Genomic DNA, 55,056 nt, shown 5'->3' with positions numbered 1-55,056 from the left:
CATCAACCAGCTGGAGCGGCTGCGCGACGACCTGACCGACTGCATCGGCTGCGGCTGCCTGTCGCTGGAGCGCTGCGTGCTGTCCAACCCCCACGACCGGCTCGCCGCGCAGGGGCCGGGCCCGCGCCGGCTGCTGACCCCGGGCGCGCTGGAGGGCACCCAGCCCTCGGCCGCCGAGCAGGAGTGCCCCTGAGCGCCGGGCCGGCGGCGCTCCCGCCGCGGCGGCTCCGCTCTCAGCCGCGCCCGAGCAGCGGCTCCAGTTCCCCGGCCCCGCGGATGCGGCGCAGCGCCGCCGGGCCGGGGCCCGGAGGCGGGGTGAACACCCGCACCATCACGCCCTCGCCGTCGAGCCCGGCGCCCACCCAAGCGTGGGCGCTGGTCAGCACGGTGAAGGCGTGGTCGCGCCCGTCCAGGGCGACAACGGCGGCCGACCAGGCGGCGTCCTCGCCCAGCGCGAAGGAGGCGGCGCCGGCGGGGTCGCGGGAGCGCCGCTCCATCAGCTCGCGCTCGGCGCAGAAGGCCCGCAGGCGCTGATCGGCGTCGCCGCCGCCGAACCGGCGGCTGGCGATCTCCAGGTCGGGTCCGGTGTCGGGGCCCTCGGGGGTGGAACCGAAGTCGATCACCGCCTTGAGCAGACCGGGGCCGTCGGGGTCGAGCGTGGTGGAGCTGACGCGGCCGCGCCGGCTCTCGCCGACGGGGGCGTAGAGCGCCAACCCCGCCAGGATCGTCTCGAGGGTGAGGTCCTGGTGCACGTGGCGGCCTTCCGGGTTGCGTGCGCTGGCTGGGCCCGATTGTAGACGCCCCGCCCGGGGGCGGCGCGCGCTCGGCGGCACGCGGGACGGGCCGGTGGAAGGGGCGGGTGGGAGCCGCGTGCGCCGCGTGGGCGGGCTGCGCCCGTTCCGGACCGCGGGGACGGGCGGCCCGGCGCGACACAACCCTTCCAATGACCATTGTCATGGTCTAGGCTCGGGCTCCATCCGACGGACCCGCCCGCACGGCCCGCACGGCCCGCAAGGAGCAGCCGACCATGCCCACGCCCGCCCCCGCCCCCCGGCAGCACCTGTCCGTGCACTCGGCCGACGGCACCCGCCTGCACGCCGAGATCCACGGCCCGCCGCAAGCGCCTCCCGTCGTGCTGGCCCACGGCTGGGCCTGCTCGATTCGCCTGTGGCACCCCCTCATCGCCGAACTGGGCGACCGGCTGCGCCTGGTCTGCTACGACCAGCGCGGCCACGGCCGCAGCCAGGTGCCGCGCCCCGGCGGCTACAGCACATCGGCCCTGGCCGACGACCTGCTGGCCGTCACCGAGGCCGCCCTGGAGCCCGGTGAGCGCGCAGTGGTCGCCGGCCACAGCATGGGCGCCATGACCGTGATGGCCGCGGCCGAGCGGCCCCGCTTCGCCGCCCGCGCCGCCGCCGCGCTGCTGGCCAGCACCGGCCCCAGCGACCTGCCCCGCTCCTCGCGGGTCTTCCCCGGAGCGGCCCGCTTCCCCCGGGCCGGGAGGCTGGCCCACCGCGCCATGCTCACCGCGCCGCTGCCCCTGGGCCCGCGCACCCGCCTGAGCCGGGCCGCCCTGCGCTACGCCACGATGGCCGCCGACGCACCGCCCGACATGGTCGAGGTGTGCGCCGAGATGGTCCACGCCGTCGCGCCGGCGCCCCGCGCCCGCTGGGGCCGGGTCCTGGCCGGCATCGACCTCGACCGCGGGCTGGCCCGGCTGGAGGCGCCCACGCAGATCGTGGCCGGCACCGCCGACCGGCTCACCCCCCTCGGGCACGCGCGCCGCATGGCCCGCCTGCTGCCCGACTGCCGCGGCCTGCTCGAACTCGACGGCATCGGCCACATGACCCCGCTGGAGGCGCCCGCGCCCCTGGCGCGGGGCCTGGTCGCACTCGCCGACACCCACCTCGCCCCCCGGCCCCGCCAGGAGAGCGCATGAGCACGCGCCGCCACCCCCGCCTGCGGGGCAGGGTCGCCGTGGTCACCGGCGCGGCCCGCGGCCTGGGCCGCCTGCTGGCGCTGCGCCTGGCCCGCGAGGGAGCCACCCCGGTGCTGGTCGGGCTCGAACCCGGGGAGCTCGAGGCGGTCGCCGCCGAGTGCGGGCCCGCGGCCGCCGCGTACGAGGCCGACGTCACCGACGCCCCGGCGCTGGCCGCGGCCGCTGAGCAGGCCGAGCAGCGCTTCGGGCGCATCGACGTGGTCGTAGCCAACGCCGGCATCGCCGCCGGCGGCCCCTTCACCGACACCCCCGCCGCCGCCTTCGACCGCGTCGTGGAGGTCAACCTGCTGGGCAGCATCGCCACCGCCCGCGCGTTCCTGCCCGCCCTCCAGCGCAGCCGCGGCTACCTGCTGCAGGTCGCCTCGCTGGCGGCGCTCACACCGGCCCCGCTGATGGGCGCCTACTGCGCCGCCAAGTCCGGCGTGGAGGCCTTCGCCCACTGCCTGGCACCCGAGCAGGCCTGCCACGGCGTGGGCGTGGGCGTGGCCTACCTCAGCTGGACCGACACCGACATGGTGCGCGGTGCCGACAGCGACGCCGCCCTGCGCGCGATGCGCGCGCGCCTGCCCTGGCCGATGAACCGCACCTACGCGCCCGAGCCGGCCGTCGAGCGGCTGGTGGAGGGCATCGCCCGCCGCCGCGCCCACGTCTACGGCCAGCCCTGGCTGCGCGCCGCGCAGGGGGTGCGCGGCGTCCTGCCGGGGGTGATCGGCGCCTTCGCCCCGCACGAGCTCGCGCGGCTGGGCGAGGAGTTGGCGGCCACCCGCCGCACGCGGGCCGCGGCGGTGGGCGCCGGGGGCGCCGCCGACGTGCGCGCCCGCGCCGCACGCCGCACCGGCTGAGCCGGCTGCGGCGCCCGCGGGCCGGGCGTGCCGCAGCCGGGGCCGGGGTGTCAGTGCGTCCAGGGCGGGCTGATCCAGGCGCCCTCGGCGGTCACCGCGCGCAGCCCGGTGCTCGTACTCACCCAGGCAGCGCCGGTCCCGGGCCCCGGGTTGGCCACGTTCAGGAGGCTGCCCGCGCCCACCACGGCCGCGTCGCCGGGCTCCAGGCGCCAGGTGTCGCCGTCCACACGCAGCTCCAGGACGCCCTCCAACCCGAGGAAGACCTCCTCGCGGGTGATGGCGTGCTCAGCGCCGGCGGCGCCCGCGGGCACCTCCAGGCGCCAGGCGCACAGCTCGCCCGAGCCCTGGGAAGGGGCGGCGTAGGAGACGAAGGCGACGCCGTGCATGCGGTGGGTGCGCGCCTGGGAACGGGTGATCAGGGGCATGAGCGCTCTCCAATAAGACAAGTGGCTTGACTAGATACGAACTATAGTCAGGCAGCCTGTCCACTGTGTCAAGATGGGGCCATGGCCGACACCGACCACCTCGCCCTGACCGCCCTGCTGCTCTCAGCCTCCACCGCACTGACCGAGGCCATCGACGCCGGCGTGCACGAGGCCGGATTCACCGACCTGCGCCCCGCCCACGGGTTCGCCTTCACCCGCCTGGCCCCCCACGGCGCCACCACCGCCCAGCTCGCCGCCCACCTGGGCATGACCAAACAGGCCGCCGCCCAGCTCGTCGACGAACTCCACCGCAACGGCTACGTCACCCGCCGCCCCCACCCCGACGACGCCCGCGCCCGCCTCGTCGAGCTCACCGACCGCGGCCGCGCCGCCACCCGCGCCGCCGAGGCCGCCGCCGCCCGCGCCGCGGCCGCCTGGCAGGAGCGCATCGGCCCCGACCGCATGGCCCGCCTCCGCGCCGACCTGGCGGCCCTCGCCGCACCCGGGCGCATCCGCCCCGCCTGGTAGAGGCCGCACCCCGCTTCAGTCGCGGCGGCGCACCGGATGGTCCTCGGGCACCTCCACCACGCACACACCCAGCCTGTCGGGGTCCTCCAACCACATCTCCACCAGCCCCCACGGCTCGCGCCGGGGCTCGCGCACGATCGCCGCGCCCCGCGCCGCCAACTCCTCGCGCGCCCGCGCCACGTCGGGCACCTGCAGCCACAGCTGCACCGCCCCCGGCTCAGGCGCCCGCTCACTGCGCCCCGACAGCTCCAAGAACCCCCCGCCCAGGAAGAACACGGTCCCGTACTCGCCGCCGCCCGTGGCGAACTCCCGGTAGATCGCCAACCCCACCACGTCGCGGTAGAAGGCGCGGCTGCGCTCCAAGTCGGTGGGGTGGATCAGGACGCGGCTGCTGACGACGTCGACCATGGGCCGAACCTACCCGCCGGCCCCCGCGCCATCACCGAACGACGATGTCGGCGCCCGCCACCCGCCCGCGGACGACCTCCACACCCTCCACCCGCCCCCGGTCGGCGCCGCAGCGCGCCGCGATCGTGTACGTGGCCTCCGGCAGCGCCCAGAAGTAACGGCCCTCGGCGTCGCTGATCACCGCCCGGTCGGGCACCGGCGGCGCCCACGCCGACGCGGCCCGCGCCTCCAGCAGGCAGTGCCCTCCCGGCTCCCCCCGCACCCCCACCACCCGGCCGCGCACACCCGTCCCCCGGTCGGACCGCGCCTGCTCCGGCGGCCCGGGCCGCGCGTCGCCTCCGGCCGGGCCCGAGGGCAGCGCCCTGAGCCCGCACCCGCACAGCGCCACCGCCACCGCCACCACGACCGGCCCCGCCACCGCACCTGCGCGCATCGACGGCCCCCTCACCCGGTATCGCGCACCGCCCCGCCCCGCATCCGACACAGGCCCCCCGGCCGCCGGACACGGCGCTACGGGCATACCTGCCCAGGCCAGCGCCGAATACCACATCCCGCCGGCGGCCGCGCCGACCCCCGCCGCACCCCGCACGCCCGCCGAAAAGGGCCAATCCCGGCGGATTGGCCCCCTCGCGACCCGCCGCAGACCCCCGTTCACCGGCCACCGGCCCCCGCCCCGCCGCCCCGCACCCCCGGCCGCGCCCGCCGCGCTAGCCTGGCCCCCGTGAGAGAGCTCGACAGCACCACCCACGCCCTGGCCGAGCTCCTATGGGACTTCCACACCCACCCCGCCGCCGACGCCGGCACCGGCAACGACCTGGTACTCGTCCTGGGCAGCCACGACCTGCGCGTCGCCGACCACGCCGCCCGCCTCTGGCACGCCGGCGCCGCGCCCCTGCTGGTCTTCAGCGGCGACCGCGGCCGGCGCACCGGCGGCGACGACCACGGCCCGCGCTGGCCCGAGTCCGAAGCCGCCACCTTCGCCCGCGCCGCACGCGCGAGCGCACCCATCCCCCGCGACGCCGTCCTGCTGGAAACGCGCGCCACCAACACCGCCGAGAACTTCCACCTGGCCCGCGACCTCGCCGCCACCGCAGGAACCCGCCCCCGCCGCGCCGTCGCCACCGCCAAGCCCTACATGGCCCGCCGCGCCCTGGCCACCGCCGCCGTGCACTGGCCCGGCCCCCACTGGACCTTCAGCTGCTTCGGCGGCGGCTACCGCGCCTACACCACACCCGAGCACAGCCCCGCCGAACTCATCGACTTCCTCGTCGGCGACCTGCAGCGGCTCGCGGTCTACGCCCAGCGCGGCTGGAGCGCACCCGTGGACATCCCCGACCGGGTGTGGCAGGCGGGCGAGCGCCTGTGCGCGCGGGGCTTCACCGGCCACCTCGTCCCCGGCGAGAGCCTGCGCCCCGCACAGCACGGGCCCGGCAGCGGCACCTGACGCGCGGCCGCCGCCGACCCGGCGCCCGACCGCCTAGGACTCCGCGCCGCCCGCCGCCAAGCGCTCGGCGTTGTCCCGGCGCCGCTCCAGCACCTCGGCGCGCATGTCCTCCATCCGCCGCAGCACCTTGCGCCGCGTGCGCTTGGCCAACCGGTCGATGTACAACCGCCCCAGCGTGTGGTCGGTCTCGTGCTGCAAACACCGCGCGAAGTACCCGCTGCCGGCGATCTCCACCGGCCGCCCGTCGCGGTCGAACCCGCGCACCAGCGCGTACTCGGGCCGGGCCAGCTCCGCATGGGGACCCGGCACCGACAGGCACCCCTCGTCCTCCAGCGCCAGCACCTCGCCGTCGCCCTCGCGCTCGGCCGCCACCGGGTTGCACACGTGCCCCACATGGCGCACCCCGTCGTCGTCCGGGCAGTCGTAGACGAACACCCGCAGGTCCACCCCGACCTGGTTCGCCGCCAACCCCACACCCTCGGCCGCATACATCGACGCGAACATGTCGTCGATCAGCGCCGCCAGCCCGGGCGTGGCGAACTCCTCGCCGCCGACCCACCGGCACGGCCGGTGCAGCACCTCGGCCCCCACCTCGGTGATCTCGCGCACCCGGCCCCGCAGCACCTCCGGCGCCGGCTCCGGATAGGACTCCACGGGCGCGCCCTGCAGGCGCACCCGCGCCCGGGCGCCGTCGCGCTGCGTAGCCGAGGACTCAGACATCGCTGGACTCGCTCTTTCCTGCTCGGGCGGACACACACCCCGCCCACCGGCGGGGCAACGCACGCAAAATAGCACAAAGTCGCAGGTCAGGCCGACCGCGTGACCGCAGCGCCACCCCCCACCCCCAACGCCGCAGCTCAGCGGGCCCGCCTCACCGCCACCACCCGCCGCCCCCGCCCAGACACCGCACCAGATAGTCGCGCAGCGACACCGCCACCAGCCGCCGCCGATCCGTCTCGTGGTCCCACACCACGACCGCCGGCCCGTAGTCGGTGTGCACCCAGGCGAACTGCGGCCCCACGTCGCTGTCACCGAAGAACACCAGATCGTGGAACGGCGCATACAACTCCACGTAGTCCGGCTCGGCCCGCATCGCCAGGTTGTCCTCCACCACCCGCTGCACCGGCCACACCACCGCGTCGCCGTACTCGTTGCACACCCCGTCGCACTCGGCGAAGAACGACGCCAGCTCGAACGGCACCGGCAGCCCCAACTCCTTCTCGATCAGGGCGACGGTCGCCGCGTCCGCCGGCGCGGCCGGCTCGGCCATGGGGTACAGCTCCACGATCAGTTCACGCCACACACCCAGAATCATCACAGGTTGCGGCATTGCACGGGAAACCGGAGCCCGCGAGTCCCCCGATTCGTCCCCCGATCCCGCCCGCCGGAATACCACCGCACCCCACCGCCGTTACACACACTGCGGGAGCCGGTGCGGTAGAAAGTGTCCCCCGGGCTCCATACAACGCCTTCGCGGAATACCGCGTCCGCTCGGCGCCCTGCGCGCCGCACGCGGGCGGACACCGGAGCCGCGTTGTGCCCCGCGCCGTGAGGCGACCGCCGCACCGGCTCCCGCGCACCAACACACCGGCGCCTCCGCGCCCGCCCACCGGCGGGCGCGGGGGCGCTTCGCATGCCCGGCCCCGCCCCCTGCCCCCGCGCATCGCCCACCCACCCCATCCGACCGCATCGCCCCGCATCGTCCCAGGTCGTCCCGAAAACGCCCGCCTTCGCAGGGTGCGTGCCCCACCACCCCACCACGCGGCTCAATAGACCTGACAAGGTCCGCGACCAGCCAGGAGAGCCCGTGACCACCACACCCGCCCTGCGCGCCCTCACCACCGCCGCCGCCGCACTCACCCTCGCCGCCACCCCCACCGCCGCCCACGCCCGACCCGACTACCCCGGCCACACCACCAGCCACTACATCACCGCCACCGGCACCCCCGACGACACCGACCACGCCCACGACATCGGCTGCGCCGCCGCATCCACCGGCCAGAACGGCCTACGCATCCTCTTCCTCGGCACCCAGGAACACCCCGACCGGCTCCGCCACCCCGGCACCACCGCCCAGACCACCACACCCCGCATCCCCATCGGCGACACCATCGACATCGCCGCCGCCTACTCCGCCGGATTCACCCGCTGCAACGACTCCGACACCACAACCCAGCTCGCCCTGGGCGTCAACAACAAGAACGACGGCCGCATCCCCGGCCGCCGCGCTGGCCGCCAATGGGCCCGCATCGTCGACACCGCCGCCGACCGCGCCGACACCGACCACCTCACCGTCACCGGCGCCATCGACGCCGAACCCTCCTGGTCCGGCCCCGCCTGGGCCCGCGCCTGGGCCGCCGCCTACACCGCCGCCACCGACCGGCGCCTCTACGCCGCCAACTCCGCCGGCGGCTGCCCCACCCCCGGACACACCTCCACCACCTGCAACAACGGCTGGACCCTCGCCGACATCCACTACCTCGCCACCGGCGCCGCCCCTACCGTCCACGCCCTGCCCCAGATCTACCGCACCGACGGCATCCAAGCCCGCCAATGGGCCAACGTCTCCGCCTGGGGCCTCCGCCACCACGACCAGCCCCTGCGCGCCGCCGGCGCTCTGTCCCAACACACCGCCTGCACCCAACGCGGCGGCTGCACCCGCACCCACAACACCCCCCGCCAATCCTGGACCCAGCTGCGCGACGCCCTCGACAACCACGCACCCGCCCCCACCCCGCGGCTGCCCTACGCCTCCGACATGCGCTGGCGCTGACACACACCCGCGCACCACCGACACCCGCACCCGCCGCACGCCACAATGGAAGGAGGCCCCACCCGCCACCGCACCGCCCCGAAGGACCCGCCATGGCCCGACCCCACTACCGGCCCCACACCCGACTCACCCTGCTGGTGTGGTCACCGCTGCTCACAGCACACGCCCTAGCCGGGGTCCTACTCCTCGCCCTCAGCCTGGTCGCCGCCGCACTCTCGGCCATCTGGGTCGGCGTGCCCCTCCTCGCCGCCCTCACCCGGCTGCTGCGCGGCCACGCCAACACCCACCGCCGCATCCTCGCCCACCTGCTCACCCAAGGCGCCGTGCCCGCCCCCGCCTACCGGCCCCTGCCCGACACCCGCCTGACCACCCAGATCACCACCCTGCTCCGCGACCCCGCCACCCGCCGCGACTACACCTGGCTCGCCGCCAACAGCACCGCCGGCCTCGCCCTCGCCGCCCTGCCCTCCGTCCTGCTCACCCACGCCGCCCTCGCCCTCGCCCACACCTACACCTGGCGCTACGACCCCAGCATCTACGCACTCCAACCCGTCACCACCCAAGCCGAAGCCTGGCCCTCCCTCATCACCGGCGCACTCCTGCTCACCCTCGCCTACCTCCTCACCCCCGCCGCCATCCACACCTACGCCCGCCTCAACCGCCGCCTCCTCGCCCCCACCGAACACGACCGCCTCACCGCCCGCGTCGCCCACCTCGCCACCAGCCGCGCCCACACCATCGACGCCCAGGCCTCCGAAGTCCGCCGCATCGAACGCGACCTCCACGACGGAGCCCAAGCCCGCCTCGTCGCCCTCGGCATGAGCCTGGGCCTGGCCGAAGAGATGCTCACCCACGACCCCCGCACCGCCCAGACCCTGCTCGCCGAAGCCCGCGAAACCACCCGCCAAGCCCTCACCGAACTCCGCGACCTCGTCCGCGGCATCCACCCGCCCGTCCTCGTCGAACGCGGACTCGACGGCGCCGTCCGCGCCCTCGCCCTCACCCACCACATCCCCATCACCGTCGACATCGACCTTCCCGGCCGACCCCCCGGCCCCGTCGAGTCCGCCGCCTACTTCGCCGTCGCCGAACTCCTCACCAACACCGCCAAACACGCCGCCGCCACCCGCGCCTGGATCCGCATCAACCACGGCCACGACCGCCTCGTCATCACCGTCGGCGACGACGGCAGCGGCGGCCTCCAACCCCAAGCCGGCACCGGCCTCACCGGCATCCGCCGCCGCCTCTCCGCATTCGATGGCACCATGAACACCACCAGCCCCGCCGGCGGACCCACCATCGTCACCATGGAACTGCCGTGCTCACTCGACCACGGCACCCCCGCACCCGCCCCGACCGCCGAACCCGACCTCCCCCACCCGCACCCGTAAGGACCCCGCCGTGCGCGTCGTCATCGCCGAAGACCTCGCCCTGCTCCGCGACGGACTCATCCGCCTGCTCGAAGCACACGACTGCACCGTCGTCGCCGCCGTCGACAACGGACCCGACCTGCACAAAGCCCTCACCCAACACCGCCCCGACGTCGCCGTCGTCGACGTGCGCCTGCCCCCCACCTTCACCGACGAAGGACTCCAAGCCGCCATCAGCGCCCGCCAGAGCCTGCCCGGCCTGCCCATCCTCGTGCTCTCCCAGCACGTCGAACAGCTCTACGCCCGCGAACTGCTCTCCGACGACCGCGGCGCCGTCGGCTACCTCCTCAAAGACCGCGTCTTCGACATCAGCCAGTTCCTCGACGCCATCAACCGCGTCGCCGCCGGCGGCACCGCCATGGACCCCGCCGTCATCTCCCAACTACTGGCCAAACACACCGACGCCAGCCCCCTCGCCCAACTCACCGCCCGCGAACGCGAAGTCCTCGCCGAAATGGCCGAAGGACGCTCCAACTCCGCCATCGCCGGCCGCCTCTTCATCACCGAAAAAGCCGTCAGCAAGCACATCAACAGCATCTTCACCAAACTCGACCTGCCGCCCTCCACCGACGACAGCCGCCGCGTCCGCGCCGTGCTCGCCTACCTCAACCAGTAGCCCCGCTCACTCGCCCCGCTGCGCCTCACGGCTGCGGTACAACCCCTCGATCTCCTCAGCGAACGCCCGCAGCACCGCGTCGCGCCGCAGACTCCCGTCACCCAGCACCAGCCCGCCCGACACCGTGAACTCCTCCGCCAGCACGTGAAAAGCCCGCACCGCCCACTCCACCGGCACCGCCTGGTTGGCCGCCACCACCGCCGACCGCACCTCCGCCCCCAGGTCCGCATCGGCCGCCAACTCCGCCCGCGTCATCGACAACGGCCGGTTGTTCACCAACCGCCAGTACTCCGCCTGGTCGGCCGCCAACGTCACCAGCGCACTCGCATACGGGCGCCCCCGCCAGACCACCATCGCCTGCGACACCAGCGGATGCGCACACGCCCGCTGCTCCCACAGCCCCACATGGTCCACCTCCCGGGCACCCCCGGCCGAGGCGGCCGGAGCAGCCGCGACCAACGCAGCCGCCTCACGCGCCCGCACCCGCTCATACGTCGCCTGCGCACGCAACCGCCGACCCACCACGACGAACCCCGCATCGTCCAGGTCACCGGCCACCCCCGAGGCCAACCACCCCTCCCACACCGCACTCCGCCCCGCCGGCTCATCACCCCAATAGCCCGCGAACAACTGCGGCCCCCGCACACACAACTCACCCTCACCCGAGGGCTGCACCGACACCCCCGACAGCGCACGCCCCGCCGTCCCCGCACGACGATGCTCCACCGACCCCGCCGCCGCGACCCCACCGACCTCGGGAACCCCCCACACCTGCACCAGCGGGACCCCCGCACCGTTGAAGAACCCGTCCAGCTCCTCCGACAGACCGCCCCCGCACACCACCAGCCGCACGCGACCGCCCAACGCCTCACGCACCCGGCCGTACACCCACTCGTACATCGCTCGCGACACCCGCCGCAGCGCACCCTTGCGCTGCGCCCGATCGAACTCCACCGCCAGATCCACCGCCACCTTGAACCGGTCCACCTGGTCCCAGCCGTTCGGCGGAGCCGACGACCGCACCGCCGCCATCACCCGCTCCACCAACCACGGCCGGCACACCAGCACCCGCGGCGCGAACTCCCGCATCTGCCGACGCATCCGCGGCCCCCGACCCACGAACCCCACCGGCGCACGCACCAGCGCACACGCCACCAGACCCGCAAGCGCCCCCGGCTCCCACAAGCCCAGCTCCATCAGCACCCGGCCCGGACCGCCATCACTCCGCCCCCGCACCTCACCCGCCGAAGCGAATCGCTCCACCAGCGACTCCGCCGCCGCCAGCACACCCCCGTGCGTCAACACCACACCCCGCACGCGCACCGCCGTGCTCATCGGATACACCAGAGCCGCCACATCCGACTCCGCCTGCTCCTCACGCCGGAACCGCACCGCCGTGGAATCCATGTACGCGCCCGGACGCGCGATCCCCTCCAGACCGCCCTCGTCCAACCGCCACACCCGCACCAGATCCGTCAGTTCGCGCCCCAGCGCCGCCACCACACCCGCATGCACGCCGTCCTCCAGCACCACCGCCGCCGGATCGCAGTCACGCAGCACATACGACAACCGCTCCCGCGACGCCTGCGGCGCCACACACACCACAACCGCCCGCACCACCCAGGCCGCCAACACCACCAGCGCGCACTCCACCCCCGGACGCGCCACCACCACGACCCGGTCGCCCGCACCCACACCGACCCCGATCAGGCCCTTGGACACCGCCGCCACCTGCGACGAGAACTCCCGGCTCGACAGCGCACTCCACGCCGCACCCTCACCGTCCACCCCCAGCAGGACCTCGTCGCGCCCGGGACCATCAGCCCAGTGATACGGCACATCGCCCAGACGGCGGAGCCGCACCCGCCCGACAGCACCATCCGACGACCCCGCCATCAACGACCACTCCTCACAGCCGGTGGGGGAACCGGCGAGACCACCCCGAGCGTGCGCGCCTCGTGCGAGCGTGCCCTACTGTGCACGCAACCCTCACCACACGGCAACCCGCCAATTCACCCGCCCTCCGCTACCCTGCCCGCCCACACGAAGAGGCCCCGGCCGACTACCGACCGAGGCCCCCCATCACCGCGTCATCCCACCTCAGGACGCAGGTCGCACCGCCCACCGCGCCGACACCGCGAACACCCCACCGGCCAGCAACCCCACCGACCCCATCACCACGGCCATACTCGCCAGACTCGCCTCACCCGAAGCCGTCCACCCCGCCAACGACGACAGCCCGCCGCCCAACGCGAACTGCAGCGACCCCATCAGCGCCGACGCCGTACCCGCCACCGCCGGCGACTGCGACGAGATCGCCAGCGTCGTCGCATTCGGCAGCACGAACCCCACACTGAACATCATCACGCAGAACACCGACGTCAACGCCACCAGCGCCCACGGGCCCGACACACCGCCCAGCGCCAGCGCACCCAGCACCCCCACCGCCAGCAGCGCACCGCACAACCCCGCTGCCAACCGCCGCGACGTATCCACCCGGCCGATCAGGAACCCGTTCACCTGCGTCCCGGCCATCAACCCCGCCGTGTTGATCCCGAACATCAGCGCGAACGCCTGCTGCGACGCCCCGAACTGGCTCTGCGACACGAACGAGAACGACGACACATAGGTGAACATCATCGCGAAAGCCAGCCCCAGCGTCAGCGCCGGACCCACGAACCGCACGTCGCGCACCAGCGACCACACCGTCCGCGCCAGCGACACCACCCGGAACGGGCGCCGCACCGACCCCGGCAGCGTCTCCGGCAGCGCGAAGAACACCACCACCAGACTCACCAGCGACACCGCACCGAGCAGCACGAAACTCACCTGCCACGGCCCGAACCGCAGCAACTGCGCACCCAGCACCGGCCCCAGCAGCGGAGCCAACCCCGTCACCAGCATCAGCCGCGAGAAGAACCGCGCCGCCTCGTCGCCCTCGAACACGTCGCGCACCACCGCACGCGCAATCACCGCACCCGAAGCCCCCGCCACACCCTGCACGAACCGCAGCGCCACCAGCGCCGGCGCCGACGGCACCAGCGCACACGCGAACGACGCCACCGTGAACAGCGCGAACCCGACCAGCAGCGGCCGGCGCCGCCCCACCGCATCGCTCAGCGGCCCGATCACCAACTGACCCAGCGACAGGCCCAGCATGATCGCCGTCAGCGTCAACTGGATCTGCGCCTGCGGAGCATCCAACTCCCGCGCGATGTCGGGAAACGCCGGCAGGTACAGATCCGTCGCCAGCGGCCCCGTGGCCGTCAGCGTGCCCAGCACCAGCACCAGCAGCGCGAAGGACCGGCGCGGTATGCGTCCCGACTCCCGGCGCAGCCATCCCGCCGAACTCGGCTCCGCGGATAACCGGCTCTGCGACACCAAACGACCCTCCAACCCATCCGACGACCCGACCATTCATCGAGTCATACCGCGGCGCCGCGCCGACACGCCACCACATAAAACCAACGCCGACCCCCGCCCGGCTCATCCCCCCACCGCAGACCGCACGGGCCGATCCGGCGTGAACTCCCTCACCCGGATTGCTTAGTTAGCCTAACTAAAAGCGCGTAGCGCGTCCCACCCGCCGGCAACCACCCGCCCCACGGACCCCTCGACGACCGCCCCCACCCATTGACCACAACCGAAGTCGAGGTTCTATAGTGCCGACCACCGGCGACAAGCCGCCCACCGCCACAGAGGAGCAGGCAATGATCGTCACCGTCGCCCGGGTCACCGACCCCGAACGCTTCCTGGAAGTCTTCGAGACCACCGGCGCCGAGAAACGACGGGAACACGGCTGCCGGGGCGCCCGCGCCTACTTCGACCCCGACGACGCGCACCGGGTGTGGTCCCTCTTCGACTGGGACCCGCAGGACTACGAGGAGTTCCTCGCAGACCCCGAGGTCCCGGCCATCGCACAAGAGCTCGGCATCCAGGAGCCGCCCGTGCACGCCGTCGCCGCCACCGAACTCGACGCCTGACCACCACGCCGACAGGAAGGCCGACCGGCCGCCACGTCGCAGAACCGCAGGCCACCCCGCCCCAGGTCCACCGGCTCAGCCCGGCGACGGGCAGCGACGCCCACTCGCAGCGGCGACCGACCCCGCACCGCGCCCGCCCTCCACGAACAGGCACGCCCGGCCACCCCGCCCGGGGCCTCACAGCACCAACCGCTCCACCAGACGCTCCAGCTCACCCGCCGGGTCACGCGTCAAGCCCGTATGGATCGCACCCGGCTGCACGATCGTGCTCCGCGGGGCCGTCAACCACCGGAACCGCCGCCCCGAGTCCTCGTCCCGCGCCGGCCCGGCACCGGCGCCGCCCCGGCACACCAGCTCAACCGCCTCCAGCGCCCGCGCCACACCCGTCACATCCACACCCGGATCCAGCGCCCGCAACCGCCCCTCGTCCAGCACGCACCGCGCACCCAGGAACCGCTGCGCGCGGCAGTACACGATCACCCCCGCGTTGACCTGCTCACCCCGCTCCAACCGCGGAACCACGCGCACCAGCGCATACTCGAACACGTCCCGATCCACCAGCACGCCCGGCGCCCCGCCGCTCACCGCGGCACCTCCGGAAGCCACGAACGCTCGCCGCCCACCCGCGCCAGCAGGTGGGCCACATACGCGTCCCGCACCTCCGCAGCCGAACCGAAACCCGGCTCGTCAACCAACCAGTCGTCCGGAATCAAACCCACAACACCACGCAACAACTCTTCGGTAACCGCCGGCGCCAACTCTGCATCCGCCGCCGCAATATCCGGCCCCACCGGCAGCATCACGTGATCACCCGCGTCATAAGGCCGCGATACCGCCCGCCCCGAATCGCGCCAGTTGTGATGGAAGATCAACGTCGCACCGTGATCGATCAGATACGGCCTCCCATGCCACACGAGCATGTTCGGATTCCGCCACGTCCGGTCCACATTCCCGACCAACGCGTCGAACCAGAGCACCCGGCCCGCGAACACCGGATCCACCTCGAACACCAGAGGATCGAAGCCGACCGAACCCGGCAGGAAATCCATACCCAGGTTCAATCCGCCGCTGGCCTTCAACAACTCCTGCACCTCGGGATCGGGCTCACTGCGCCCGATCACCGCATCCACCCGAACCACGGCCAGCACCGGAACCGGCAGCCCCAGCGCCCGCGCCAACTCCCCCGCGATCACCTCCGCGACCAGCGACTTCCGGCCCTGCCCCGCCCCCACGAACTTCACCACGTACATACCGCAGTCGTCCGCCTCCACCAGTCCGGGAAGCGAACCGCCCTCCCGAAGAGGAAGCACATACCGCGTCGCCGAAATCTCCTCTAGCACCCCGTCAGCATATGAGGACGCGTCCGCGATACCGTTTCACGCATGCCGCTCAGCGACGACACCGAATTCAGCGAGCACGTCTCCCAAACCCTGGCCGAGATCAACGGCGTCCAGGCTGTGGCACTCGGCGGCTCCCGGGCCACCGGGACCCACACCACCGACAGCGACTGGGATTTCGCCGTCTACTACCGCCACCGCTTCGACCCCGAGGACCTGCGCGCCGTCGGCTGGCCGGGCGAGGTCTCCGAGATCGGCGGTTGGGGAGGCGGCGTGTTCAACGGCGGCGCCTGGCTGGAGATCGACGGGCGAAACGTCGACATCCACTTCCGCGACCTCGACGACGTCGAATACCGCATCGCCGAGGCCCGCAAAGGGCGCTTCGACATCGAGCTCCTGCCATTCCACCGCGCCGGGATCCCGACCTACCTCGTCGTCGCCGAACTCGCCCTCGACGAAGTCCTGCACGGCGAACTCCCGCGTCCGGAGTTCCCCGAGCAACTGCGCCGCCTGGCCCCCGAGCGCTGGTGGACCCAGGCCAAGTTCGAGCTCGCCTACGCGCGCAGCGCCTACGCCGAGCGCGGCAACCTGACCGGGACCGCGGGTGCCGTCGCGACCGCGGCCATCCAGGCGGCGCACGCGGTGATGGCCGCCCGCTCCACGTGGGTCACCAACGAGAAGCGCCTGCTCGAACGCGCCGGCCTGCGCCACGTCGACAACGTCCTCGGCGGGCTCGACACCGAGCCCGCCACCCTCATGGCGGCCGTCGACGCCGCCAACCAGCTCCTGGAGAAGACTGTCACCGAAGCGATCGGCTGAACAAACCAAGCGAGCCGGAGCACCCAGGTCGCCCGGCGAAGAGCGTTTGCACCCGCCCGCTGAAGGGGTGCGGCGCAGCCGCTCCATATTTCGTGTCGAGTGGCGGGCTGGTGTAGAACAGACGACCACCTTTACAACGTAGATTCTTACAGGCGCACGCCGGTCCGGCGAGACTGCGCAGCTCGCCCGGCCGACCTCGTCCTGTTCGGCTCCCTACCCAGTCCGCTCAGCGGCGTCCGCCTCCGGCCCCGCACTCCCCGGCACCCTGCGCCCCGCCCTCGGGCGAGCCGCTCCCCTCGGCCGAGGACCGGGATTCAGCCGAGTCGGTGAAGATACTCCTCCAGCTCGGCCGCCCCAGCCAGCATCGCCCGCCCGCGGGCAGACAACCGGCCGTGCCAGTCGCGCAGCGTGGCCTCCAGCGGCGCGAGCCCGCCCGCCGACCGCACCCGCCCGATCAGTGGGACGATCTGCTCCAGCCGGTAGCCGCCCCTTCTGAGCTGGCGGACCAGCCGGGCGTCGCGAACATCGGCCTCGTCGTAGACGCGGTACCCGGTCAGCGGGTCGCGGCGCGGGCGCACCAGTCCGGCGCGCTCCCACTGGCGCAGCGTCGCGGGCCGGATTCCGAGCCTGTTGGCAAGCGGCCCGATGAACGTGCCGCCCCGCCCGGGGGCCGCATCCGTTCCGGGCGCCGCGATGCGCTCCAGGTCGCGCAGGGCGCCCTCCACGGCCTGGAGGGTCGAGCGGTCGTCGAGCAGCTGAGCGTGGCTCTCATCGACGAGGCGGAACGCCTCATCGGCCGCATCCTCGTTGACCGCCCGCATGACCGACGCCGCCGTCTGGCGGCCGTGCCCCCGCGCCAGTGCGAGGAACGCGCGCAGCGCCTGCGCGTGCAACGGGGTGTAGACGCGGTAGCCGCTGTGCGTGCGAGCGGCGGCCGGGAGGATGCCGTCGTCCTCGTAGTTGCGGACCGCCTGCGTGGACAGGCCGTGCCCGCGCGCCAGATCGACCGGCCTGAGCCGACTCCCGGTTGGAGAGTTGTGTGCCATATTCCTGCCGAAACTGCGGCCGAGTTTCAATGGGAGTCGAAGGATACCGCTGAGGCAAGGGCAACGGCTCCGCCGGCGGACGAAGGGGAGGTGGTACGCACCGGAACGACCACCTTTACAACGTAGATTTCTTCAGTGAAAACCCGTTGCGCCGCTGCCGAGCCCGCGCATAGCCTCACACCCACTATGGGAGCCTTCCACGCGATCTTCGACCGCCGGAGCATGGTCCGGCGGTCCGCGGCGCTGCTCGTACGCCGTCCCCGCCGGTCCCCCTCCCCGGACCGGTCGGCACACACGCTCGGCTGAGCGACCGCCGAGCCCTTCGCCGCCGCGCTTGCAAAGCGCCGCGCCGGCGCGCACGCGCGCGCCTTCTCCGCCTCCGCATCCCGGTCCGGGGCCCGCCACCTGTCCTGATCTCCATCGGACGGGCGGCCCGGCCCCCGCGCTCACCGCCGCCCTGCGGCCGTTCGGTGCTGTGCCCGCCGCCCGTCCCGTCCGCCGGCCCGGGGCCGGCAGGAGCGGAACGCCCCATGACACGAAACCGGCATGCACGAACGGGCGGCGCCGACAACCAGCGCCGCGAATCCGGCACCGCCTCCGCGCGGCAGCGCCGCCGCACCTACTCGCAGAACTTCCTCACCGACACCGCCGTCGCCCGCCGCGTCGTGCGCGCCTCCGGTGTCGGCCCCGGCGACGACGTCGTCGAGCCCGGCGCCGGAGCAGGGATGCTGACCCGGTACCTCGCGCCGGCCTGCGGCCGGCTCACCGCCTACGAGATCGACCCGCACCTGGCCGAGACGCTGCGCGCGCGGTTCGCACCGGCGGTGCGCGTCGTCAGGGCCGACTTCCGCCGCGCCCAGCCGCCCCGGGAACCGTTCCACGTGGTGGGCAACATCCCCTACTCCGCAACGGCCGGCATCGTCCGCTGGTGCCTGGAGGCGGCGGGGGTGCCGGCCGGCTCCGGCACGGGCGGCAGACCGCCCGCCCTGCTGTCGGCCACGCTGATCACGCAGCTGGAGTACGCGCGCAAGCGCACCGGCGGCTTCGGGCGCTGGAGCAGGCTTACCGTCCACACCTGGCCCCTGATCGCCTGGTCCAGCGCCGGACGTGTTCCGCGCGACCGCTTCCGGCCGGTGCCCGGCGTCGACTCGGCGATCCTGCGGCTGGTGCGCCGTCCCTGGCCGCTGGTGGGGCGGGGCGAGCTGGACTCCTACCGGGAGCTGGTGGACCTGGGCTTCTCCGGTGTCGGGGGCAGCCTGCGGGCCTCGCTGCTGCGCGCCCATCCCGCGCGGCGGGTGGACTCCGCGCTCTCGGCCGCCGGGGTCGCGCGCTCGGCGCTCGTCGCCGACGTCTCCCCCGACCGGTGGGTCCTCCTGCACGCCCGCCTCACCTGACCCCGCGGCCGACCCGGCGCGCCGCCGCGCGTGCCGGGTCCGTCACACCCGCGGGGTAGCGTCTGCCGTGGCTGAACGCGTAGGGAGGGGGCGGGCGTGCTGATCCTGCATGGCCGGTGGCAGGCCGCGGAGCCCGGCCGCCGGGCCGGTGCCCTGCTGTGGGCCGAGGACGACGCCGGCCCCTCCCCCGCCGCCGCGGGGCGCCCCGCATCCGCGGCACCCGACCACCCCTTCGCCGCATCGGCGCAGCGTCTGCGCGCGGCCGTGGCCGCACTCGCCGACGGCGCCGGGGCGGCCGACTGCGGCACCGGTGAGGGGAAGCTGCGCCTGCCCGCGTCGGGCGGCGCTCCGCTGCGCTCCAGGGCCTCCGACATGCAGCGGCGGCGTGCCCTCCCACCCGGCGCAGCCGGCGAGGACGAGGCGGCGGAATGGGGCACCTGGCGGGTGCCCCGATTGCATGTGCCCGCCACGCACGCCCCCCCGTTGCTGGCGGCCCTGCGCTCGGCCGCGGCGGGCGGCGTGCCCGCCGCCGACGAGACGGTCGCCGCCGGCCCGGGCTTCGCCCACCTCGCCGCCGTCGACGCCTTCGCCGAACGCCTGCTGGAGGGCGGCCACCTGCTGCCGCGCCTGGTGGGCGAACCCCCGCGGGCGCTCTGGCGGCCGGTGCTCACCAGGGCCGGCACCGAGCACTTCGGCGCGCTGGTTGCGGCACTGCCACCGTCGGCCGCCGACGAGTCCCGGCCTGGGCGCAGCACGGTCTACCGGGCCTTGGCCGACCTGCTGGACGCCCGTGCCCGGATCCGGCTGGCGGGACCGGCCGAGCCCGGCGGTCAGCGGCTGAGTGCAGCGCTCACCGGCGGCGACTACCGGTTGCAACCCGACAGCGCCGCCGACCGCGACCTGGCCGCCCGGCTGAGCGCCTGGCACACCGCGGCCCAGCGCGAGGCCGCCGCGGCCCGGCTGGTGTTCCGCCTGGTCGAACCCGACCCCGCGGACGGAGCGGGTGCGCCGGGCCGCGAGGAGTGGCGGGTCGAGTTCTGGGTGCAGTCCGGCGCCGATCCCAGCCTCCAGGTCTCCCTGTCGGCGCTGTGGCTGGGCGAGGGCGCCGACCGCCTGCCGCTCGGCGTCGAGTCGGACATGCTCGCCGACCTCGACCGGGCCGCGCGCTTCTACCCCGCCCTGCGCGAGGTCCTGGCCGAGCCTGCGCCGGCCGCGCTGACGCTCGACACCGCCCGGGCGCACTCCTTCATCCGCGACACCGCCCCGCGGCTGAGCTCCGGCGGGTTCGCCGTGGTGCTGCCCGAGTGGTCGGGCCGCACGTCCCTCGCGCTGCACCTGACCGCCCGCGAACGCCCGGGCGGGGGCGGCATCGGCGCCTCCGACCTGCTGGACTTCTCCCTGGAGGCCGTCTGCGACGGCGAGCGCGTCGACACCGCCGAGCTCGCCGAGCTGGCCCGCCTCAAACAGCCGCTGGTGCGGTTGCGCGGACGCTGGGTCGAGGTCGACCCCGGCCACCTGCGCACCGCGCTGGCCTACCTGCGCCGGCGCGGCAGCGGCACCATGCGCCGCGAGGACGCGCTGCGCCTGCTCGTGTCACCGACCGCCGCTCCCCTGCCGCTGGCCGGGGTCGACGCCGACGGCGCCCTGGGAGAGCTGCTCAGCGCCGAGACCGACGCCTGCATGGCGCCGCTGGAGCCGCCCGAGGGATTCACCGGCAAGCTGCGCCCGTACCAGAGCCGCGGCGCCGCGTGGCTTCGCTTCCTCGGCGAGCTGGGCCTGGGCGCGGTACTGGCCGACGACATGGGGCTGGGAAAGACAGTGCAGCTGCTGGCTGTGCTGGCCGACGAGCGGCGTGCCGGCAATGCCGAGCGCCCGGGTCCGACGCTGCTGGTCTGCCCGGTCTCGCTGGTGGGCAACTGGCAGCGCGAGAGCGCCGGGTTCGCCCCCGCGCTGGCGGTGCACCTCCACCACGGTCCCGCTCGCCTGCGCGGAAACGCGCTGGCCCGCGCCGCGGGCACGGCCGACCTGGTGGTGACGACCTACGGCACGGTGCTGCGCGACGCCGACGAACTCGCCGCCATGCCCTGGCACCGCGTGGTCTGCGACGAGGCCCAGGCGCTGAAGAACTCCGGCACCCGCCAGGCCGCGGCGGTGCGGCGGCTTCCGGCGCGCACGCGCATCGCCCTGACGGGTACCCCGGTCGAGAACAACCTGGACGAACTGTGGTCGGTGATGGAGTTCGCCAACCCGGGCCTGCTCGGATCCCAGCAGGCGTTCCGCGACGGCATCGCCGCGCGGGTGGAGCGGGCCGCAGCGGCCGCCGGCGGTGCAGCCGAGCCGGATGCCGGCGACGACAGCGCGGCGCACCTGCGGCGCATCACCGGCCCCTTCATCCTGCGCCGGCTCAAGACCGACAAGGCGATCATCTCCGACCTGCCGGAGAAGCTGGAGAGCCGCGCGTGGTGCACCCTGACGCCCGAGCAGGCCAGCCTTTACCAGGCCGCCGTGGACGACATGACCGAGCGCCTGGCCGACGCCGAGGGCATCCGGCGCAAGGGCGTGGTGCTGGCCGCGATGGCGCGCCTGAAGCAGATCTGCAACCACCCGGCCCAGTTCCTCGGCGACGGGTCGCCGCTGGCGGGGCGCTCGGGCAAGCTGGAGCGCCTGCGGGAGCTGCTGGAGCACGCGCTGGCCGCGGGCGACAAGGCGCTCTGCTTCACCCAGTACACCGCGCTGGGCGCGCGGCTGGCCCCCTACCTGGCCGAGCGCCTGGGCTGTGAGGTGCTGTGGCTGCACGGCGGCACCGCGCGCGCCGAACGCGAGGAGATCACCCGGCGGTTCCAGACCAGCCCGCGGGCCCTGGTGCTGCTGCTGTCGCTGAAGGCCGCCGGCACTGGGCTGAACCTCACCGCCGCCAACCACGTGCTGCACATCGACCGGTGGTGGAACCCCGCGGTGGAGGACCAGGCGACCGACCGCGCGTTCCGCATCGGACAGCGCCGCGACGTGCAGGTCCGCAAGCTCGTGTGCATGGGAACCCTGGAGGAGCGGATCGACGGGATGATCGAACGCAAGCGGCGGCTGGCCGCAACGGCCGTGGGCACCGGCGAGGACTGGCTCGGCGATCTCTCCACCGCCCGGCTGCGCGAGGTCGTGCGCCTGGCGCCCGAGGCGGTGGGCCCGTGACCGCGGCGCGAGGGCGCGCGGAGTGGGTGGCGCACCGCTTGCGCGAGGCGGTGGAGCGCGACGGCGACCCGGCCCGCCTCGAGCGCGGGCGCGGCTACGCCGACCGGGGCGCGGTGTCCGCGGTGAAGGTCCGGCCGGGCGAGGCGACGGCGCGGGTGCAGGGCTCGCGGGCGCGCCCCTACCTGGTCAGCGTCATCATCCCGGTGCTCGCCCCCGGCGAGTGGGCGGCGCTGGCGGGGGCGCTGGGCACCCAACCGGTCTTCCGCGCCGCACTGCTGGCGGGCGCCTTCCCCCAGGAGCTGGAGCGCGTCTTCGGCGTCATGGGACTGCGGCTGCTGCCAAGCGGCCTGAACGATCTGGTGCTGAGCTGCTCGTGCCCCGACTGGGGGGACCCGTGCAAACACGCCGCGGCCGCGGTGTACGCGCTGGCCGAGACGCTGGCCGCGAAGCCGCTGCTGCTGGTCGAGTGGCGGGGCCGTCCGCGCGGCGAACTGCTCGCGGATCTGCGGCGCCACGCCCGCACCCCGGCCCTTCCCGAGGACCCGGCGGCGGCGTGCGCCGAACCCGAGCCGCCCGGCGTAGCCGACCCGGAACCGCTCCGGGGGCCCGGGGACTTCTGGCGCGCCCCGGCGCTGCCGGAGCCGCCGGGTCCTGACGCCACGAGGCCCGCCACCGGCCTGGCCGAACCGCCGCCCGCGGCCGGCGGCGGTTCCGGTCCCGATGAGGGCACGGACGACCTGGTGGCGCTGCTCGCGCCGCTGTACGAACGCATGGCCCGCTCGCCGGGCCGAGAGCGCGACGGGCGCTGAGGCGCCTCAGCCGGCGGATCCCGCAGCGCCGGCCGAGAGCGCATGCAGCACCTCGACGGCCCGCTCCCCCTGCCCGGTCGGCACGAACAGGTGGTCGTGGTGGTAGCCGGCGACCACGTTGCACGCCAGCCCGGCCTCGGCGAGGGCCGCCGAGACCGCGCCGGTCAGACCGACAGCGTCCAGCGCCGAATGCACGAGCAGCGTGATCCACGCGGCGGCGAAGCCGTGCCGGAGCCCGGCGGTCTCCGCCTCGTCGCGGGTGCAGACCACGGTCAGCCCTTCGTCCTCGGCGACCGTGACCACCGGACGCAGTCCGGGGGGCAGCGTGTCAGCGCGGGCGAAGACGTAGGTGCCGGGCCGCAGCTGCGGCTCCAGACCGGCCAGCATGCGGCCGAGGTCGCGTTCGGGGGCGGGGGCGGCGTCGGTCATGCCGATTCCTCTCCGTGGGGGCGGGCGGCGCCACCGGGGAGTGGTGCGGGGGTCAGCGCGGCCGGTCGGGGGTGTCGGCGGGGCGGATCCGGAACGCCTGCAGGCGGGTGTTGTAGTACTTCTCGGTCTCGCCGACCCATTCCATGCCCAGCCTGCGCGCGGTGGCGATGGCGCGCGTGTTCTTGGGGCGGGCGACGGCGAACAGCTCTTCGATGCCCTGGGCGAAGGCCCACCGGATGGCGGCGACGCCGGCCTCGGTGGCGTACCCGTTGCCCCACGCGTCGGGGCGAAGCTGCCAGTTGAGCTCGAAGTCCTCTTCGAAGGGCGGTAGCAGGCGCAGCGAAAGGCCGCCGATCAGCTCGCCGTCACCGCTGCGCACGATCGCCCAGCGTCCGGCCGGCGGAACGAAGTTGGGCTGGGCCTCGACCCAGGCGTGCAGCACCGAGCGCATGGCCTCGGCGTCGCGGACGGTGCGCATCTCCGGTGTCAGCCAGCGTGCGACTTCCCCGGCGCCGTAGATCCGCAGGGCCGCTTCGGCGTCGTCGGTGGTCCAGTCGCGGATCGTCAACCGCTCGGTGTGCAGCTCAAGGCTCGGGGTCATATCGGGCATGCTAACCAAGACCGCCTCATCGCGACCGTGCGCCGCGCCACGGAGGCGGGCACGGGGCCGTCCGTGCGCCGCGGGGCCGCGCACACGAAACGGGGGCCGCGCCGGTCACCCGGCGCGGCCCCCGACCGCGTGCTTATGCCGCCAGGACTCAGAGGCCCTGGACGTTCTCGGCCTGCGGACCCTTGGGGCTCTGCGTGACGTCGAACTCGACGCGCTGGTTCTCCTCAAGGTTGCGGAAGCCGTTGCCCGCGATGTTGCTGTAGTGGACGAAGACGTCCGGGCCGCCGGCGTCCTGCTGGATGAAGCCGAAGCCCTTTTCGCTGTTGAACCACTTCACGGTTCCCTGCGCCATGGCGGATCTCTCCATTCCGAGATCGGTCCAGACCCGCACCCTGCGGCGTCTGGGGGTGCCGCGGAACCTTTCTCAGGAATGAAAAACGCCCGCTGGTCAAAAACTCCGCGGGCGATCGTACGTGGATCATGCGAAATCAAGACTGCTGCAACCCGGGGCCCAGATTAGCACCCGCCCGGGGGGCATGGGGAGTGTGCTGTGTCACGCCGGGCGGCAGCGGCGGCCTGGACGCCGCCCGCGAGCGCCGAGCGTGCGGACAGCGGACACCGGAGCGGGCGCGCGTTGGCGCTGGGCGCTCCGGTCACCGCCGCACGATCTCAGCGGCGCCGGCCTCCCACCAGCCGGGCGAGGTCGCCGAGGCTGCGCCGCCTCCCCCACGCGATGAGGGCGGCCACGGCACCGAGGATCACCGGGGTGGCCGCGTTCTCACCGCCGAAGTAGCTCATCTGGACGATGAACGCGCCGATCATCAGCCCGATGAAGCACAGGCCCGCGAGCGCCGCCAGAACCGGGACCATCAGGGCGATACCGCCGGCGAGCTCCAGGACGCCCACCGTGTACATCAGCCACGCACCGGCTCCCATCCCCTCGAAGGTGTCGAGGGCGTAGGGCGACGCCGTGAGCTTGGGTACGGCGCTGGCGAACACGAAGAACAGGCCGGTGAGGACCTGCAGCACCCACAGCGCGATGTGGACCGCGCGGCGCGGCCGGGCGGCCGGGGCGGCGGGCTCGGACCCCGGCGGTGTGCGGACCGGCTCGGACATCGGGACCTCCTGGATCGACGGGGCGTCGCAGGGGTGGACCGCGCCGGCCCTCCGGACTCATCGCCGCCGCGAGCGGCGCTGCGGCGGGCGGGGGTCAAGCCGGCTGCGGGCCGAGGCGGTCGGGCAGACCGAACAGCGGGAACATCCGCTCGGTGTCGAGGTAGTTGGTGATGCCCACGATGCTGTCGCCCGAGGTCTCGACGACCTGCAGGGCCCACGGCTCGAAGGTCCCGCCGGGGCCGCCGGGCCGGTACTGGCCGAAGGCACCCGTGCCGTTCGCGGCGACCGGGACCAGCCGGGAACCCCGGCAGCCGTGGCCGGGGCCGGTCATCCAGGCGGCGATAGCGCGGGTGCCCTGTAGCCACAGCGCGTAGGGCGGCATCGACATGGCGGCGTCCTCGCGCAGCAGTGCGGCCAACGCGTCGAGGTCGTAGTGCTCGAAGGCGTCGACGTAGCGCTTCAGCAGCGCCTGCTGGGCGGCGTCGTCGGGCCGCAGCGGGTCCGTGGTATCGGCGTCGCCGACCGCGGCCATGGTGGCCCGCGCGCGCTGCAGTGCGCTGTTGACCGAGGCGACAGTGGTGTCGAGCAGGTCGGCGACCTCCTGGGCCCGCCAGGCCAGGACCTCGCGCAGGATCAGCACCGCCCGCTGGCGCGGGGCCAGGTGCTGGAGCGCGGCCACGAACGCCAGCCGCACCGTGTCGCGCAGCGCCACCTGCTCGGCGGGGTCGTCGAGGGCGGGCAGTGCGCGGCTGTCCGGGAACGGCTCGACCCAGGTGTTCTCGGGGTGGGCGGGACCCAGCACGGCGTCGGTGCCCTGGGCGGGCCCCATGTCCACCGGCCGCGCGCGACGCGATCGGCCGTTGAGGATGTCCACGCAGGTGTTGGTGGCGATGCGGTAGAGCCACGACCGGAGCGAGGAGCGCCCTTCGAAGCGGTCGATGCTGCGCCAGGCCCGCACCATCGCCTCCTGGACCGCGTCCTCGGCCTCGAAGGCGGAACCCAGCATCCGGTAGCAGTAGCCGGTGAGTTCGACGCGGTAGGACTCGAGCTTGTGCTCGACGTCCTCGCCCGCCGCGGCGGGGTCCTTGCCGGATGTGGCGGTGAGATCGCTCATCACTGGTCCCTAGGAGAGAGCCGAACGCGCGGCCCACCGCCGGCGCAGGCGGTGGGCCGCGCGGTCTCCGCTGTAGCTATGACCATCCTCACGCTAGCCGGAGGGTGTGACAATACCGGCGGCTGCGGCCCCGCGGCCGCTTCCGCCGGCGTGTTCGGAAGCGTGAGCGCCTGCGGTGCGGGTGGATGGGGCCGCCTGCGTGGCGCGAGCGGCAGGTGTATTGGTCAAAGGGTTACCGAAAAAACGACCTTTACATCGTAGATTCATATGCGGTGCGGCAGCGCGGCCACGGACGGTCGTCACACCCGGTCGATAGGCTGCCCCTCCTGCCGCCGACGGGCGGCGGAGGGAACCGAGGACGGGAGGATTCGGTGGGCACGTACGCGGCCCTGCTGAGGGGGATCAACGTGGGCGGTCGCAACAAGGTCCGCATGGCCGACCTGCGCGCGCTGCTGGACGGGCTGGGCTACACCGGAACCGCGACGCTGCTGCAGAGCGGCAACGCCGTCTTCGGCGCCGCCGAGGCCGACCCCCGCGCGCTCGGGACCGCGATCGAGGGGGCGCTCGCCGACGAACTGGGGGTGTCGGTCGCGGTGATCGTGCGCAGCGCCGCCGACCTGCGGCGCGTCGTCGACGGCATCCCGTTCCCGGTGCGCGACCCGGCCAAGTGCGCGGTGGCTTTCCTGGACTCCCCCGTCGACCGGGAGCGCCTGGCGGCCCTCGACAGCGCCGCCTACGCGCCTGAGGAGCTGGTCCCGGGCGATCGCGAGGTGTACCTGTACTTCCCCGACGGCCTGGGCCGGGCCAAGCTGGCGCCGCTCCTGGACCGCTATCTTCCCGCCCCGGTCACCGTCCGCAACTGGAACACCACCACCCGGCTGCTGGATCTCGCCGGCGCCTGACGCGCCCGGGAGGCGGCGGGGCGCAGCGGGACCCAGTCGGCGGCCTGGGCTCCGGCGGCCGGGCGCGAGCGCGCCGTGAGCACCGCCGGCGGCGCGAGGCCGGGTGTGTCGGGCCTGCACGGCGGACCTCCCGGCTGCGCCGGGAGGAGGAGGCCGACCCCGGATCACGGGTGCCCGAAGGCGGCGGTAGCGTCTGCTCCGAGACGTGCGTGCCCGCGGATCCGCATCGGCGGAACCCGCTGGGCTGCGGTTTCTCCGGTCGCTGCGCGCGAGTGCGGCGCTCATCCGGCGCTTCGGGCCAGCTGCCGGGATGCGCGGGTGCCGCGGCGCCGGGCGTGCGGCGTGTGCCCCGCGGCGCCGGTCCAAGGCCAGACGGTAGAGGAGTGGACCTGAAGATGAGCGAGCGGCAGGGCGGCGTCCGCCGCTGCGGGCTCGGGGCGGCGGCGGTCGCGGCGGCGGCCGTGATCGCGGTCGCGGGCTGCGGAACAGGCCAGCAGGCGCAGGGCAAGCAGGGCACCCAACAGCGCGAGGGCCCCTTCCTGGAGGTGTCGGAGACCGCGATGCCCGCGCCTCAGTACGAGTTCTCCACCGCACGGGGCGAGCCGTGGGCGTTCGGCGACGTCGCCGGGGACCGTCTGACGCTGCTCTACTTCGGCTACACCAGCTGCCCGGACGTGTGCCCCACCACCATGGCCGACATCGACGCCGCGCTGCAGCGGATGGGCGGCGCCGCCGAGGACTTCGACGTCGTCATGGTCAGTACCGATCCCGAGCGCGACACCGATGTGCAGCTGCGCGCCTGGCTCAACGCGTTCAACCCGGAGTTCACCGGCGTTCGCGGACCCATCGACGAGGTCGTCGAGGCCGCCCGGGCCTACGGCATCCCCGTCGAGAAGCCGGAGACGACCGACGGGGACTACCAGGTCAGCCACGGCGGCCGCGTGGCCGTGCTCGACGGCGAGGGCGCCGCCGTGGGCTTCTTCGACGAGGGGACCGCGCCCGGGAAGATGAGCGACGTGCTGCCCGGGTTGGCCGAGGAGCGGCTGTGAGTCTCCCGCCGCCCGGCGCGGACCGGTGGCGGGGTGCACCGGGCAGCGGAGACGCACGGCGGTAGGCGAGGAGCACGGCAGGCCATGAGCGAAGGCGAGTCCGGGCACAACACCGGCACGCCGCAGGGAGCGCCGAAGGAGGGACCGCACTCCGGCGGCGTATCGCGGCGCGGGCTGCTGGCGCGCGTGGGTGCCGCCGCGCTCATCGGTGCCGGGACCGGTCTGGGCGCCGGCGAGGTGCTGGCGCCGCGCGCGGACACCGCCGCTGATACCGCGGCGGCGCCGCGGCTGCGGATGTCCGGTGCGCACGCCCCCGCGAGCGGGCCCGGTCGGCTCCAGCCCGGGATCACCGGGACGCCGCCCGCCTTCGCCCACGTGCTCGCACTCGATCTGGCGGATTCGCCCGGCGGGGGAGGCGAGGGCGGCGGCTCGGCCGCGGAATCCCGCGAGCGGGCGGCGGAGGTGCTGCGGGCGTGGACCGCTGCCGCCGACCGGCTGCGCGAGGAGGGGCCGGCCGCCGTGCTGCCCGGCGCTCCCTCGGCCGGTCTGCTGCCGGCGTCGCTGGGCGTGACCGCGGGCCTGGGCGGATCGCTGCTCGCGGCCGCCGGGTTGCAGGACGCCCGGCCCGAGGCGATGGCCGATCTCCCGTCGTTCTCCACCGACGCGCTGCAACAGGAGTGGTGCGGCGGCGATCTGCTGCTGCAGGTCGGCGCGGAGGACCCGGTCGTGGCCGCCGCGGCCGTGCAGCACCTGCTGGGCCGGGCGGGCGCACGGGTGCGCGTGCGCTGGGCGGTGCGCGGGTTCCGGCGCACCGCCGCGGCCGCCGAGGACCCGGGGGCCACACCCCGCAACCTGATGGGCCAGATCGACGGGACCAACAACCCCGCGCGGGAAAGCTCGCTGCTGCAGAGGACCGTGCAGGTGGGCCGGGCCGCCGGGCCGGCGTGGATGGCGGGCGGCAGCTACGTGGTCGTCCGCCGCATCCGGATGCTGCTGGACGACTGGTTCGGCGAGGACTCCGGCCACCGCGAGCGCGTGATCGGTCGCGACCTTCCCACCGGCGCCCCGCTCGGCCAGCAAGGCGCCGGCGCCGAGGTCGACCTGACTGCCAGGGACGCCGAGGGCCGCCCCCGCATCCCCGAGCACGCCCACATCCGCCTGGCGAGCCCGCAGAACAACCTGGGCGCGCGCATGCTGCGGCGCGGCTACAGCTTCGACGAGGGCTGGCGCGGCGACGGCACCCGCGACGCGGGCCTGCTCTTCATGGCCTGGCAGGCCGACCCGGCCCGCGGGTTCGTCGCGGTGCAGCAGAACCTGGCCGAGGCGGGCGACGCGCTCAACGAGTACACCCGCCACGAGGGCAGCGCCCTGTTCGCGGTGCCTCCGGCGGCGCGGAACGGCGGCTACATCGGCCAGGACCTGCTGGAATCCTAGGCCGCGCCGGCGGCGTGTCCGGAGCCGGAGGGCGCGCCGCGCCGGAGGTCCGGGCCCCCGGCGCGGTCCGGGTCAGCCTCCGATGCGGGGGAAGGGTTCGGTGGAGAACACGACCTCGACGGGGACCTCGAAGTACTTCGCGAGGCGCAGCGCCAGGTGGAGGCTGGGGTTGTACTCGCCGCGCTCCAGGTAGCCCACGGTCTGGTAGTGCACGCCCAGTGCGTCGGCGAGCCGGCGGCGCGAGACGCCGCGTTCGGCGCGCAGGACCGCGATGCGGTTGTGGATCCGCTCGGACTCGGCCCCTCCCCCGCCGGCGCCGCCGCCGGGGCGCCCTCCGCCGCCGCTGCGCCGTCCGGAGCGGCGGCCGGGGGCCTCTTCGGCGGTGCCCGCCTCCTCTGCGACCCGCTCCTCCTCGGTCCCCGACACCGGGGAATCCTCGGCTCCGCGCACCTCAGCCACGCTGCATCGCCCTCCGGCGGCCGGCTTCGACGCGGGCACCGGACTGGCGCCGGGCCATGCGGCGCAGGACGGGCACGGCCACCAGGAACCCCGCGACGGCCCACGCGGCGAGCACCAGGGCTGCCTGGTCCAAGCGCCACGACTGCACGATCTCCACGGCCAGCATCGAGTCGGGCAGGAACGCCGAGCGCATACCCAGCGCGATCCAGTACAGCGGCAGAGCCTGGGCGATCCACTGCATCCACTCGGGCAGCGAGCCGGCCTGGTAGAAGACGCCGGAGACGCCCATCACCGCCATGAACGGGAGCATGAGCACCGACATCACCGCCCGCGGGTTGGTGATGAGCGAGCCCGCGATCGCCCCCAGGGGAGCCGTCGCGAGCAGCCCCAGGACCGTGACCCAGGCGACCGTCGCCCAGCCGAGGGGGCCGCCCATGGTGAAGTCGTCGAGGAGCACCACCGCCAGGGCGACCAGCACGGCGACGAGCGCGGCCGTAACCAGCACGATATGCACCGCCTTGCCCACCAGGTAGCCGACCATCCCCTTGGGCACGGCCTTGGCCCGCAGCAGCGTGCCGTCCTCGCGCTCGGTGGCCAGCACCGAGGCGACGGTCAGCAGGCCGCTGATGCTCACGGTCAGGCCCATCAGGCCCGGCATCCACATGTTGGCGATGGGCACATCGGTTCCGTCGACGTGCTGACCGCGCATCAGCAGCGACACCGCCACGAAGACGATGATCATGCCGAAGTGGCTGAACAGGTCGTCCTTGCTGGTCAATGTGTGGCGAAACTCCGTCACGCCCCGGGTGAGCCCGGCGCGGAGGGCGGTCATGGCGGGGGTGTTCATCGGACCTCCTCCGCGAACGCCGAGGCGGCCGCGCGGGCGTCGCCGGTCTCGTGGCGGTGTACCAGTGTCATGTAGGCGTCCTCCAGGCTGGCGCGGCGCACTTCGATGCTGGCGACCTCGTCGCCGGCATCGGCCAGCAGTCCGCGCAGGAATGCGGTGGCGTCGGGGGTGGAGTGCACGAACCGCTGCCCGCCGCGGGTCCATTTGACCTCGGCGTCGGCGGGCACCTGGGCGGCGAGCTGATCGGCGGTCCCCTCGGCCACCACTCGGCCGCCGGCCAGGACGAGGATGCGGTCGGCCAGCTTCTCGGCCTCGTCGAGGTCGTGGGTGGTCAACAGCACCGTGGTGTTCTCGTCGGCCAGGCCGTGGACCAGGTCGTGGAAGTCGCGGCGGGCTTCGGGGTCGAATCCGGCGGTGGGCTCGTCCAGGAACAGCACCTCGGGGCGGCCGACGATGCCGATGGCGACGTCGAGGCGGCGCCGCTGGCCGCCGGAGAGGGCGTTGACCCTGCGGCGGGCGCAGTCGGTCAGCCCGACGGTCTCCAGCAGCTCGCCGACGGGGCGCGGCCGGGGCCGGCCGGGCTCGGAGTAGGGGGCGTAGAAGCGGGCGACGTGCGCGAGCAGCTCGTCGACGCGCCAGCGGCCGTGGTCGCGCCAGGACTGCATCACCACGCCCAGCCGCGCGCGCCAGCGCTCGTCGCCGGCGGCGGGGTCGGCGCCCAGCACGGCCGCCTCCCCGGCCGAGCGAGCCCGGAACCCCTCCAGGATCTCCACTGTGGTGGTCTTGCCCGCGCCGTTGGGCCCCAGCAGCACCACGACCTCGCCGCGGCGGGCGCGCAGGTCCACCCCCGAGAGCACGTCGGTGTCGCCGTAGCGCATCCGCAGTCCCGACACCTCGATGGCGGCGCCGTCAGGGATGTCGGACGCCGCCTCGACGCGCGTGTCCTCGTCCACCATGGCCATATAGCTCCTATCTCTCATATACGAACGACTACTTTTTATAGCACTCCTACTACATAATTGCCAAGGTGTACGAGAACCTGCAGGTGGACGGGGTCTCCTGCGGTGTTCGACGGCGCATGCGCGCCGCCGAAAGGAGGGCGCGCTTGTCGCGGCCGCCCGGCTCGGCCATCATCGCCGCAGCGAGAAACCGACCCCCGGCCCGCCGCCCGCAAGGAGACGCATGGACTTCGCCGCGCTCGACGCCTTTCAGCGCGACCCCTACCCCCACTACTCCCGAGCCCGCCGGGAGCCGGGGCTCACCTTCGTCCCCGAACTGGACGCGTGGCTGGTGGCGCGCTACGCAGACGTCCGCGAGGCGCTGGCCCGCCCCGACGACCTCTCCTCGGCGGGAGCGCTGCGCCCCGACGCCGTCCCCGGGCCCGAGGCGCGAGCGGCGCTGGCCGAGGGCGCAGGGGCCGGCGGCGTGGTCCTCTCCTCCGACGGACCGGCGCACCGCCGCTACCGCGCACCGCACACGCGCGGCCTCTCGGCCGCCCGCGTCGATGCGGCCCAGGACTTCATCCGCCGGCGCGCCGCAGACCTCGTGGACGGCCTCGCCGCCGACGGGGGCGCCGATCTGGTGGAGCGGCTCGCGCGGGTGCTTCCCGGCGAGGTGATCGGGCACCTGACGGGCCTGGACCCCGGCGACGTCCCGGCGGTCGTGCGCGGCGGCTACCTCGCGACCGACCTGGCGTTGCGCCCCTTGGACAGCGGCGACCAGGTCGCGGCCGCCGAGGAGATCGCGCGGCTTCAGCGCCGGATGGACGGATACGTGCGCAGCCGCCGGGCCGAGCCCCGCGACGACCTCATCACGGTCTTCGTCCAGGCGCTGGCGCCCGAGGCCGGCGAGCTCACCCGCGAGCAGAGCGGCGAATGCGTCTCCTCGCTGCAGAACATGCTGCTGGCCGGGCACCTGACCACGAGCGCGCTGATGGCCTCGACGCTGCTGCACCTGCTGCGCCGGCGCGAGCAGTGGGAGGCGTTGTGCGAGGACCCCGGGCTGATCCCCGACGCGGTCGAGGAGTGCGCCCGCTTCGACTCCCCCATCCAGGGGTTCCGCCGCCGGGCCGTGCGCGAGACGGCCCTGGGCGGCACGACGCTGCCGGAGGGCGCCGTCCTGTTCGTGTCCTTCGGTGCGGCCAACCGCGACCCCGCGCGGTTCCCGCAGCCCGACCGCTTGGACATCACCCGCCGGCCGCAGCGCCACCTGGGATTCGGCCACGGTGTCCACGCCTGCCCGGGCGCACGCCTGGCCCGCGCGCAGCTGACCGCCGTCCTGCACGAGCTGACCCGGCGGCTGCCCGGCGCGCGGCTCGACCCGGACGCGCGGATCAGCATGCTTCCCACCATGATCCACCGCTCCCCCGACCGCCTCGACGTGCGGTGGTGAGCGGAGCGCCCGCCGCGTGCGGCAGGGGCTCCCGCGAGGACGGCCCGGCACGCGCCGGTACGGCGGCGACGCCCCGGCGGGCCCCGCCGCAGCGGCCCCTGCGGCCTACCGTGCGGGCCGTGCGCGGACGGGCCCCGGGCCGGCGGCGGTCCCGGGTGCCTCCCGTCTCCCCCGCGGCCGCCCGTGCGGCGGCCGCAGGACGGCGGCAGGGCTCACGCCGACGCGGCACCTCCGTAGCGGGCTTGGGCGCGCTCTCGGGCCCGGGCGGCGTCCTCCTCGCGTGAGCGCGGCGCCGCGGTGGTGGTCAGCGACCCCAGCAGCTCCCCGGTGGCGGCGGCCACCGCCTCGACGGCGCGGTCGAACGCCTCGCGGTTGGCGGCCGACGGGTGCGTGCTGCCGCTGATCTTGCGCACGTACTGCAGCGCGGCCTCGCGGACCTCGGACTCGGCGGCGGGCGGTTCGTAGTTGTACAGGCGGCGGATGTTGCGGCACATGCCTCCACGCTACGCCGCACCGCCGACAATCCCCTCGCGGCACCGCCGCGGCCGGACGGCGCAGGCCCCCGCGCCGGACGCCGGGGCGGTGCCGGGGCGGGTCAGGTCGGTTGCTGCGCCACCAGCTCGGCCAGGTCGTCGCGACGGGCCACGCGCACCAGGCCGGCGCAGAGGGAGGCCAGCTCGTCGCCGCCGACCAGCTCGGCCAGCGCGTCGCCACCGCCGGGCAGCCCGACGCGAGAGGCGCCCTTGCGCACGAGCTTGTCGGCGTAGGGCCGCAGCCACGGCCACACATGCTGCACCTCGCGGCAGAAGATGTCGGAGCCCGCCGGGCCTACCCCCTTGACTCCCGCAGCGCCTCGGCCAGGTGCGTGCGGCGCCCCTGCGCCTCCTCGGCGAGCCGGCGCAGGTCGCCGCCGTAGCGCTCGCGTGCGAGGTCGGCGCAGTCGCCCAACCGGGTCGCGGTGCTCTCGTCGTAGCGGACGTAGCTGCCGCGCCCCAGCGCGTCCACGCGCTGCTGCCAGGTGAGCGCGGACATGCCGTCGGGCGTGCTGCCGCCCGCCCCGTTCAGCTCCCGCGCGCCGGCCGCGGCGATGCCGACGGAGATGCGCGCCGAGGCCAGGTTGGCGAGCACCAGCAGCTGCCAGAGCGGCGCGGGGCGGTCCCGCAGGCGGATACCGGCCTCCCGGGCCATCGTGCCCCCTGCCTCCGTGATCACCCGTCGTGCGATGTCCTTCCCGTGTTCGGCGGCCATGGCGGCCTCCTCCCTGACGTCTCCGCTGTGCAGGCTCCGCCGGCCGGGCGGCGCCGGGACGCTCAGTGGCCCACGGTGAAGCGCTCGTCGATGTGCCGGGGCGACTCGATCTCGTCGAGGAGCGCCACGGCGTAGTCCTCGGCGCTGATGCGGCTGGTGCCCCGGGCGTCGGCGACCAGCCGGTGGGTGTCGGTGCGGTAGCCGCAGGTGCGCTCGCCGGGCTCGACCACCGCCGGCGGACTGATGTCGGTCCAGCTGACGTCGGTGACGCCGTGCAGGAACTCCAGGGCGTCGCCGTGGGCGTGCATGGTCGCCAGGACGTCCTCGGGCAGCCCGGGAGTGTCCCACACTCGCTTGCCCGGTGCGGCCTCCAGGCTCCCCGCGCCGCCGACCCTGATGAAGCGGGGCCGGTCCTCCAGACAGCGCAGCACCTCGACGATCGTTCGGGCCGAGGGCTCGACGAGTCTGCTGTCGCCGCCGCCCACGGCGCTGACCAGGACGTCCTGGCCGCGCGCCGCAGAGGACACGTCGCCCGGATCGAGCACGTCGGCGGCCGCGACGGTGAGCCGCTCGCCCTCGTGGGGCAGCCGCGTGCGGTCTCGGGCCAGAGCGGTGACCCGATGGCCGCGTGCGAGAGCCTCGTCGACCACGCGGGATCCGATCATCCCGCTCGCTCCGAAAACGGCGATGTCGGCCATGGCGGGCCTGCCTTTCGTCGTCGCGCCCGCGGCCGGGCGCAGCGCGGACGCGCGCCGCTCCGGGTGTGCGCGTGCGGGCGGCACCCGTGCGCCGTTCCTCGCGCGGTCCCGCTACCCACCACCGCGCCCGGTAGCCGTCCGCAACGCGGAGGCCGCCGCGACCCGACCGGCGCGGCCCGGCGCAGACCCCGCCGCGGCGGCCGGGCTCTCAGTCCAGGTGCGCACGAATCCGGCGGATGTGCTCGGGCGTGGTGCGGCAGCATCCGCCGATCAGCCGGGCGCCGGCGCGCCGCCACTCCCCGGCCGCCGCGCCGAAGGCCGCGGGGTCGCGCACGCCGCGCCAGGCGCGCGCGCCGGCGTCCCAGGTCTCGCCCGAGTTGGGGTAGGCGACCGCTGGCACGCCCCGGATTCGTCCGATCAGCTCGGGGATGTGGCGCGGCGCCGTGCAGTTGGCGCCCACGGCCACCACCTGCTCGTGTCCGGCCAGCAGGGCGGCGCACTCGGCCAGCGGCGTGCCGTCGCCGATGCGCTCACCGTCGCGGCAGCTGAAGCTGAACCAGGCGAGCACGCCGGGGGTCTCCTCCAGCAGCCGCAGCAGGGCCAGCGCCTCGGTGCAGGAGGGCAGTGTCTCGCAGGCGAGCAGGTCGGCTCCGCTTTCGGCGAGCAGGTGCCAGCGTTCGCGGTGCCAGTCGGCCAGCGCGTCGGCGGTGCCCGCCCGCGGGCCGTAGTCGCCGGTGTACTCCGATCCGTCGGCGCGCGCGGCGCCGTAGGGACCGACGGAGGCGGCGACGATCCCGCCGCCGGCCTCGTCTCGGGCCTGGAGGGCCGGTTCCGTCGAGCTGGCGATCAAAACGCGTGCCTCGCCGCGGCTCATCCCGCGGGCGGCGAACCCGGCGACCGAGGCCTGGTAGGACGCGGTGATGGCGACGTCGGCTCCGGCGGCGAAGAAGTCGCGGTGGGCGCGGCGGAGGAGGCCGGGGTCGTCGCGCAGCAGCCGCGCCGACCACAGGTCGTCGCCCAGGTCGCAGCCGAGGTCCTCCAGCCGCGTGGCCAGTCCGCCGTCGAGCACGAGCGTCCGCTCGCCGGGCAGGGCGTCCATACCGCCAGCGTATGCGTCGGCGAACGGTTTCCGCGGGCGGCCGGGGCGCCGCTCAACCGGCGTCCGCGCCCCACCGGGGCCGGCGGAGGCCGTGCAGGCCAGCGTAGTCGGCCCGCTGCGGCGGCGCCCAGCCGTCGAGCAGCTCCTCGGGCGGGCGCAGCACCTCCACGGCCAGCGGTCGGCACACCTGGAGGGGGTCGCCGGCGTCGGGCCCCCACAGGTCCACCGAAAGGTCCCCGCCGGGGCAGGTCGACAGCGCCATCAGCAGGTCCGTCTCGGCGAAGAACTCGATGCGGTCGCCCGCCCGCGCGGGGCTGGCCTTCATGAAGTACCGGTCCTGGTCGTTGAGCCCGGTGCACTGGAACACGTTGAGGACGTCGTGCACGTCGAACTCGGTGAGGCCGTAGGGCATGACGGCGCGGGTGAGGTTGGAGTGGCAGTGGAAGTCGAAGTCCCCGCCGGTGAGCATCCGGTTGACGTAGGGGTCGCAGCGGGTGCCCAGCAGGTCGTGGACGCGGCCGCCCTCGGCATCGGTGCCGTAGTCGGCGAGAGTGTCGGCGGTGACGGTGGCCAGCGGCCGCAGGAAGGGCAGCGTGGACCACAGGCGGTCATAGGTGGTGATGTGGGCGGCCTGCAGCTGTCGCGTGCGCGAGGCCCACAGGCGCTCGCGGGGGTCGTGCCGGTTCCATATGTTCAGGTCGCCCACCTGGGGGCCCTCAGGGGTGCTGATCCGGCACAGGTGTCCGGCGGGCACCTCCCAGGCGCGGCCGGAGCGGATGGGCAGGGTGAACGACTCCGCGGTCGCGCAATCGGCGGCGGCCAGCCGCGCGTAGAAGGCGCGGTCCACGTCGAGGGCCCCTCCGGGGCCGGACTCCTGGTAGGCGGCGGGCGGTGATGCCATCGTCGTTCTCCCCTCGATTCGGCCCGGTGCCGGACGCCGTGCGCTGCGGCCTTCGCTTACCACGCGGCGGCATAGCGTATACCGCCGAGCAGGTGGGCGCGGAAGCCCGGGTCGGCGTAGGCGGAGGCGGGGTGGCCCAGGGCCGTGTAGAAGGAGCGCCCCGCACCGACGCGGCGGCACCAGGCGACGGGGTGGCCGGGGCCCATGCCGCCGCCCTGGTAGGAGTCCTCATCGACGGCGAGCAGGACGCGGACGTCCGCGCGCGGGTCGCGGTCGAAGTCGTACCACTCGTCGGTGAGCGTCCAGGCCGCGCCCAGGTGGGCGGTTGCGGGGTGGTCGCGGTCCTCGACGAGCACGCGGGCGGGCTGGACCTCGGGGTGGCGGGTGAAGCGGGCACCGACGAGCTCGGCGTAGAACGGCCAGTCGCGTTCGGCGGTGGAGGCCGCGTGGACGCCGCAGAAACCGCCGCCGGAGGAGACGTAGTCGGCCAATGCGGCCCGCCCCGTGCCGTCGAGGACCCCGCCGGAAGGACTGAGGAACACCACGGCGCTGTATCCGTGCAGCCGGTGGCAGGCGGCGGGGTCCTCGGAGGCCTCGACGGCGAATCCGAGGGCCCGGCCGAGCTCCCCGACCGCGCGGACTCCGGCCGGGATGGAGTCGTGCCGGTATCCGGCGGTGCGGGAGAACACGAGTACACGTTCCATGCGACGGCACCCTACTGGCGGACGGGCGCCCCGGAGGGGGCGGTAGCGGGGGCGGCCGGTGCGGTGCGTCCGCCTGCGGCCGCGGATCCGGCGGTCGCCGGAGCGCGGTGCGGGTACGACCGCGGAGTATCCGCATCAGGCGCGGCCGGCGCGCCGGTGCGCGAGGCGAGGAGGAGGCGCGGTGCTGGTTCCGGGACACGGGTGGGTGGCGAGCCGCCGCTCCTCGGTGGTGGGCAACTGCGTGGAGGCGGCGTTCACCGGGGACGCGGTGCGGGTGCGGGACTCGGTGTCGCCGCACCGGCCGCCGCTGGAGTTCGATCCGGGCGCGTGGACGGAGTTCGTGCGCTGGAGCGCCGCCGGGGCGGAGCAGGACGGGCACGGCTGATCGGGGCTTGCCGCTCAGGCCCGCGCCGGTGCCGCGCGCGGTCGGCCGGGCCGAGCGTGGCCGAGCGGGGCCGGCGGCGGCTCAGCCGCCTTCGGCGCTACCGGAGGCACGGGCGCCGTCGATCACGGCTCGCATCTCGGCGAGTTCGGGGTGGTCGGCGCCCAACCGCCGCTCGCCGCGCCGCAGCGCGTCGGCGAAGCCCTCCTCGGCCGCCTCCGCCTCTCCGCGCTCCATCCGGCTCACGGCCAGGAACAGCCGCGCGAGCGTGACCGCTGGGTCCTCGGTCCCGTCCCGCACCCCCGACTCGGCGATGAGCCGCCGGAAGCCGGATTCGGCGGCGGCGCGCTCGCCCCGGCGCAGTCGGGCGTAGCACAGGTTGACGCGCGCGAAGAGCAGGCGCTGCCCGTCGGAGGCAGGGTCGGCCTTGCGGTGGGCGACCACGGCCGCCAGTTCGGCGGCCGCCGTGTCCCAGTCCTGCCTGCGAAGTGCGACAGCGGCCAGCTGGTGGCGCTCCTCGTCGGCGTCCGGCGCGTCGGGGCCCTGGGCGCGTGTGCGGGCGGCGAGCAGGTCGCGGAAGAGGCGGTCGGCCTCGTCGAGGCGGCCGAGGTCGATGAGGGCGTCGCCGCGGTGGTGCAGGGCCCGCAGGCGTACCGGGTGGTCGGCGCCGAGGGCGTCGGCGGCTCGCCGGGCGAGTCCGGCCAGTTCGGCCGCCGCGCCGGACGCGTCGCCCCGCTGGAGGCGCTGGCGGGCGCGTCCGACGTCGGCTCCGAGGGTGTCGGGGTGGTCGGGACCCAGGGCCGCCGAGCACACCTCGGCCAGAGCGCGGTGGGCGGCCCACTCCATCGCGGGGTCGCGGTCGCGCTGGTGCTCCAGCAGGCGGGCGACCGCGCGGGCGACGGTCGCGGCGCGGTCGCCGAGCCCTTCGCGGGTGGTCTCGCCGATCAGCGGGTGGATGCGCAGAGCGCGCTCGCCGCCGACGGAGGTGAGGGCCGCCAGGCCGTGGACGGCCAGTGCGTTGAGGGCGGCGGCCAGCGCCGTCTCGTCGAGTGGTTCGTCGGGCGGCTCGACGGCGGTGCCGCCGGCCCCGCCGCGCAGCAGGGACAGGGGCAGGCGGCGCAGCGGGACCTCCAGGCCGTCGGCGCCCAGGACGGACAGCAGCCGCAGCAGGCCCGGGGCGTGCGGTGCGCTGTCCAGTAGCTCCATGGAGGCCTCCCAGACTCCGGCGAGGGTGCTGCGGCGGGGCCGGCGGCCCTTGTGGGTACGGGGGCGCGAGAGCCGGTCCACGCGCAGCACCGAGGCCGAGAGGTGGTCCCGCAGCGCACCGAGGTCGGCGAAGAGCGCGGGATGGGAGGCCGCAGCGCCCCCGGCCAGGGTGAGGGCCAGGGGGATGCCGCCGAGGCGGTCGGCGAGGGTGCGGGCGCCCGTCGCGCCGACCGGGCCGGATCGGTCGGCGAGCACGGCGGCGGCGGCGTCCGGCGCGAGCTCGCCGACCTCGCGCATCAGGGCGGGCTCCCACAGGGCGGGGTCGCCGATGCGCGTGGTGACGACGACGAGGCCGCGCGGGCTTGTGCGCAGCCAGCCCAGGCCTTCGCCGGGCCGGTGGTCGGGGTCGAGCTCCTCGGGCCGGTCGGCGTTGTCCAGCACGAGCAGCCAGGGCCGCGGCGCGGCGTCGAGGTGCCGCCAGACCCAGCGGGCGGCGCGCCGCGGGGAGGAAGCGAGCCCCTGGGCCTCGGCGCGCGCCCCGCCCGCCTCGACGGCTGCCTCCAGCAGGGCCGGGGCGACGGCGCCCGCCCGGACCCAGAACACGTCGCGGCCGCGGTCGGCGGCGCGCCGGGCGAGGGCGGCGGCCACCGCGGACTTTCCGATGCCGCCCGGCCCGGTGAGCACGACGGGGCGCTCGGCACCGTCGGCGGGAGCGGCGTCCAGTTCGGCGAGCAGGTCGTCGCGCCCGCGCAGGGGCTCGGGCGGGCGGGGGGCGTCGAGGCTGACGTCGGCAAACGCTCCGGTGGGAGCGGGCGGGTGCAGGTGGACCCCGCCGTGGATGTCGCGGGCCTGCAGCAGCATGCCGTGCACCGTCGCGACCGCTGCCGCGTTGTCGCTCATGCTGCTCAACTCCTGACGTCGTCGCGCGGTGGCCTGCTGCCCGTCGCCCGCCGCAGGACCGTCGATCTTGTAGCTATCGTGAAGGAAAGCGATTGCCATTCACGATAGCTACAAGATCGACGGGGTTCGGTCCGGTGGCGCGCCGCGGCGCCCTACTCGCCGGAGCCGTCGAGGGTGTCCAGCCAGGCGCGCACGGACGCGTTGTGCTCACCCAGGCGGGGCGGGGGGCGGTGGTCGGGCGGGGTCTCGGCGGCGGGGTCGCCCGCGTCGGCGAAGCGCACCGCGGGGCCGGGCAGTTCGATGGGGCCCAGCACCGGGTGCTCGACCTCGGCCACCAGGCCCTGGGAGCGCACCTGGTCCCACTCGTAGACCTGGTCGAGGGTGCGCACGGCGCCGCAGGGGATCCCGATGGCGCCGATGCGCTCCAGCCAGGTGTCGCGGGGGGCGGCGGCGAGCACGGCCTCGACGGCCTCGTTGAGCTCCGGGCGGTTGGCGACGCGGGAGGCGTTGTCGGCGAAGCGGGGGTCGTCGGCGTCGATGCCCAGCAGCCCGGCGAACTTCGACCACTGCCCCTGGCTGGCGACCGCGACCTGCAGCATGCCGTCAGCGCAGGTGTAGGCGCCATAGGGCGCGATGGAGGGATGGTGGTTGCCGATGGCCCGGGGCACCTCCCCGCCCACGGTCCAGCGGGTGCCCTGGAAGGCGTGCACGCCCACGATGGAGGAAAGCAGTGAGGTGCGCACCACGCGGCCGCGTCCGGTGCGCTCGCGCTCGTACAGGGCGCTGAGCACGCCGTAGGCGCCGTTCATCCCGGCCAGCAGGTCGCCGATGGGCACGCCCACCTTGGTGGGCTCCTCGGGTCCGGGGCCGGTGAGGCTCATCAGCCCGGCCTCGCCTTGGGCGATCTGGTCGTAGCCCGCGCGCCCGCCTTCGGGACCGTCGTGGCCGAAGCCGCTGATGGAGCACAGCACCAGGCGCGGGTTGAGCTCGGCCAGACGCTCTGCGGAGAACCCCAGGCGGTCCAGCACGCCGGGGCGGAAGTTCTCCACGAGCACGTCGGCGGCGCGCACCAGGCGGGTGAGGACCGAGGCGCCGTCCGCGGACTTCAGGTCCAGCTCGACGGACTCCTTGTTGCGGTTGCAGGAGAGGAAGTAGGTGCTGATCCGCTCGTCCTCGGGCCCGGTGAAGGGAGGCCCCCAGCCTCGGGTGTCGTCGCCGGTCGCGGGCTGCTCGACCTTGATCACGCGCGCGCCGAGGTCGCCCAGCAGCATGGCGGCGTGCGGCCCGGCCAGGGCCCGCGACAGGTCGACCACCACGATCCCGCTCAACGGCCCCTGGGATGTGCTCTCTCGCTCCGCCACTGGACGGGCCCCCTTCGCCTGCTCCGCGCCGGTCGCGCCGCCGCGTGGTGTCCGGTGTTGTCCCGTCATTGTGCCGACGCGCTGTGCGGGTGATCACGGCGGCCCCCGGCGAGGCGCCCGGCGACCGGCGCGGCTCAGTCGCGCAGGCCCAGGCGGCGGTAGCGCGCGTGGCGGGACGCAAGGCGCCGGTCAGGGTCGGCGCGCAGCAGCGCGGCGAGCTCGTGGCGCAGCGCAGCGCCCATCCGGGCGCAGAACTCCGCGGGTTCGTCGGCGGCGTCGGGGCGCTCGGCCACGATGCGGTCGACGATGCCGTTCGCGCGCAGCCGTGCTGTGCTCACCCCCTGCCGTTCGGCGAGCTCGGGGGCGCGGTCGGTGGTGCGGTGCACGATCGCGCTCGCTCCCTCCGGCGGCAGCGGCGACAGCCAGGCGTGCTGCGCGCCGACGACGCGGTCGGCCGGAACCAGCGCCAGCGCGCCTCCGCCGGTGCCCTGGCCCATGAGCACGGCCAGGGTCGGTGCGCGCAGGGTGACCAGCTCCGCCAGGCAGCGGGAGATCTGGCCGGCCAGGCCCTGCTCCTCGGCCTCGCGGGACAGTGCCGCGCCGGGCGTGTCGATGACGGTGACCAGCGGCAGGTCCAGTTCCTCGGCGATGCGCATGCCGCGGCGCGCCTCGCGCAGCGCGGCCGGGCCGAGCGGGTGGTCGCTGGTCTGCCGGGAGCGGTCCTGGCCCAGCAGGACGCACGGGGCGCCGCCGAAGCGGGCCAGGGCGAGCAGCAGGCCGGGGTCCGCCTCGCCCTCGCCGGTGCCCTTGAGGGGGACGACGTCGCCTGCGGCGCGCCGCAGGAGTGCGCGCACGCCGGGGCGGTCGGGGCGCCGGGAGCGGGTGATCGACTCCCACGCGGGCACGTCGGCGGCCGGCTCCTCGGGAACGGCGGGCTCCTCGGGCAGCTCGCCGGCGCGGGCGAGCAGCACGTTGAGGGTGCGGTCGGCGGTTGCGGGCAGCTCCTCGACGCCGAGGACGGCGTCGACGAGGCCGCGGCGGTGGAGGTTCTCCGCCGACTGCACGCCTTCGGGAAAGGGCCGGTCGTAGAGCTGCTCGTAGACGCGGGGGCCGAGGAAGCCGATCAGCGCGCCCGGTTCGGCGACGGTGACGTGGCCCTGGGAGCCCCAGGAGGCCAGGACGCCGCCGGTGGTGGGGTGGCGCAGGTAGACCAGGAAGGGCAGGCCGGCGGCCTTGTGCGCCGCAACGGCCGCCGAGATCTTGACCATCGTCAAGAACGCGACGGTGCCCTCCTGCATGCGGGTGCCCCCGGAGGCGGGTGCGGCCAGCAGCGGGAGGCGCTCGGCGGTGGCGCGTTCGACCGCGGTGGTCAACCGCTCAGCGGCGGCGACCCCGATCGAGCCGGCGAGGAAGCCGAACTCGCAGGCCACGACTGCGACGCGGCGGCCGCGCAGCAGGCCCTCGCCGGTGACGACGGCCTCGTCGCAACCGCTGCGCTCGCGGGCCCGTGCCAATTCGGCGGCGTAGCCGGGGTCGGGCGCCACGTCCAGTGGCGGCCCGTCCCAGGAGCGGAACGAGCCGGAGTCCAGCGTCGCCTCCAGCAGCTCGTGCGCGCCGTATCCGCGGCCCATGGCACCTCCGTCGGCAGTCGCGGCCGGTCGCCGCACCGGCCGGGCGCGGCCGCGTGGTCGAACTCTAGCCGCGGTCCGTCCGGGGCGTCAGCCGCGGGCGGCGGCGCGGCGGCGCTCCGATTCTCCTATTGCCCGATAGGAAAAACAGAGTTAATATCCCACTAAGTCTATAGGGAAAGCATGGTTCCAGCCCGGAAGGCGACACCGCATGCAGACACTCGTCATCTTCGCCCTGATCGGACTGCTGGCCCAACTCGTGGACGGCAGCCTGGGGATGGCCTACGGCGTCACCTCCACCACCCTGCTGCTGGCCGCGGGCACCACCCCCGCGGCCGCCTCGGCCACCGTGCACCTGGCCGAGATCGGCACCACGCTGGCCTCGGGCGCCGCCCATTGGCGGCTGGGAAACGTCGACTGGCGGGTGGTCCGGCGCATCGCCCTGCCCGGGGCGATCGGCGCGTTCGCCGGGGCGACGTTCCTCAGCGGGCTGTCCACCGCGGTCGCGGCGCCGCTGATGTCGGTCGTGCTGCTGGTGCTGGGCGCCTATGTGCTGGTGCGCTTCACGCTCTGGCCGCTCTCGCGCGCCCGGCTGGGCAGGCCGGTCCGCCGGCGCTTCCTGGTGCCCCTGGGCCTGGCCGGCGGGTTCCTCGACGCCACCGGCGGTGGCGGCTGGGGCCCGGTGGGCACGCCGGCGCTGCTGGCCGGCGGACGGATCGAGCCCCGCAAAGTGATCGGCTCGATCGACACCAGCGAGTTCATCGTCGCCCTCGCCGCCAGCGCAGGGTTCTTCGCAGGGCTCGGCGGCGCGGGGATCAACCCCCTCTGGGCGGGCGGCCTGCTGATCGGAGGCGTGGTGGCGGCGCCCATCGCGGCATGGATCGTGCGGCTGGTGCCGCCGCGGGTCCTCGGCTCGGCGGTAGGCGGATTCATCGTGCTGACCAACGCCCGCAGCCTGCTGGAGGCGGTGTGGCCCGGGGCGGCGCCGATCGTCCCGGCTGCCGTCTACGCGGCGCTTGCCGCGGCCTGGGCGGCGGCCCTCACCTGGTCGGTGCGCGCGCACCTGGCCGAGCGCGCCTCCGCGGGCGCCGCCGGCGGGCCGAGCCGCATCCGGGCCGACGCGGCCGAGTAGCGGCCCGCGCCCGACCAGGGCCGGGGCCGCGCGGGGGCGCGGCCCCGGCCCGGTGCCGTTCTGGGCACCGGGCGCCCTCAGCCCAGCAGCTCCTGTGCCGTGTCCGCATCGGTGACCAGGGTCGAAATCAGTCCGCTGCGCAGCACCACGCCGATGGCCTCGGTCTTGCCCGGGCCGCCGGCCACCGCGATCACCTCGGGCACGCGTGCCAGCTGGGCGTCGGTGATGGCCAGGACCCGCTCGTCGAGCTCGCTGTGCACCCGGGTGCCCTCGGAGTCGAACAGCTGCGCGGAGATCTCGGCGCGCACGCCCCGTTCGCGCAGCTCCTCGCGCGGCCCGGGATCCAGGCAGGAGTAGACCGTCGAGCTCTGCTCGTCCCAGCCGCCGATGGAGACCACCGCCTTGGTCAGCCGGTCGAAGCGGGTCAGCGCACCGGCGATGCCCGGATCGGAGCGCAGCGCGCGGGCCGTGGTCGCGTCCGGCAGTATCAGCGGCGCGTAGATGGGGTAGGCGGAACCGCCGGAGAGCTGGGCCGCACGCCGCACCGACTCCACCGACCCCTCGCTGGCGTCCTCGCCGTAGGTGCGGTGCGAGACGACTCCGCCCAGCTGCACCGTCGTGCAGTGCGCGAGCCGGGTCAGCTCGGCGCCGACGGCGTTGACGGTGCGCCCCCAGGCGAACCCGAGCACGTCGTCGTCCTCGACGATCTCGGCCAGCAGGTCGGCGGCCACCGCGCCGAGCTGGCGGTGGGTCTCGGCCGCGTCCTCGGAGCCGTCGACCACGATGGCGCGTTCCAGTCCGAAGGCCGCGCGCAGCCGATCGGAGAGGTCGGGGTCGATCCGGGCGGGCACGCGGATGGAGATCCGCACGATTCCGCTCTCCCGCGCTGTATCCAGTGCGCGGGCGACCTTGAAGCGACTTACGCCGAACTCCTCGGCGATCTCCACCTTGGAGCGCCCGTCCAGATAGAACCGGCGCGCGACGGTGGAGACCAGCACCAGTTCGGCGGGCCCTTTGAACGGCGATTTTCGCTGCTGGGGGGCAGCGGGGCCGCCCTCTCCCCCGGTGCCCGCCACCCTGCTCACCTGATCACTACTCCGCTCATACGTTAAGCATACGTTGACACGGCTTTTCGAATGGGTTTTGAATGTGCTTCATCACATGAGCATCGTAACGCTCAGGTGAGCGAGTCGAACACCGGTGTGCGGAATCACGCACGCCCATCGTCCGTGGACAAGGAGCGGCAGTGCGCGCAGCGATCATCGAACGTCCGGGAAGTGTCACCGTGGGGGAACGGCCCGATCCGACCCCCGCGGCCGACGGCGTGGTGCTGCGCGTGGGAGCCTGCGGCATCTGCGGCACCGACCTGCACATCGCCGACGGCGAGTTCCCGCCCAGCCCCTACCCCCTGGTGCCCGGCCACGAGTTCGGCGGCGAGGTCGTGGCAGTGGGCCCGCAGGCGCCGGGCGGGCTGCGCGAGGGCGACCGGGTGGCGGTGGACCCCTCCCTGTTCTGCGGTTACTGCGAGTACTGCCGCGCCGGGCGCGGCAACCTGTGCGCCAACTGGGGTGCCATCGGCGACACCGTCGACGGCGCCTTCGCCGAGTACGTGGCCGCACCCGCCGTCAACTGCTATCCCCTGCCCGAGCACGTCGGCGACCGCGAGGCCGCGCTGATCGAGCCGCTGTCCTGCGCGGTGCACGGCGTGCGACGCATCGGCGTGCACACCGGAGAGCGCTTCCTGCTGCTCGGCGCGGGCACCATGGGCCTGCTGCTGCAGCAGCTCCTGCAGCAGGGCGGCGCGCGGGTCACCGTCGTCGACCGCAACACCGAGCGGCTGAAGCTGGCCACGGCGCTGGGCGCCGCCGCCACCGCCACCGCCACCGCCGATCTCGACGACGAGCGCTTCGACGCCGCGGCCGACGCGACCGGCGCCCCCGCGGCGATCGAGGACGCGTTCTGGGCGCTGCGCCGCGGCGGGCGCCTGCTGGTCTTCGGCGTGGCGCCGGACGACGCCCGCGTCTCCCTGTCGCCCTTCCGCATGTACAACGACGAGATCACCGTGGTCGGCTCAATGGCCGTGCTGCACAGCTACGGCGCCGCGCTGGACCTCCTGGCGGCGGGCCGGGTGCGCACGGACGAGCTGCTCACCCACGCCCTGCCGCTGGCCGAATTCCCCGGGGCCCTCGACCTGATGCGCTCGGGGGCCGGTGTGAAGGTGCAGGTCCTGCCCACCGCCTCAGCCTGACGAGACGGAGTTTCGACCGTGGATAAGGAGAACCCGTTGCCGAGCACGAAACGCCGCCCCGGGCGGCTCGCGGCGCTGGGCGCTGCAGGCGCCGCGGTGTCGCTGGTGTCGGGCTGCGCGGGCGCGGGTGCCGTCGCCGCGGGCGGCGACGGCACCACGCTGGTCGTGGCCATCGTGTCCAACCCCCAGATGGAGGACGCCATCTCGCTGCGCGCGGACTTCGCGCGCGAGCACCCCGACGTCAACCTGCGCTTCGTCACGCTGCCGGAGAACGAGGCCCGCGCCAAGATCACCACCTCGATCGCCGCCGGCGGCGGCGAGTTCGACGCGGTGATGATCAGCAACTACGAGACCCGCATGTGGGCCGAGAACGGGTGGCTGGCCAACCTGCAGCCGCACATCGACGCAACCGAGGGCTACGACGACGAGGACTTCCTGGAGCCGATCCGCGAGGACCTCTCCTACCAGGGCGACATGTACTCGGTCCCCTTCTACGGCGAGTCGTCGTTCCTTGCCTACCGCAAGGACCTGTTCGAGAAGGCCGGCGTCGAGATGCCGGAGAACCCCACCTGGACGGAGGTCGCCGACCTGGCGGCGAAACTCGACGGCGTCGAGGAGGGCGTCGCCGGGATCTGCCTGCGCGGCCTGCCCGGCTGGGGCGAGGTGCTCGCCCCCTTCAACAGCATGCTCAACACCTTCGGCGGGCGCTGGTACGACCGGAACTGGAACGCCGAGCTCACCTCGCCCGAGTTCCGCCGCACCGCGGAGTTCTACGTGGACACGGTGCGCGAGCACGGCCAGCCCGGCGCGGCCAACAGCGGGTTCGGCGACTGCCTGACCCACTACAGCCAGGGCAACGCCGCCATGTGGTACGACGCGACGGCCATGGTCAGCAGCGTGGAGGACCCCGAGTCCAGCAAGGTCGTCGGAAAGAGCGGGTACGCCCCCGCGCCCGTGCAGAAGACCGGCTACGGCGGCTGGCTCTACACCTGGTCGCTGGCCATTCCCGCGTCCTCCCAGCACAAGGACGCCGCCTGGGACTTCCTGTCGTGGATGACCGACAAGGAGTACATCCGAATGGTCGGCGAGGAGTACGGCTGGCAGCGCGTTCCGCCGGGCAGCCGCGTGTCGACCTTCGAGAACCCCGAGTACCAGGAAGCCGCGTCGGCCTACGCCGAACCGATGCGCGAGGGCATCGAGAACGCCGACCCGAAGAACCCGGGCACCCGGCCGGTCCCCTACACCGGCATCGGTTTCCTGGCCATTCCCGAGTTCCAGGACCTGGGCACGCGGGTGAGCCAGCAGCTCAGCGCGGCGATCGCCGGACAGATCAGCGTCGACGAGGCGCTGGAGCAGAGCCAGCAGTACGCGCAGTCGGTCGGCGACAGCTACAAGGAGGCACAGTGAGCATTCCACGACGCCGCCGCCGGCGGGCGGCGCGCACCGTCCGGGGGAGGCTGCCGCGATGAGCGCGACCGCCGCCGCACCCGCCCCTCAGCGGCCCGCGCCCGCCGCCCGGACCGCCAAGCGCACCGAGCGCGCCCGCGGCTGGTCGCTGCGTGCCCCGCTGCTGCCGGCGCTGATCTTCACGATCCTGGTCACCCAGCTGCCGTTCCTGTTCACCATCTACTACTCGCTGCAGTCGTGGAACCTGGTCCGCCCCGGATCGGGGAGCTTCACCGGCCTGGCCAACTACGCCGCAGTCCTGACCGACGCGCAGTTCCTCGGCGCAGCCCTGAACACCGTGGTCATCACCGCCTCATGCGTCCTGCTCTCGATGGCGGTCGGGATCGGCCTCGCGATGCTGCTGGACCGCAAGTTCGCGGGCCGCGGCGTGGTCCGGACCCTGCTGATCACACCGTTCCTGATCATCCCGGTGGCCACCGCGCTGCTGTGGAAGACCACCATGTTCGACCCGGTCTTCGGGCTGATCGGGTTCGTGCTCACGCCCTTCGGGCTCGGCGACGTCGACTGGGTGTCGCAGTTCCCGGTGGTGTCGGTGGTCACCGCGCTGGTGTGGCAGTGGAGCCCGTTCATGATGCTGCTGGTGCTGGCCGGGCTGCAGAGCCAGGGCGACGACGTCATCGAGGCCGGCCAGGTCGACGGCGCAAGCAAGTGGCAGATGTTCACCAACATCACGCTGCCGCACCTGCGGCGCTACATCGAGCTGGGCGTGCTGCTGGGGTCGATCTACGTGGTCAACACCTTCGACACGATCTACATGATGACCCAGGGCGGCCCCGGCACGGCGAGCGCGAACCTGCCGTTCTACATCTACCAGCGGACCTTCCTCGGGTTCGACATCGGCCAGTCGGCGGCGATGGGCGTCGTCGTGGTGATCGGCACCATCGCGGTGGCGATGCTCGCGCTGCGGCTGATCTTCCGCACGTTCATGTCCGATCAGGAGGCGAACTCGTGACCGCCACCGCCCCCGCACCCCGGCCCAGCGCGGCCGCCTCCCCGACCCCGCGCCCGGCGGCGGCGCGCGCCACGCGGCGCGGCGGCGTCGGCGGGGCCGCTCTGACGGCGCTGACGTGGGTCATCGCCCTGGTGTTCGTCGCCCCGGCCCTGTGGCTGGTGCTGACCTCCTTCAAGAGCGAGGCCATCGCCCAGACCGACCCCCCGACGCTGTTCTTCCAGCCGACGCTGGACCAGATCGTCGGCGTCATCGACTCCGACTTCCTGCCGTACCTGGCCAATTCGCTGATCGCGACCCTGGCCTCGACGGCGCTCGTCCTGCTGCTGGGCACGCCCGCCGCCTACGCGCTGTCCATCCGCCCAGTCCGGCGCACCAAGGACGTGCTGTTCTTCTTCATCTCCACCAAGATGCTGCCTGTGGTGGCCGTGATCGTGCCGATCTACGTCGCCGCGGCCGAGGTCGCCATGCTGGACAACATCTGGACGCTGGTGGTGCTCTACACCGCGATGAACCTGCCGATCGCGGTGTGGATGATGCGCTCGTTCTTCCTGGAGGTCCCCTCGGGGGTGGTCGAGGCCGCGCAGATGGAGGGTGCGAGCCTGCCGCGGGTGCTGTGGTCGGTGATGCTGCCGATCATGGCTCCCGGCGTCGCCGCGACGGCGCTGATCTGCATGATCTTCTCCTGGAACGAGTTCTTCTTCGCGGTGAACCTGACAGCCTCGCAGGCGGCCACCGTTCCGGTGTTCCTCGTCGGGTTCATCACCAGTGAAGGGCTCTACTGGGCGCAGCTGGCGGCCGCCGCCACCCTGGCGTCTCTGCCGATCGTGATCATCGGCTGGATCGCCCAGCGCCAGCTGGTGCGGGGCCTGTCCATGGGCGCGGTCAAATAAGGCGGGGCCGACACAGGGGACGGGGCGGCCGGGAGCCGCGGCCGGTTGCGGGGCCGCGGCGCACCGGCCGCCCCGCTGCGTCCCCGCGGGCGCGGGCCGGGCAGAATGGGGCCGGACGCGACACCGAGCCGCCGCCGGAAGGGAACGCCGCATGGGCCTGAGGATCGGACTTCTGGGCACCGGCTACTGGGCACGGGAGACCCAGGGCGCGGCGCTGGCCGCCCACCCCGGCGCCGAGTTCGCCGGTGTGTGGGGGCGCGACGCCGAGCGGACCCGGGCCCTGGCCGACCGCTACGGCGTGGCCGCCTACTCCGACTCCGACGCCCTCATCGCCGACGTCGACGCCGTGGCGATCGCGCTGCCGCCGGACGTGCAGGCCGAGGCGGCGCTGCGCGCCGCGCGGGCGGGGCGCCACCTGCTGCTGGACAAACCGGTGGCCTTCACCACCGAGGCATCCGGCGCCATCGCGGCCGAGACCGGGCGCCGCGGACTGGCGAGCGTCGTCTTCTTCACCATGCGCTTCTCCCCGGGCGTCGAGGCCTTCCTGCGCGAGACCGCCGCGGCCGGGAGCTGGGACGGCGCCCAGGGCGTCATGCTGGCGTCGGCGCTCAGCACGGACAGCCCCTTCGCCGCGTCGCCGTGGCGCCGGGAGCGCGGCGGGCTGTGGGACATCGGCCCGCACGCACTGTCGGTGCTGCTGCCGGTGATGGGACCGGTAGAGGAGGTCACCGCGGTGGCGGGACCGCGCACGACCACGCACCTGCTGCTGGGCCACCGCGGCGGGAGCGTCAGCTCGCTGGCGTTGACCCTGGAGGCCCCGCCCGAGGGGGCCCGCAAGGAGTTCCTCTACCACGGCGCAAGCGGCGTGGCCCGCCTTCCCGAGGCCGAACTGGGCCCGGTGCCCGCGTTCTCGGCGGCGATCGACAGGCTGCTGGCCGCGGCCGCGCAGGGAGCGGGCGCCCCCGCGGACCCGTGCGGCATCGGGTTCGGCCATGAGGTGGTCGCGGTTCTGGAGGCGGCGGCGCTCGCGCTGGAGCGGCGCGCGACGGTGCGCCTCGGCGCGTCCGAAGACTGAGGAGGGCGGCGCAACGCCTCGCCGGCTCCGGGCCCGGCCCTCAATGGGGCGGCCGCCGCGCCGAGCGGCGCAGCATGTCCACCATGGCCGGCACCGGTGCCGGCGGCCGTCGGCGGTGCACGATGGAGATCTCTCGGGCCAGCGCGGCGCCGCCGGGCGGAGCCGCCACCCAGCCCCCGCCCGGCGCGGCGTCCAGGATCATGCGCGGCACCAGGCCGATCCCCACGCCCGCGCGGATCAGCGCCAGCATGACCTCGTAGTCGCGGGTCTCGTAGGCGACCGGCAGGCGCACGCCCTCGTCCGCGGCGGCCGACTCCAGAGCGACGCGGTTGGAGATGCCGGGCGCGCCGCAGATCCACTCCTGATCGGTGAGGTCGGCCAGGCGCGGCGCGGCGCCCGCCGCCGGGTGGCCCTCGGGCAGCACCAGCAGCAGCGGGTCGACCAGGATGCGCTCGCGGTGCAGGCCCGTCGACGCAGGCGGTTGCACCCCCGGGTAGCGGTGCGTGATGAGCAGGTCGAGCTCGCCGGAGGTGACCAGCCCGTAGCCGTCGGGCGGCTCCACGTCCGAGAGCGACAGCCGCACCTGCGGGTGGGCCTGCCCGAACGCGGCCAGCGCGCCCGGCACGAGCAGCTTGCCCGCGCTGGCGAAGGCGCCCAGCGACAGCCGCACCTGCGCCTCGCCGGCGGCTGCGCGCACCGCCACCTCGGCGTCGCGCAGCTCACCGACGACCCGCTCTCCGTAGGCCAGCAGCACCCGGCCGGCGCGGGTCAGCCGCACTCCAGTGCGCGAGCGCTCCACCAGCGCGCACCCCACCTCCCGCTCCAGCTTGGTGAGCTGCTGGGACAGTGCGGGCGCCGTGAAGGACATGCGTTCGGCGGCCGCGGCGATCGAGCCCGCGTGGGCGACCTCGACCAGCACGCGCACCCGGTCGGCGTCCAGCACCGGACCACCCCCACCGGATCAAAGCTGTGCTTAATCATCTTAAGCAACCGCAACTTTAACTTAAGCTCGCAACAGGGCAGTCTGGAGGCATGACAGCCACGACCTCCCTGCCCAGCTCCGCCGACGTCGCCGCGGCGGCCGAGCGCATCGCCGCCCACGCCCGGCGCACGCCGGTGCTGAGCGCGCGCGTGGACGGGCGCCCGCTCTCCCTGAAACTGGAGCACCTGCAGATCACCGGCGCGTTCAAGCTCCGGGGGGCGCTGAACGCGATGCTGGCAGCGGGCGCGCCGCAGCGGGTGGTGACCGCCTCCGGCGGCAACCACGGACTCGGTGTGGCGGCCGCGGCGCGGATGCTGGGGACCGAGGCGCTGGTCTACGTGCCCGAGACCGTTCCCGAAGCCAAGGCGCGCCGCCTGGAGGCCTCCGGCGCGGAGCTCATCCGCACCGGCGCCCACTACGCCGAGGCGGCCGAGGCCGCACGCGCCCGCGCCGGCGCCGAAGGGCTGCGCTACCTGCATGCCTACGACGACCCCGACGTTGTGGCCGGCCAGGGCACCATCGGCCACGAGATCGCCCGCGAGGCCCCCGAGTGCGACAGCGTGGCGGTGGCCGTGGGGGGCGGCGGCCTGGTGGCCGGCGTGCGCCTGGGCGCGGCCGGGCTGCGCGTGACCGGTGTGGAGCCCGAAGGCTGCCGCAGCCTGCACGCCGCGCTGGCCGCGGGCGAGCCGGTGGACACTCCCGTCGACTCGGTCGCCTCCTCCGCGCTGGGCGCGGCGCGAGTGGGCGACGTGCCCTTCGCCGTGCTGCGCGCGCACCCCGTCGACACCGCCCTGGTCACCGACATCGAGATCACCGCGGCGCGCGACCGGCTGTGGGAGGAGTTCCGCATCGCCGCCGAGCCGGCCGCCGCCGTCCCCTTCGCCGCCTGGCTGGCCGGCCGGATCCCCGGCGAGCACACCTGCCTGGTGGTCTGCGGCGCCAACGCCTCCTGGACTCCCGAGGGATAGCCCTCCCCGCGTCCGCGCCGCCGCCGGGCCGTGCCGGGCGCCCGGCACGGCCCGGCACGGCGGATCGCCGCCCATGGCCCGCGCCCGGAACGCCTTCCGCGTCCGGGGCCGGCCGGCCCGCTCGGCGGTGCGGGAGGCGGGGTCCGCTCGGGCGTAGCGCGTCGGCCTCCGATAACCTGACCCGGTCGGGGACCGCCGGGCGGACGCGTGAGCGTGGGGACGCGCCGGATCGGGCGGTGCGGCCGCGCTCGCGCTCGGAGGGGGACACAGTGCTCTACGACACCGCGCGCATCGTCGGATCGCGGGTGGGCCGCGTGCTGTACCGGCCGACCGTCGAAGGCCTGGAGCACATCCCCGCCACCGGCCCCGTCGTCTTGGCCGCCAACCACCTCTCCTTCTGCGACAGCGTCGTCATCCCGCTGGCGGTGCCGCGCCGCGTCCGGTTCCTGGCCAAGGCCGAGTACTTCTCCGGCACCGGGTTGAAAGGACGGCTGTCGCGGGCGGCCTTCACCTCGCTGGGCGCGGTCCCGGTCGACCGCGGCAGCGGCGGCGGCGCGCTGGAGGCGCTGGAGATCGGGCTTCGCCGGCTCAAGGACGGCGAGGTGTTCTCGATCTACCCCGAAGGCACACGCTCTCCCGACGGGCGGCTCTACCGCGGCCGCACGGGCGTCGCCCACCTTGCGCTGACCTCGGGCGCACCCGTGGTACCCGTGGGGCTGTCCGGGACCGAGCGCATCCAGCCGATCGGCGCCCGGCTGCCGCGCATCGCGCCCGTCACCGTGCGCTTCGGCGCGCCGCTGGACTTCTCCGCGGGCTACGGCCACCTCCGGACCGGGCGGGCGCGCCGACTCGTCACGGACGAGATCATGGCCGCCGTGCAGCGGCTGACCGGCCAGGAGGAGGCCGGGACCTACAACGACCGCACCTCGGGCGAGTGACCGCTTCCGGGCTCCCGTCCGTGCGGTGCCCGCGCCGCGAGTGCGGACACCGCACGGACGGGTTCAACCGCGGGGCAGGCGCTCGGCCAGCCAGGCCTCGACGTCGTCGGCGGCGCGCGGCAGCGCAGCGGAGAGCACGCGGTTGCCTTCGGCGGTGACGAGGACGTCGTCCTCGATTCGCACGCCGATACCGCGCAGCTCCTCGGGCACGGTGAGGTCGTCGGGCTGGAAGTACAGCCCCGGCTCGACCGTGAGCACGGTGCCGGGCCGCAGCTCGCCGTAGAGGTGGACCTCGGTGCGCGACCGGGCGCAGTCGTGCACGTCCAGACCGAGCATGTGCCCGGTGCCGTGCAGGGTGTAGCGCCGCTGCAGGCCGAGCTCGACGACGCGGTCGGCCGGGCCGTCGAGCAGGCCCCACTCGACCAGCCCTTCGGCCAGTACGCGCTGGGCGACCTCGTGGTATCCGGTGAAGGAGCGCCCCGGCGCGACGGCCGCGATCGCCGCCTCCTGGGCGGCGTAGACCAGCTCGTACACGCGCCGCTGCACACGGTCGAACCGGCCCGAGACCGGCAGGGTGCGGGTGACGTCGGCGGTGTAGAGGGTCGTGGTCTCGACGCCGGCGTCGAGCAGCAGCAGTTCCCCCTCGCGCACTGGGCCGTCGTTGCGCATCCAGTGCAGCGTGGTGGCGTTGGGGCCGGAGGCGGCGATGGTGCCGTAGCCGACGTCGTTGCCCTCGACGCGGGCGCGCAGGAAGAACGTCCCCTCGATGTAGCGCTCCGAGGTGGCCCGGGCTCCGGGCAGCGCGGCGGCGACGTCGCCGAAGCCCCGCACCGTGGCGTCGACGGCGCGCTGCAGCTGGGCGACTTCCCATTCGTCCTTGACCAGCC

General features: G+C 74.5%; 58 protein-coding genes (2 of these 58 only partly in view). 26 read left to right on the top strand and 32 right to left on the bottom strand.

Annotated elements, in window-relative coordinates:
- Positions 1–193, top strand: the end of a protein-coding gene (soxR, locus tag RM446_RS10995; protein ID WP_311545114.1) for a redox-sensitive transcriptional activator SoxR. 314 nt of this gene lie to the left of the window's left edge; only the last 193 of its 507 coding nucleotides appear in the window; the start codon falls outside the window, past its left edge; it ends in the stop codon at positions 191–193.
- Between the two features lie 40 nt (positions 194–233).
- On the opposite strand, the gene RM446_RS10990 is transcribed toward soxR, so the two are convergent.
- On the bottom strand, positions 234–752 hold the full coding sequence (locus tag RM446_RS10990) for a hypothetical protein (RefSeq protein ID WP_311545113.1): 519 nt from the start codon (positions 750–752) through the stop codon (positions 234–236).
- 275 nt (positions 753–1,027) lie between these two features.
- Here RM446_RS10990 and RM446_RS10985 point away from each other — a divergent pair, with 275 nt between their 5' ends.
- Both RM446_RS10985 and RM446_RS10980 read left to right on the top strand, forming a co-directional pair.
- On the top strand, positions 1,028–1,939 hold the full coding sequence (locus RM446_RS10985) for an alpha/beta fold hydrolase (RefSeq protein ID WP_311545112.1): 912 nt from the start codon (positions 1,028–1,030) through the stop codon (positions 1,937–1,939).
- The gene (locus RM446_RS10980) at positions 1,936–2,841 is read left to right on the top strand and encodes a short-chain dehydrogenase/reductase (protein WP_311545111.1); all 906 of its coding nucleotides are present in this window, start codon (positions 1,936–1,938) and stop codon (positions 2,839–2,841) included. The genes RM446_RS10985 and RM446_RS10980 overlap by 4 nt, the downstream gene beginning before the upstream one ends.
- Before the next feature lie 50 nt (positions 2,842–2,891).
- Here RM446_RS10980 and RM446_RS10975 read toward each other — a convergent pair whose 3' ends face one another.
- Positions 2,892–3,266 (bottom strand): cupin domain-containing protein, encoded by a 375-nt coding sequence (locus tag RM446_RS10975; protein ID WP_311545110.1) that lies wholly within the window; start codon positions 3,264–3,266, stop codon positions 2,892–2,894.
- Between the two features lie 81 nt (positions 3,267–3,347).
- Between RM446_RS10975 and RM446_RS10970 the strand changes: the two genes are divergently transcribed.
- Entirely contained in the window at positions 3,348–3,794 is a 447-nt protein-coding gene (locus RM446_RS10970; RefSeq protein ID WP_311545109.1) for a MarR family winged helix-turn-helix transcriptional regulator, read from the top strand.
- Positions 3,795–3,809: 15 nt separating this feature from the next.
- Here RM446_RS10970 and RM446_RS10965 read toward each other — a convergent pair whose 3' ends face one another.
- Positions 3,810–4,202, bottom strand: coding sequence for a VOC family protein (locus tag RM446_RS10965; RefSeq protein WP_311545108.1), 393 nt, complete (start codon positions 4,200–4,202; stop codon positions 3,810–3,812).
- A 31-nt stretch (positions 4,203–4,233) separates the two neighbouring features.
- Complete coding sequence (locus tag RM446_RS10960) at positions 4,234–4,635, bottom strand: hypothetical protein (RefSeq protein WP_311545107.1); 402 nt, start codon at positions 4,633–4,635, stop codon at positions 4,234–4,236.
- A gap of 288 nt (positions 4,636–4,923) precedes the next feature.
- Here RM446_RS10960 and RM446_RS10955 point away from each other — a divergent pair, with 288 nt between their 5' ends.
- The gene (locus RM446_RS10955; protein ID WP_311545106.1) at positions 4,924–5,646 is read left to right on the top strand and encodes a YdcF family protein; all 723 of its coding nucleotides are present in this window, start codon (positions 4,924–4,926) and stop codon (positions 5,644–5,646) included.
- Between the two features lie 33 nt (positions 5,647–5,679).
- Here the strand turns inward: RM446_RS10955 and def are convergent, their stop codons facing one another.
- A complete protein-coding gene (def, locus tag RM446_RS10950; RefSeq protein WP_311545105.1) occupies positions 5,680–6,366 on the bottom strand; it encodes a peptide deformylase in 687 nt (228 codons plus the stop codon).
- A 151-nt stretch (positions 6,367–6,517) separates the two neighbouring features.
- The gene (locus RM446_RS10945) at positions 6,518–6,961 is read right to left on the bottom strand and encodes an SMI1/KNR4 family protein (protein WP_311545144.1); all 444 of its coding nucleotides are present in this window, start codon (positions 6,959–6,961) and stop codon (positions 6,518–6,520) included.
- A gap of 492 nt (positions 6,962–7,453) precedes the next feature.
- Between RM446_RS10945 and RM446_RS10940 the strand changes: the two genes are divergently transcribed.
- The 3 genes from RM446_RS10940 (at position 7,454) to RM446_RS10930 (ending at position 10,465) form a co-directional block, all read left to right on the top strand.
- A complete protein-coding gene (locus RM446_RS10940) occupies positions 7,454–8,419 on the top strand; it encodes a hypothetical protein (protein WP_311545104.1) in 966 nt (321 codons plus the stop codon).
- Positions 8,420–8,511: 92 nt separating this feature from the next.
- A complete protein-coding gene (locus RM446_RS10935; protein WP_311545103.1) occupies positions 8,512–9,810 on the top strand; it encodes a sensor histidine kinase in 1,299 nt (432 codons plus the stop codon).
- Between the two features lie 10 nt (positions 9,811–9,820).
- Complete coding sequence (locus RM446_RS10930) at positions 9,821–10,465, top strand: response regulator transcription factor (protein ID WP_311545102.1); 645 nt, start codon at positions 9,821–9,823, stop codon at positions 10,463–10,465.
- A gap of 6 nt (positions 10,466–10,471) precedes the next feature.
- On the opposite strand, the gene RM446_RS10925 is transcribed toward RM446_RS10930, so the two are convergent.
- The gene (locus tag RM446_RS10925) at positions 10,472–12,304 is read right to left on the bottom strand and encodes an AMP-binding protein (protein ID WP_311545101.1); all 1,833 of its coding nucleotides are present in this window, start codon (positions 12,302–12,304) and stop codon (positions 10,472–10,474) included.
- 261 nt (positions 12,305–12,565) lie between these two features.
- Entirely contained in the window at positions 12,566–13,801 is a 1,236-nt protein-coding gene (locus tag RM446_RS10920) for a multidrug effflux MFS transporter (RefSeq protein ID WP_311545143.1), read from the bottom strand.
- Positions 13,802–14,127: 326 nt separating this feature from the next.
- Between RM446_RS10920 and RM446_RS10915 the strand changes: the two genes are divergently transcribed.
- A complete protein-coding gene (locus RM446_RS10915) occupies positions 14,128–14,448 on the top strand; it encodes a hypothetical protein (protein WP_311545100.1) in 321 nt (106 codons plus the stop codon).
- Between the two features lie 177 nt (positions 14,449–14,625).
- On the opposite strand, the gene RM446_RS10910 is transcribed toward RM446_RS10915, so the two are convergent.
- Both RM446_RS10910 and RM446_RS10905 read right to left on the bottom strand, forming a co-directional pair.
- Entirely contained in the window at positions 14,626–15,033 is a 408-nt protein-coding gene (locus RM446_RS10910; RefSeq protein WP_311545099.1) for a DUF3037 domain-containing protein, read from the bottom strand.
- Positions 15,030–15,788, bottom strand: coding sequence for a HipA family kinase (locus RM446_RS10905; protein WP_311545098.1), 759 nt, complete (start codon positions 15,786–15,788; stop codon positions 15,030–15,032). Before RM446_RS10905 ends, RM446_RS10910 begins: the two co-directional genes overlap by 4 nt.
- A gap of 42 nt (positions 15,789–15,830) precedes the next feature.
- Here RM446_RS10905 and RM446_RS10900 point away from each other — a divergent pair, with 42 nt between their 5' ends.
- Positions 15,831–16,604: a nucleotidyltransferase domain-containing protein gene (locus RM446_RS10900; RefSeq protein ID WP_311545097.1), complete on the top strand. Its 774-nt coding sequence runs from the start codon at positions 15,831–15,833 to the stop codon at positions 16,602–16,604.
- Between the two features lie 314 nt (positions 16,605–16,918).
- Here RM446_RS10900 and RM446_RS10895 read toward each other — a convergent pair whose 3' ends face one another.
- Positions 16,919–17,650 carry a TioE family transcriptional regulator gene (locus RM446_RS10895; RefSeq protein ID WP_311545096.1) on the bottom strand — a complete coding sequence of 244 codons (732 nt, stop codon included), beginning with the start codon at positions 17,648–17,650 and terminating at the stop codon, positions 16,919–16,921.
- 530 nt (positions 17,651–18,180) lie between these two features.
- Here RM446_RS10895 and erm point away from each other — a divergent pair.
- From erm to RM446_RS10880, 3 genes are all read left to right on the top strand, one after another.
- Positions 18,181–19,044, top strand: a complete 864-nt coding sequence (gene erm / locus RM446_RS10890; protein ID WP_311545095.1) for an ErmE/ErmH/ErmO/ErmR family 23S rRNA (adenine(2058)-N(6))-methyltransferase — start codon at positions 18,181–18,183, stop codon at positions 19,042–19,044.
- Between the two features lie 96 nt (positions 19,045–19,140).
- Positions 19,141–22,230, top strand: coding sequence for a DEAD/DEAH box helicase (locus RM446_RS10885; protein WP_311545094.1), 3,090 nt, complete (start codon positions 19,141–19,143; stop codon positions 22,228–22,230).
- The gene (locus RM446_RS10880; protein WP_311545093.1) at positions 22,227–23,039 is read left to right on the top strand and encodes an SWIM zinc finger family protein; all 813 of its coding nucleotides are present in this window, start codon (positions 22,227–22,229) and stop codon (positions 23,037–23,039) included. Before RM446_RS10885 ends, RM446_RS10880 begins: the two co-directional genes overlap by 4 nt.
- Positions 23,040–23,045: 6 nt before the next feature.
- Here RM446_RS10880 and RM446_RS10875 read toward each other — a convergent pair whose 3' ends face one another.
- The 5 genes from RM446_RS10875 to RM446_RS10855 all read right to left on the bottom strand — a co-directional run bounded on the left by RM446_RS10875 (position 23,046) and on the right by RM446_RS10855 (position 26,308).
- Positions 23,046–23,468: an ACT domain-containing protein gene (locus RM446_RS10875; protein WP_311545092.1), complete on the bottom strand. Its 423-nt coding sequence runs from the start codon at positions 23,466–23,468 to the stop codon at positions 23,046–23,048.
- A 52-nt stretch (positions 23,469–23,520) separates the two neighbouring features.
- The gene (locus RM446_RS10870) at positions 23,521–24,069 is read right to left on the bottom strand and encodes a GNAT family N-acetyltransferase (protein WP_311545091.1); all 549 of its coding nucleotides are present in this window, start codon (positions 24,067–24,069) and stop codon (positions 23,521–23,523) included.
- 157 nt (positions 24,070–24,226) lie between these two features.
- A complete protein-coding gene (locus RM446_RS10865; protein ID WP_311545090.1) occupies positions 24,227–24,430 on the bottom strand; it encodes a cold-shock protein in 204 nt (67 codons plus the stop codon).
- 317 nt (positions 24,431–24,747) lie between these two features.
- A complete protein-coding gene (locus RM446_RS10860) occupies positions 24,748–25,194 on the bottom strand; it encodes a DoxX family protein (protein ID WP_311545089.1) in 447 nt (148 codons plus the stop codon).
- A 94-nt stretch (positions 25,195–25,288) separates the two neighbouring features.
- Complete coding sequence (locus RM446_RS10855) at positions 25,289–26,308, bottom strand: sigma-70 family RNA polymerase sigma factor (protein WP_311545088.1); 1,020 nt, start codon at positions 26,306–26,308, stop codon at positions 25,289–25,291.
- Between the two features lie 371 nt (positions 26,309–26,679).
- On the opposite strand from RM446_RS10855, the gene RM446_RS10850 reads away from it, so the two are divergent.
- The 3 genes from RM446_RS10850 to RM446_RS10840 all read left to right on the top strand — a co-directional run bounded on the left by RM446_RS10850 (position 26,680) and on the right by RM446_RS10840 (position 29,693).
- A complete protein-coding gene (locus tag RM446_RS10850) occupies positions 26,680–27,210 on the top strand; it encodes a DUF1697 domain-containing protein (protein WP_311545087.1) in 531 nt (176 codons plus the stop codon).
- Between the two features lie 395 nt (positions 27,211–27,605).
- A complete protein-coding gene (locus tag RM446_RS10845; protein ID WP_311545086.1) occupies positions 27,606–28,259 on the top strand; it encodes an SCO family protein in 654 nt (217 codons plus the stop codon).
- Positions 28,260–28,343: 84 nt separating this feature from the next.
- A complete protein-coding gene (locus RM446_RS10840) occupies positions 28,344–29,693 on the top strand; it encodes a Dyp-type peroxidase (protein ID WP_311545085.1) in 1,350 nt (449 codons plus the stop codon).
- Between the two features lie 72 nt (positions 29,694–29,765).
- On the opposite strand, the gene RM446_RS10835 is transcribed toward RM446_RS10840, so the two are convergent.
- The 3 genes from RM446_RS10835 to RM446_RS10825 form a co-directional block, all read right to left on the bottom strand.
- The gene (locus RM446_RS10835; protein ID WP_311545142.1) at positions 29,766–29,978 is read right to left on the bottom strand and encodes a helix-turn-helix transcriptional regulator; all 213 of its coding nucleotides are present in this window, start codon (positions 29,976–29,978) and stop codon (positions 29,766–29,768) included.
- Positions 29,979–30,144: 166 nt separating this feature from the next.
- Positions 30,145–30,999: an ABC transporter permease gene (locus RM446_RS10830; RefSeq protein ID WP_311545084.1), complete on the bottom strand. Its 855-nt coding sequence runs from the start codon at positions 30,997–30,999 to the stop codon at positions 30,145–30,147.
- Positions 30,996–31,961 (bottom strand): ABC transporter ATP-binding protein, encoded by a 966-nt coding sequence (locus tag RM446_RS10825; RefSeq protein WP_311545083.1) that lies wholly within the window; start codon positions 31,959–31,961, stop codon positions 30,996–30,998. The genes RM446_RS10830 and RM446_RS10825 overlap by 4 nt, the downstream gene beginning before the upstream one ends.
- A 220-nt stretch (positions 31,962–32,181) precedes the next feature.
- On the opposite strand from RM446_RS10825, the gene RM446_RS10820 reads away from it, so the two are divergent.
- On the top strand, positions 32,182–33,390 hold the full coding sequence (locus tag RM446_RS10820; protein WP_311545082.1) for a cytochrome P450: 1,209 nt from the start codon (positions 32,182–32,184) through the stop codon (positions 33,388–33,390).
- Positions 33,391–33,602: 212 nt separating this feature from the next.
- Here the strand turns inward: RM446_RS10820 and RM446_RS10815 are convergent, their stop codons facing one another.
- From RM446_RS10815 to RM446_RS10785, 7 genes are all read right to left on the bottom strand, one after another.
- Entirely contained in the window at positions 33,603–33,884 is a 282-nt protein-coding gene (locus RM446_RS10815) for a DUF2277 domain-containing protein (RefSeq protein ID WP_311545081.1), read from the bottom strand.
- A 101-nt stretch (positions 33,885–33,985) separates the two neighbouring features.
- Positions 33,986–34,186, bottom strand: a complete 201-nt coding sequence (locus tag RM446_RS10810; protein ID WP_311545080.1) for a hypothetical protein — start codon at positions 34,184–34,186, stop codon at positions 33,986–33,988.
- Positions 34,187–34,218: 32 nt separating this feature from the next.
- Complete coding sequence (locus tag RM446_RS10805) at positions 34,219–34,638, bottom strand: hypothetical protein (protein ID WP_311545079.1); 420 nt, start codon at positions 34,636–34,638, stop codon at positions 34,219–34,221.
- Positions 34,639–34,700: 62 nt separating this feature from the next.
- Positions 34,701–35,336, bottom strand: a complete 636-nt coding sequence (locus RM446_RS10800) for an NAD(P)-dependent oxidoreductase (RefSeq protein ID WP_311545078.1) — start codon at positions 35,334–35,336, stop codon at positions 34,701–34,703.
- Between the two features lie 208 nt (positions 35,337–35,544).
- Positions 35,545–36,435 carry a homocysteine S-methyltransferase gene (mmuM, locus tag RM446_RS10795; RefSeq protein ID WP_311545077.1) on the bottom strand — a complete coding sequence of 297 codons (891 nt, stop codon included), beginning with the start codon at positions 36,433–36,435 and terminating at the stop codon, positions 35,545–35,547.
- 52 nt (positions 36,436–36,487) lie between these two features.
- Complete coding sequence (locus RM446_RS10790) at positions 36,488–37,336, bottom strand: urea carboxylase-associated family protein (protein ID WP_311545076.1); 849 nt, start codon at positions 37,334–37,336, stop codon at positions 36,488–36,490.
- Between the two features lie 56 nt (positions 37,337–37,392).
- A complete protein-coding gene (locus tag RM446_RS10785) occupies positions 37,393–38,040 on the bottom strand; it encodes a ThuA domain-containing protein (protein WP_311545075.1) in 648 nt (215 codons plus the stop codon).
- A gap of 181 nt (positions 38,041–38,221) precedes the next feature.
- Here RM446_RS10785 and RM446_RS10780 point away from each other — a divergent pair, with 181 nt between their 5' ends.
- Positions 38,222–38,425, top strand: coding sequence for a DUF397 domain-containing protein (locus tag RM446_RS10780; RefSeq protein WP_311545074.1), 204 nt, complete (start codon positions 38,222–38,224; stop codon positions 38,423–38,425).
- Between the two features lie 81 nt (positions 38,426–38,506).
- Here RM446_RS10780 and RM446_RS10775 read toward each other — a convergent pair whose 3' ends face one another.
- The 3 genes from RM446_RS10775 to RM446_RS10765 all read right to left on the bottom strand — a co-directional run bounded on the left by RM446_RS10775 (position 38,507) and on the right by RM446_RS10765 (position 43,520).
- Positions 38,507–40,528, bottom strand: coding sequence for a tetratricopeptide repeat protein (locus tag RM446_RS10775; RefSeq protein ID WP_311545073.1), 2,022 nt, complete (start codon positions 40,526–40,528; stop codon positions 38,507–38,509).
- Positions 40,529–40,680: 152 nt separating this feature from the next.
- Positions 40,681–41,889 (bottom strand): CaiB/BaiF CoA transferase family protein, encoded by a 1,209-nt coding sequence (locus tag RM446_RS10770; protein WP_311545072.1) that lies wholly within the window; start codon positions 41,887–41,889, stop codon positions 40,681–40,683.
- Between the two features lie 134 nt (positions 41,890–42,023).
- Positions 42,024–43,520, bottom strand: a complete 1,497-nt coding sequence (locus RM446_RS10765; RefSeq protein ID WP_311545071.1) for a carboxyl transferase domain-containing protein — start codon at positions 43,518–43,520, stop codon at positions 42,024–42,026.
- A gap of 208 nt (positions 43,521–43,728) precedes the next feature.
- Between RM446_RS10765 and RM446_RS10760 the strand changes: the two genes are divergently transcribed.
- Complete coding sequence (locus RM446_RS10760) at positions 43,729–44,649, top strand: sulfite exporter TauE/SafE family protein (protein WP_311545070.1); 921 nt, start codon at positions 43,729–43,731, stop codon at positions 44,647–44,649.
- Positions 44,650–44,726: 77 nt separating this feature from the next.
- Here the strand turns inward: RM446_RS10760 and RM446_RS10755 are convergent, their stop codons facing one another.
- Positions 44,727–45,650: a sugar-binding transcriptional regulator gene (locus RM446_RS10755; protein ID WP_311545141.1), complete on the bottom strand. Its 924-nt coding sequence runs from the start codon at positions 45,648–45,650 to the stop codon at positions 44,727–44,729.
- A 245-nt stretch (positions 45,651–45,895) separates the two neighbouring features.
- Here RM446_RS10755 and RM446_RS10750 point away from each other — a divergent pair, with 245 nt between their 5' ends.
- From RM446_RS10750 to RM446_RS10730, 5 genes are all read left to right on the top strand, one after another.
- Positions 45,896–46,897, top strand: a complete 1,002-nt coding sequence (locus RM446_RS10750; RefSeq protein ID WP_311545069.1) for a zinc-dependent alcohol dehydrogenase family protein — start codon at positions 45,896–45,898, stop codon at positions 46,895–46,897.
- Between the two features lie 36 nt (positions 46,898–46,933).
- Positions 46,934–48,304 carry an ABC transporter substrate-binding protein gene (locus RM446_RS10745; RefSeq protein WP_398694913.1) on the top strand — a complete coding sequence of 457 codons (1,371 nt, stop codon included), beginning with the start codon at positions 46,934–46,936 and terminating at the stop codon, positions 48,302–48,304.
- Positions 48,305–48,362: 58 nt separating this feature from the next.
- On the top strand, positions 48,363–49,316 hold the full coding sequence (locus RM446_RS10740) for a carbohydrate ABC transporter permease (RefSeq protein WP_311545068.1): 954 nt from the start codon (positions 48,363–48,365) through the stop codon (positions 49,314–49,316).
- Positions 49,313–50,206, top strand: coding sequence for a carbohydrate ABC transporter permease (locus RM446_RS10735; protein WP_311545067.1), 894 nt, complete (start codon positions 49,313–49,315; stop codon positions 50,204–50,206). The genes RM446_RS10740 and RM446_RS10735 overlap by 4 nt, the downstream gene beginning before the upstream one ends.
- A 151-nt stretch (positions 50,207–50,357) precedes the next feature.
- Entirely contained in the window at positions 50,358–51,281 is a 924-nt protein-coding gene (locus RM446_RS10730; protein ID WP_311545066.1) for a Gfo/Idh/MocA family protein, read from the top strand.
- A 40-nt stretch (positions 51,282–51,321) separates the two neighbouring features.
- On the opposite strand, the gene RM446_RS10725 is transcribed toward RM446_RS10730, so the two are convergent.
- A complete protein-coding gene (locus RM446_RS10725) occupies positions 51,322–52,224 on the bottom strand; it encodes a LysR substrate-binding domain-containing protein (protein WP_311545065.1) in 903 nt (300 codons plus the stop codon).
- 89 nt (positions 52,225–52,313) lie between these two features.
- On the opposite strand from RM446_RS10725, the gene RM446_RS10720 reads away from it, so the two are divergent.
- On the top strand, positions 52,314–53,231 hold the full coding sequence (locus RM446_RS10720; protein ID WP_311545064.1) for a serine/threonine dehydratase: 918 nt from the start codon (positions 52,314–52,316) through the stop codon (positions 53,229–53,231).
- Between the two features lie 269 nt (positions 53,232–53,500).
- Positions 53,501–54,169: a lysophospholipid acyltransferase family protein gene (locus RM446_RS10715; RefSeq protein ID WP_311545063.1), complete on the top strand. Its 669-nt coding sequence runs from the start codon at positions 53,501–53,503 to the stop codon at positions 54,167–54,169.
- A 63-nt stretch (positions 54,170–54,232) separates the two neighbouring features.
- Here RM446_RS10715 and RM446_RS10710 read toward each other — a convergent pair whose 3' ends face one another.
- Positions 54,233–55,056, bottom strand: partial view of an aminopeptidase P family protein gene (locus RM446_RS10710; protein WP_311545062.1) — the 3' portion only. Its footprint extends 688 nt past the window's final position; 824 of the gene's 1,512 nt are visible here — the last part of the coding sequence; its start codon lies off the right edge, out of view; the stop codon is at positions 54,233–54,235.

It is taken from the genome of Streptomonospora wellingtoniae (assembly GCF_031845375.1).
Classification (GTDB): Bacteria; Actinomycetota; Actinomycetes; order Streptosporangiales; family Streptosporangiaceae; genus Streptomonospora; species Streptomonospora wellingtoniae.
This window is presented reverse-complemented; position numbering and strand designations above follow the sequence as displayed.

Excerpts from the sequence above, each read along its gene's own strand:
- RM446_RS10985 (WP_311545112.1), top strand. The coding sequence starts at position 1,028 with ATGCCCACGCCCGCCCCCGCCCCCCGGCAGCACCTGTCCGTGCACTCG.
- RM446_RS10980 (WP_311545111.1), top strand. The coding sequence starts at position 1,936 with ATGAGCACGCGCCGCCACCCCCGCCTGCGGGGCAGGGTCGCCGTGGTC.
- RM446_RS10975 (WP_311545110.1), bottom strand. The coding sequence starts at position 3,266 with ATGCCCCTGATCACCCGTTCCCAGGCGCGCACCCACCGCATGCACGGC.
- RM446_RS10970 (WP_311545109.1), top strand. The coding sequence starts at position 3,348 with ATGGCCGACACCGACCACCTCGCCCTGACCGCCCTGCTGCTCTCAGCC.
- RM446_RS10965 (WP_311545108.1), bottom strand. The coding sequence starts at position 4,202 with ATGGTCGACGTCGTCAGCAGCCGCGTCCTGATCCACCCCACCGACTTG.
- RM446_RS10960 (WP_311545107.1), bottom strand. The coding sequence starts at position 4,635 with ATGCGCGCAGGTGCGGTGGCGGGGCCGGTCGTGGTGGCGGTGGCGGTG.
- def (WP_311545105.1), bottom strand. The coding sequence starts at position 6,366 with ATGTCTGAGTCCTCGGCTACGCAGCGCGACGGCGCCCGGGCGCGGGTG.
- RM446_RS10945 (WP_311545144.1), bottom strand. The coding sequence starts at position 6,961 with ATGATTCTGGGTGTGTGGCGTGAACTGATCGTGGAGCTGTACCCCATG.
- RM446_RS10935 (WP_311545103.1), top strand. The coding sequence starts at position 8,512 with ATGGCCCGACCCCACTACCGGCCCCACACCCGACTCACCCTGCTGGTG.
- RM446_RS10900 (WP_311545097.1), top strand. The coding sequence starts at position 15,831 with ATGCCGCTCAGCGACGACACCGAATTCAGCGAGCACGTCTCCCAAACC.
- RM446_RS10895 (WP_311545096.1), bottom strand. The coding sequence starts at position 17,650 with ATGGCACACAACTCTCCAACCGGGAGTCGGCTCAGGCCGGTCGATCTG.
- erm (WP_311545095.1), top strand. The coding sequence starts at position 18,181 with ATGACACGAAACCGGCATGCACGAACGGGCGGCGCCGACAACCAGCGC.
- RM446_RS10875 (WP_311545092.1), bottom strand. The coding sequence starts at position 23,468 with ATGACCGACGCCGCCCCCGCCCCCGAACGCGACCTCGGCCGCATGCTG.
- RM446_RS10870 (WP_311545091.1), bottom strand. The coding sequence starts at position 24,069 with ATGACCCCGAGCCTTGAGCTGCACACCGAGCGGTTGACGATCCGCGAC.
- RM446_RS10865 (WP_311545090.1), bottom strand. The coding sequence starts at position 24,430 with ATGGCGCAGGGAACCGTGAAGTGGTTCAACAGCGAAAAGGGCTTCGGC.
- RM446_RS10860 (WP_311545089.1), bottom strand. The coding sequence starts at position 25,194 with ATGTCCGAGCCGGTCCGCACACCGCCGGGGTCCGAGCCCGCCGCCCCG.
- RM446_RS10855 (WP_311545088.1), bottom strand. The coding sequence starts at position 26,308 with ATGAGCGATCTCACCGCCACATCCGGCAAGGACCCCGCCGCGGCGGGC.
- RM446_RS10845 (WP_311545086.1), top strand. The coding sequence starts at position 27,606 with ATGAGCGAGCGGCAGGGCGGCGTCCGCCGCTGCGGGCTCGGGGCGGCG.
- RM446_RS10840 (WP_311545085.1), top strand. The coding sequence starts at position 28,344 with ATGAGCGAAGGCGAGTCCGGGCACAACACCGGCACGCCGCAGGGAGCG.
- RM446_RS10830 (WP_311545084.1), bottom strand. The coding sequence starts at position 30,999 with ATGAACACCCCCGCCATGACCGCCCTCCGCGCCGGGCTCACCCGGGGC.
- RM446_RS10825 (WP_311545083.1), bottom strand. The coding sequence starts at position 31,961 with ATGGCCATGGTGGACGAGGACACGCGCGTCGAGGCGGCGTCCGACATC.
- RM446_RS10820 (WP_311545082.1), top strand. The coding sequence starts at position 32,182 with ATGGACTTCGCCGCGCTCGACGCCTTTCAGCGCGACCCCTACCCCCAC.
- RM446_RS10815 (WP_311545081.1), bottom strand. The coding sequence starts at position 33,884 with ATGTGCCGCAACATCCGCCGCCTGTACAACTACGAACCGCCCGCCGCC.
- RM446_RS10805 (WP_311545079.1), bottom strand. The coding sequence starts at position 34,638 with ATGGCCGCCGAACACGGGAAGGACATCGCACGACGGGTGATCACGGAG.
- RM446_RS10800 (WP_311545078.1), bottom strand. The coding sequence starts at position 35,336 with ATGGCCGACATCGCCGTTTTCGGAGCGAGCGGGATGATCGGATCCCGC.
- mmuM (WP_311545077.1), bottom strand. The coding sequence starts at position 36,435 with ATGGACGCCCTGCCCGGCGAGCGGACGCTCGTGCTCGACGGCGGACTG.
- RM446_RS10790 (WP_311545076.1), bottom strand. The coding sequence starts at position 37,336 with ATGGCATCACCGCCCGCCGCCTACCAGGAGTCCGGCCCCGGAGGGGCC.
- RM446_RS10785 (WP_311545075.1), bottom strand. The coding sequence starts at position 38,040 with ATGGAACGTGTACTCGTGTTCTCCCGCACCGCCGGATACCGGCACGAC.
- RM446_RS10775 (WP_311545073.1), bottom strand. The coding sequence starts at position 40,528 with ATGAGCGACAACGCGGCAGCGGTCGCGACGGTGCACGGCATGCTGCTG.
- RM446_RS10765 (WP_311545071.1), bottom strand. The coding sequence starts at position 43,520 with ATGGGCCGCGGATACGGCGCGCACGAGCTGCTGGAGGCGACGCTGGAC.
- RM446_RS10760 (WP_311545070.1), top strand. The coding sequence starts at position 43,729 with ATGCAGACACTCGTCATCTTCGCCCTGATCGGACTGCTGGCCCAACTC.
- RM446_RS10740 (WP_311545068.1), top strand. The coding sequence starts at position 48,363 with ATGAGCGCGACCGCCGCCGCACCCGCCCCTCAGCGGCCCGCGCCCGCC.
- RM446_RS10730 (WP_311545066.1), top strand. The coding sequence starts at position 50,358 with ATGGGCCTGAGGATCGGACTTCTGGGCACCGGCTACTGGGCACGGGAG.
- RM446_RS10720 (WP_311545064.1), top strand. The coding sequence starts at position 52,314 with ATGACAGCCACGACCTCCCTGCCCAGCTCCGCCGACGTCGCCGCGGCG.